The organism is Paenibacillus sp. SAF-068 (assembly GCF_051967555.1).
In the GTDB taxonomy this organism is placed as follows: Bacteria; Bacillota; Bacilli; order Paenibacillales; family Paenibacillaceae; genus Paenibacillus.
Window position 1 is genome coordinate 314574 of sequence record NZ_JBQCJX010000001.1, and the last position, 49116, is coordinate 363689.

The following is a 49116-nucleotide window of genomic DNA, read 5'->3' on the forward strand; positions in this document are numbered from 1 at the left end:
GAAGCCTACACTTGCACAGCGTCTGGATCAAGCTGTAGAAGAAGGGTGTCTCACCAAGGAACAAGCTGCAGCCACGAAGGCGGACATGGATACCAAGCTAAAAAAGGTAATCAATACCCCTCTTCGTGATTTGCGCCGTGAATTTGCCCATCATGGCAAACGTTCCATGGTAGATAAGGGCGAAATTGCCCGGTTTATTGGAATCACCCCTGCTCAACTGCACGAACAGCTTCAGGGAGGGAAATCCCTGGCTGAGATTGCTCAGGCAAAAGGCATTAGCGAGACGCAATTGGTGGACAAGCTTAAGGAACAATTAACGGGTGATCTGAAGAGGTTTGTGAATCAGAAGGGCAAGGTGCATCCAGCCCCAGGTCCCCAGGAACCTGTTCCTGGAAGATCAACTTCGAGCGAAGTAAAATAAAGAAGAGCGTCTCCGTGAGGGGACGCTCTTCTTGCTTTAAACCGGTTCACTCGTTCCCGGACTACGCGTTGCGCCGGGTGAAGGTGTTCGCTCAGGTGAATTTCTTTGGTCTACAGCAGCTGATGGGTTGGGAGTTAAACGTGGTTTGCGCATTAAGCCTACAGTAAAACGTGAGCCGGGAAGTTTGGAAAGTGCCCAGCTGATTGCGAGGGCCATACCAACCGTTACAAGGAACGATAGCAACGTCACAGGCAGATGCCATCCACTGAGTTGAAGCGGTCTGGTTACGTAAGCGATCGCATAGATCACCAGTGCATGAACCAGATATCCACCAAACGAATAGCGGCCAATCCAGGCTAACAGGCGCTGAAACCGTGTATCTTTGCCCCGCATCAGTACAAGGAAACCATACATCATAAGCATCTGAGCCATAATGATCAGGAAGGTGGTTGGTTTCAGATAGGTGGAGATATTCAGATTAACCACATCCCCAGACCCACGCAGCACATCATAACCAAGCCATACATACATCCCTGCAAACAGACAGATTGTCCATGGCAGTACCTTCGTGGTCCAACTCCTCCAGCTATCCACTGACCAGGCACATACGGCACCCAGCAGAAAGTAGAACCAGTACATCACCCATGAATAGGAGCGATATTGCAGCAATGTTGACCATGGCTCGGACATGGATTCTGTCCATCCCCCCATATTATAATACGACCATTTCATAAGGAGGGCGTAGAATGCAGCTGCAAAGAGAATTAGTGCCACACTAACTTGCATGGGCGTGAAACGAATGACGTTTTGGATACGTCTCTGAATGGCTTTTGCTCCTGTCCAAAACAGGGGGAACAGGATATAGAACTGAAACACCATAATGACAAACCAGAGATGATATCCCGTCTGTGGTATAAATAGTTCACGAACAAGACTGCGCATATCCGGTATGCCAGCAAGCCAGAATGCGGGGGTGAACACACGTACAGCAAGCCAATAGACGAGTGTCCATACGACAAACGGCATATAGATATCGCCAAATCGCTTTCGAATGAAGCGAGGATAATCCGGTTTGGCGTTACGGTGATGGTAAAACAACATGACGCCCGATAGAAATACAAACGTTGGCGTACCGAATCGGGTCAGATGATAAATCATCGTCAGCATAATGGAATCCGGTTGCTCAATATCGGCGCGATAGATATACTCAGCGATATTATGCTGCATGACGATCGCCAGAAAGGCCATGCCCCGCAGCTCGGTCCATTCCGCTATTCGCGGTTTTTTCACATGAAGTCCTCCCTTCAATAACCGGAGTTCATCATATAAGGGTACCTGTTAAACATTAAGGCTGCATTAAATGGAGAAAATAGGTACAAAAAAAGACGGCTTTGGCCGTCTTTTCTGTTGGTATAAAACTTGAATATGCGTTGTTCAATATCGCTTTATTTTCATGCCTGTTATTCTCAGTTCTGTTCGTCTGATGATGGAGACTCTGGGGACGCAGCATCTTCTTCAAACAGTTTCTGAATATAGGACTGGAGTTTGGTTACATTGACACCCAGCACCTGAGCAGAACCTACAAGTTCATTGGTAAGCAGTTTGTTCGGTGGAATCTGCTGCTGGTCTATTTCGTTCGCATGGATGTCGAAGCCCAGTGATGCGAGTTTCAACATCTGGGTTGGACTAAGATCTGTCTCAATGTATGGAGCGATCGCTTCCAGGATGTCCGGGATTTTGAAGAGCGAAGTGGTGCTCTGCATCTTCTTGGCCAGTTCGGTCATGAAGATTCGCTGCCGTTCGGTACGGGTGAAATCCGAGGTGGCATCATGCCGGAACCGAACATATTGAAGGGCAGTTTTGCCATCCATATGCTGCAATCCCTTTTTTAAATCGATATCGTACATATGTTTATCCGCTTTACTGGTGTAATACATGTCTTTCTCCACATCGATCTCAATACCGCCTACCGCATCTACGAGTGCCATGAAGCCTGTAAAGTCCGTGTAGACATAGTGCTGAATGGGAATGCCGAGCAGATCACTGACCGTTTGTTTGGTCAGCTCTGCACCTCCGTAGGAGAAGGCTGCATTAAGCCTGCTTTTGCCATGCCCGGGGATGGCGACATAGGTATCTCGAAGTACGGAGAACAGATGGGCTTTCTTACTTACCGGATCAATGGAAGCGACCATAACCGAGTCAGAACGCCCTGCATCGTCTCCTCTGGAGTCCCCGCCAAGCAGCAAGATGTTTACCCGTTCCTGGCCCTCCCATTTGGGAATCGTTGTAGTCGGAGCGTCTGAATCGCTGGTGGTGCCTGAAGAAGACGAGTTGGATGAAGTTCCGGAAGCAGTTGAGATGCTATTGGCAAAATGAACAATCGAATATCCGTAATATACAATGACACCTGTAACCGCAAGTGCCAGGGTCAGGGCTGTACCCCATAACCATTTTTTAAGCATAATCTTCACCTTTCTATGAATGAACTGATATGTAACCCAAACTAGTTTAACAAAAAGAAAGCAAAATGTCCTCTTTGATTTCGTAACTTCGGTCAATGTGAGGATTGTTTGACAAATGGTTAGTGTATATTTAGTATGTGAAAAATAATCTTGTTTTGTGTAATGGAGGTATTAAAAGCTAGTTATGAATCAATCCGTATTTCATTGGATTAATCAGTTTGCAGACCGGATTCCATTTCTGGACTGGTTTATGATTGCATCATCGGAGTATGCGGTCTGGGTTATGATTGCACTGCTCATTATTGTATGGTTTCTCGGTGATCCATCAAAACAGCGAATCGTCTTCTATGCCTGCGTGGCTTCCATTGTAGCGCTAGTTCTGGCCAAATGGGGCATATCACCAGCAGTAGGACATCCAAGACCTTTTGTGGAGGGAAACGTACATCAGCTGGTTGCTCATGTACCTGATCCATCTTTTCCAAGTAAGCATGCTTCCTTCGTATTTGCTCTAGCGGCTGCTTCATTCTTTATTGGACGTCGCTTTGGGTTATGGATGCTGTTACTTGCTGCGTTGACTGGAGTGTCTCGTATATATGTTGGTGTGCATTATCCAGGAGATATCCTGGGGGGATTCCTTCTCGGTAGTCTACTCAGCGTGGTGCTGATTACAACCCGCAATTATACCAAGTCGATTCCCGACTTCTTCATTAACATGCACCGACGTGTTTTTCGATAGCGATTGATAGCAATATGTGGGGAAGTTGCCTGGTTTCGTTCAATTCAAGAAGTCTCTTATCTCTGGTTTTTCCAAAGATGGGAGACTTTTTTGTGTTATATTCGAAGTTACATGAAATTTACAGAAATTGAATTCTAACATCTACAATTCGTGACGATAGGTGACGATATACTATAAATATGTATTATTTTGAGGAGTGGGACACATGGAAGACACGCGGGGGAATAAGTTGGGGATATTGAAGTTAACGATTCGAGGCAAGTTACTGACTGGTTTTCTCATAGTCGTGGCTCTGCTGGTTGTTGTAAGTAGCTATGCGCTGGTACAGATCCATGATATGTCCAATAAGGCGGCTGCTGTGGATAAGACCTGGATGCCGAGTGTAAGCCTACTAGGTATGATGAATGGTGATGTTTCGGATGTAGAGCGGTTGGCGTTGGCGATTATCGTTGAACAAGATGAAGAAGAAAACGTCAAGGTGAATGAAGCGTTAAAGTTGCTCCTCACGAAGATTGAAGATGAGCGTAAACAGTTGCTTACATACATTGAGAGCAATGATGAGGCCATGAAGATGTATGATGAGTTTAGCACGAGTTATGATGCTTATCTGGAGAAAATGCCCACATTTATAGAATTCGGTATTGCAAATAACTATGAAGAAGCAAGTAGACTGCACACGGAAGCCTACCCATTGTGGTATACAGCTAACGACACGATTGCCAAGCTGATCGAATCTGGGAATAAAGGATCAGACGCGGCAACGAATGAATCTGTCTTGTTGGCCGAAAATACATTTAATGTGATTTTGGCAGTGACGATTTTTGCATTCCTGATTGCCGTGTTCATTGCATTCTTTATTGCAAGCATCATCTCACGTCCAATCAAAAAAATGAATGAAGCAGCCATGGCTATCGCCAATGGGGATTTGACGGGTGAGACGATTGTACTCAAGAATAAGGACGAATTGGGAACGCTGGCGACTTCCTTCAATACCATGAGTGGTAATTTACGCTCAATGATTGAATCGGTATCCGTAACTTCTGAACAGGTAGCGGCTTCATCGGAGGAACTTCTCGCGAGTGCAGAGCAGAATACTCAAGCATCAGAACAGATTTCTGAAACGGTTGAGGAATTGGCTGTAGGGACGTCAGACCAGGTTGATATTGTGAAGCGTTCTTCACAGGCGATGAATGAGATGGCTCTCGGATCGGAACAGATTGCCGAGCTTGCTCAAAGTGTATCCGTATCTGCTGTAGATGCGGCGAATCAATCTTCTGAAGGAAACATGATCATTCAACAAGCTGTCGAACAGATGGGTTCTGTTCGCAATTCCATTGCTTCGTTGACAGAACTGGTTACAGGGCTGGGGGAACGTTCAGCAGAGATTGGCACGATTACCGAGGTGATCAACAACATTGCCCGGCAGACCAATCTGCTTGCACTGAATGCAGCCATTGAAGCCGCACGAGCAGGAGAGCATGGACGAGGTTTCGCGGTAGTTGCAGGAGAAGTGCGGAAGCTGGCTGAGGAATCATCCACATCTGCACAGCGAATTACGGATCTCGTTCAATTGATTCAGAAAGATACGGATCATGCCGTTCAGGCAGTAAAAGTGAACAGCAGTGAGACGGAAGCAGGAATCGAGATGGTTACTGCGGCAGGACAAGCGTTCGAGCAGATCTCGGATGCGGTCAATAAAGTAGCGGGTGAAATCCAGGAAGTATCCGCTGGTTCAGAGGAAATGTCGGCGAGTACAACTGAGGTTGTAGGATATGTAAGTCAAATATCCAACATTGCTGGAGAAGCAGCGGGTGGGGTTCATAATGTATCTGCCGCCACTCAGCAGCAGTTGGCTTCCATGGAAGAGATTGCATCATCCGCAGGTTCATTATCCAAAATGGCCGAAGAACTGCAAGAACAAATTAACAAGTTCAAAGTGTAATCAATGAGATGTTCTGATATCTAAGATGCAGAGGAACATACAGATGGAATGGTCAGAGATGCTATTCGATCTGTGGTGTTGATCACAGTAACATCGAAAAGCTGTTGTTCTAACGCGCATATGCGTTAGAGCAACAGCTTTTTTTGTCGCATGATGCCGGGAAGGTCACAACAATGTTATTTTAGAAGTCACCAACGCTTATATAGCAAGTTAAACAAAAGACTATAATGGTAATTAATGGTGGAAATTACACGGAGTTACACCATGGGGAGGAGCGGATTCAATTCGCAGTCTAGAGGAAGGCATACGAAACAATCATGCAGAGGAGATGAATAGTTGAACATGAAGGGGAGCTGGTGGAGACGAGTCGCCATGATCGCGTTATCGGCAGGATTACTGGCAGGGAGTTTCTCGATGAACACAGGACTTCGTAAGGCGGATGCGGCCGCCGGAGATCAGAACTATGCTGAAGCACTGCAAAAAGCCATTTACTTCTATGAAGCCCAGCGTTCGGGCCCATTGCCGGCAAATAATCGGGTCGAATGGCGAGGTAATTCAGGCATGCAGGATGGGGCTGATGTAGGCGTCGATCTCACCGGAGGGTGGTATGATGCCGGAGATCATGTGAAGTTTGGTTTTCCGATGGCTGCTTCGGCAACGATGCTTGCCTGGTCTGTCGTGGAATACGGCGACGGATATGAACAGGCCGGACAACTGGAGGAGATCAAGGATAACATTCGATGGGCAACCGACTATTTTATGAAAGCGCATACGAAACCGAATGAATTATGGGGACAAGTCGGGGCTGGAAATACCGATCATGCGTGGTGGGGACCCGCAGAGGTTATACAGATGAATCGTCCTTCGTTCAAAATCGATGCTTCCTGTCCAGGTAGTGATCTGGCCGCAGAAACGGCTGCAGCGCTTGCAGCGTCATCGATTGTATTTGCAGATGATGATCCGGCATATTCGGCCAGACTGCTCCAACATGCGAAAGAACTGTACAACTTCGCAGATACGTATCGTGGGCAATACACGGATTGCATCACTGATGCTGCAGCATTCTACAACTCGTGGACAGGATACGAAGATGAGCTGGCATGGGGCGGAGCATGGCTTTATCTAGCCACTAATGATAGCGCTTACTTGTCCAAAGCCATTGCGGCTACGGACCGGTGGTCTTCTAGCGGGGGCTCAGCAAATTGGCCATATACCTGGACACAAGGTTGGGATAGTAAACATTATGGTGCCCAGATCCTGCTTGCTCGGATCACGTCCAGTTTGAACATGCCGGAAGCGACAAGATTTATTCAGTCGACAGAACGCAATCTGGATTATTGGACAGTTGGAGTCAATGGGACACGAATCAAGTATACGCCAGGAGGTCTGGCGTGGTTGGATCAATGGGGCTCGCTCCGATATGCAGCGAATGCATCCTTTATTTCTTTTGTGTACTCCGACTGGGTCAGTGATCCTGTGAAAAAAGCAAGATATCAGGATTTCGCTGTCTCGCAGATGAATTATATTCTGGGCGATAATCCGCGCCAGAGCAGTTATGTGGTTGGATATGGGCAAAATGCACCTCAACATCCGCATCATCGAACTGCTCACGGTTCATGGCTGAATAATGAAGATATCCCGGCTAACCATCGGCACATTCTATACGGCGCCATGGTCGGTGGCCCGGATGCATCGGATGGATATACCGATGATATCGGGGATTACGTGAGTAATGAGGTTGCAACCGATTATAATGCTGGTTTTACCGGCGCGCTGGCGAAGATGAATTTGCTGTTTGGTCAGAATCATCAGCCCCTTGCGAACTTTCCTGCACCTGAGGTGAAGGGAGATGAGTTCTTTGTGGAGGCTGCCATCAAATCATCCGGTAGCAATTATACGGAAATCCGGGCACAGCTGAATAATCGTTCGGCTTGGCCTGCGAGAGTGGGAGATCAGTTGTCTTTTAGATATTTCCTGGATTTGAGTGAAGTGTATGCTGCCGGACGTACTGTATCGGATGTTCAAGTGACAACCTCCTATACGGAGGGAGCTACGGTATCCCAACCCGTTGTGGTGAGTGCAGCCCAGCATATCTATGCGATTACGGCGAACTTCAGCAATACGAAGATCTATCCAGGTGGGGAGGGGAATTATCGCAAAGAAGTCCAGTTCCGCATTACAGGCCCACAGGGCGCATGGAATGCAAGCAATGATCATTCGTTTCAGACGTTGACCACAGGTACTCCTGTGAAGAGCATATACCTTCCAGTCTATGATGCAGGGGTAAAGGTGTCCGGACTGGAGCCTGGTCTTACACCAGGTACGGTTCCGGGTGCACCTCCTGGCGTGCAGGCTGTGGCAGGAAGCAGTCAGGTTAACCTGACTTGGGCAGCTGTATCCGGAGCCGAATCGTATACGGTGAAGCGTTCCGTGGTAAGTGGAGGACCATATACAACTGTCGCGACGGGTGTTAGTGGATTGAGCTACACGAACACGGGACTGACAAACGGGACCACCTATTATTATGTAGTGACTGCTGTGAATTCGGCAGGGGAATCATCGGGTTCCATACAGGTGCCGGCTACACCGCAAGCAGCTTCCACGGTGCCGGGAGCACTGACTTTGAGTGGGATAGCTGGCAATGCACAGTCGGTCCTGACCTGGACAGCAGCCTCGGGCGCTACTAGCTATAAGGTACAGCGTTCTATGGCAGGCGGGTCATATGCGGATGTGGCAACCGGATTGTCCGTATTGACTTACACCGATACGACAGCGCTGAATGGCACCACGTACAATTACCGGATTGCAGCCGAGAATGCGAACGGACAGACGCTGTCCAATGTCCTGGCACTGACGCCTAGTGCACCTCCGGTGACGACCGGTACACTCGAGGTGCAGTACCGCAGCGGAGGGTCCGGGAATTCGAGCAATGCCGTGACCCCGCAGTTCAATGTGAAAAATACCGGAACACAGGCGATTGATCTCAGCAGTGTGAAGATCCGATATTATTTCACCAAGGATGGTACGGAGAATATGACCTTCTGGTGTGATTATGCCCAGATGGGCACGGCCCATGTTGAAGGTACATTTGTCGCAGTGGATCCGGCGAAGGGAACCGCCGATACGTATCTGGAGATCAGCTTCAAGTCCGGAGCCGGCAGTTTGGCCGCTGGAGCAGAGACCGGCGTGATTCAGACACGCTTTTCCAAAAATAACTGGAGCAATTTCAATCAAAGCAATGACTATTCCTATGATGCTACCAAAACGGCCTTTGCGGCTTGGAACAAGGTAACCGGTTATCAGGGAAACACCAAAGTATGGGGCTTGGAGCCATAGCTGACTAAGTCGAAGAGCAGCATGTGCAGACAACAGCACTTATATTCAATTCCACTATTCCAGGGAGGTATATATTCATGTTGAAATCAGCTGCGAAAAAAAGCTTAACAGCCATGCTGGCGGGAACGGTCATGTTGACCGGATACACCGGACTCTGGGCGGGGCCGCAGACGGCACATGCCGCAGATCAGGCCATCGAGATTCAGGCAGATAGCATCAGTGAAGCTCGGTTTTTGCAATTGTATGATCAGTTGAAAGATCCGGCGAACGGATATCTTTCACCAGAAGGTCTACCTTATCATTCCATTGAGACCCTGCTGAGTGAAGCCCCGGATTATGGCCATATGACGACTTCAGAGGCATACAGTTACTGGCTATGGTTGGAAACCATGTATGGTCACTATACGGGAGATTGGTCCCAACTGGAAGCGGCTTGGGACAGTATGGAAAAATTCATTATCCCGGTCAACGAAGGTGACGGCAAGGAAGAGCAGCCTACGATGAGCTCATACAACCCGAACAGCCCTGCTACGTATGCAGGGGAAAAACCTTTCCCTGATCAATATCCATCGCAACTTAACGGTCAGTATGCAGCGGGTAAAGACCCGATTGATGCTGAACTGAAGGCGACTTATGGTGACAATCAGACCTATCTCATGCACTGGCTGGTCGATGTGGATGACTGGTATGGATACGGCAACCTGTTGAATCCATCGCATACAGCTACTTATGTGAACACGTTCCAGCGCGGGGAGCAGGAGTCTGTATGGGAAGCCATTCCGCATCCATCCCAGGATGATAAATCTTTTGGTAAGGCCAACGAAGGCTTCATGAGCTTGTTCACCAAGGAAAATCAGACACCGTCAGCGCAATGGCGGTACACCAACGCAACGGATGCCGATGCACGTGCTGTACAGGTGCTGTATTGGGCGAAGGAAATGGGATACAACAATCCGGAATATCTGGATAAAGCGAAGAAGATGGGAGACTATCTCCGCTATGGCATGTATGATAAATACTTCCAGAAAATTGGAAGTGCAAAGAACGGTACGCCTACTCCGGGCACAGGCAAGGATTCCAACATGTATCTCATGGCTTGGTACACGTCTTGGGGCGGTGGCTTGGGTCAAGGTGGAGATTGGGCTTGGCGTATTGGCGCGAGCCATACCCATCAGGCTTATCAAAATCCGGTTGCAGCCTATGCCTTGTCTGACCCAGCTGGCGGCTTGATTCCGGAATCAGCAACAGCGAAGGCAGATTGGAATGCTACGCTGAAACGTCAGCTGGAATTCTACACTTGGCTACAATCCCATGAAGGAGCCATTGGCGGCGGAGCAACCAACAGTATTGGCGGTTCCTATGCGGCTTATCCGGCAGGAGTTAGTACCTTCTATGATATGGCCTATCAAGAAGCACCCGTGTATCGTGATCCGGATTCCAACACCTGGTTTGGATTCCAGGCATGGCCGCTGGAGCGTGTAGCCGAGATGTACTACATCCTTGCGGAGAGCGGTGATTTGACCTCTGAGAACTTCCAGATGGCCAAAAAAGTAATCACGAAGTGGATCGACTGGAGTAAGAATTATGTGTTTGTAGGTGAACGTCCGGTGACGGATGCGCAAGGTTATTATCTGAATGCGGCTGGACAGCGCATTTTGGGTGGAACAAATGTTCAGGTGGCGACAACGCCGGCTCCGGGAGAGTTCTGGATTCCGGGTGGTCAGGAATGGCAGGGTCAACCGGACAAATGGAACGGATTCAGTTCGTTTACGGAAAATCCGAACTTCCGTGTAACGACCAAAGATCCAGTGCAGGACACAGGAGTTCTGGGAAGTTACGTTAAGGCGTTAACCTTCTTTGCAGCGGGAACGCAGGCAGAGAACGGCACACTTAGCGTGAAAGGCCAAGAAGCCAAGGATCTGGCTGAGGCTCTGTTGGATACAGCTTGGGATTACAATGATGGCGTGGGGATTGTAACGGAAGAAGAGCGTAAAGACTATTTCCGCTTCTTTGCCAAAGAGATCTATATCCCGGCGAACTGGTCTGGAACCTTTGGTCAAGGCAACACGATTCCAGGTACAGCAGGAGTACCATCCGATCCGGCGAAAGGCGGCAATGGTGTATACATCGGATACTCCGATCTGCGTCCGGCCATCAAGCAAGATCCGGCGTGGGCTTACTTGGATAACCTGTACAAAACGTCGTATAACCCGACCACGAAGCAGTGGGAAAACGGAGCACCTACCTTTACGTATCACCGCTTCTGGTCACAGGTGGATATGGCTACAGCATATGGAGAGTATGATCGTCTCCTCGGAGATTCCGATAGTCCAGTAGTGGAAGTGCCCGGTGTTCCTGCTGGCGTAACAGCAACTGGAGGAAGCGAGCAAGTGGTATTGAATTGGAACGCAGCTGCTGGTGCAGCCTCGTATACCGTGAAGCGTGCAGAAGTGAACGGTGGTCCTTATACGCCTGTAGCGACAGGAGTCACAGGATCGGCATTCACGGATACAGGTTTGACCAACGGCACAACGTATTATTATGTCATCACTGCGGTGAATGCCGTTGGCGAGTCCGCGCCATCGACACAGGCATCTGCAACACCGTTGGCAGGTGTCGTTGTGCCAGGCGTATTCAACCTTACCGGAACAGCTGGCAATGCCCAGGCGGTACTGACATGGACAGCATCGACTGGAGCAGCAAGTTATAAGGTACAACGTTCGGTAGGCAGCGGAGTATATGCTGATCTGGCAACTGGGTTGACCGCACTGACGTATACTGACGCTACAGCGGTGAATGGTACGGCTTATAATTACAGAGTTGTAGCCGTGAATACGAGTGGTCAGACAAATTCAAATGTATTGGTGTTGACACCATTAGCCCCTCCAGTCACAACGGGAACGCTTGAAGTACAATATCGCAATGGTGGTTCAGGAACTTCAGGCAATGCGATTACTCCGCAGTTCAATGTGAAGAATACGGGCACAACTGCTGTGGACTTGAGCAAAGTGAAGATCCGGTATTATTTCACGAAGGACAGTGCTGCGGATCTGAGTTTCTGGTGTGATTATGCACAGATTGGCAGCGGTAATGTGGAAGGGCATTTTGTTTCAATAGATCCGGCCAAGGGCACGGCGGATACCTATCTGGAGATTGGATTCAAATCGGGTGCTGGCAGCTTGGCTGCGGGTGCCGAGACCGGAATTATTCAGGGACGTTTCTCGAAAAACAACTGGACGAATTTTGATCTAACGAATGATTATTCCTTTGATTCCACCCAAACAGCCTTCAGTGCCTGGACGAAAGTGACAGCCTATCAGGACGGCGCCAAGGTATGGGGAATTGAACCTTAAATGAGCTGGTAGACAGATGTAGTTCATTTAATAATCATACAGGTTGACAGGTTAAGCCGGGGAGAGGTCCCTGGCTTTTCTTTTTGTTTAAGGAAATCCCTCGAATTTGAACAATCAGAAGCAAAATGTGAACTCGGGGAACGGTATTCAGAAATTGAATCATAGTAATGTTTACCATATTTGCGATTTTAAACATTAAAACCTAGTTCTTGCGACGCATGTCCTGAATGAGAATTGACCTAACTCTTGTATCCCGGAAAAATGAAGCATATCAAATAGTTACAATTATTTAACCTTTGAAAAAGTAGGAATCAGCAGTGCTTTTTTCCAATAGAGGATAGACGAACCCTGATACTTAGTGCTCAATTGCGCCTGCATCAATACAGGACTTTTGACTGATGAACGTTATGGATAGCCCGTTTACAATGGGGCAAGCCGGGGAGAAGCAAGCCAGGTTAAAATTCTGTAACATCAGGGGGAACTCGACATCATGAATTGGAAGAAAACAATTATTACAGCAAGTGTCACAGCAACGATGCTGATGGGAAGTCTGACGACAGGAGCACTAACGGCACAGGTATCGGCAGCTGCTGTTGAGAATTCACAAGTAAAAGTAATTTGGGGCGTAAACCTACGCACAACACCTTCTTCTTCTGCGAAAGTTGTTCGCTTGGTTGCTAAAGGAGAAACGGTAACGGTGCTTCAGCAATCCGGTTCGAATTGGTATAAAGTTAAGGATTCTGCTAATCGGACAGGCTACATATCTTCTTCATCCAAATACACACAAGCGGTTAGTGGCGGCACAAGCGGATCGGGTTCGAATAGTGGTACATCAGAAACTGGCAATGCGTCTGTGGAAAAGGTCATTGCTGCCGGAATGAAATATTGGGGTACACCTTACGAGTTCGGAGCGAGTCGTAACAGCACAGCCACATTTGACTGTTCAAGCTTTGTACGTCAGGCTTTCATCGATGCACTGGGCATCAAGCTTCCAGCCGATTCTCGTAAACAGGGAGACTATGTAAAAGCTAAGGGTGCGGTTCAGACTAATTGGAAGAACCTGAAACGCGGTGACCTGATGTACTTCATGTCGTATAAAGGCAGCTCTGCATCGTCGTATTCCAGCGTTAATAAATCTAGCGCAAGAATTACTCACACAGGGATTTACCTGGGCGACGGCAAAGTATTACATACGTATTCCAACGCTGGCGGTGGTGTAACGATCAGTGATATCTCCGGCAAACATTGGGAATACCGCTTCCTGTTTGGTGGCAGTGCGCTGTAAGTCAGAACAAGAACCTTCTTAGAATTTCTATGATATTCTGCGGATGTTCATAGGTATATTAAACAAACACCTTCCATTTTGCCTTTGATGGCGAGTGGAAGGTGTTTTTGTATTTTCTATTGAACCAAGAATTCAATCCTGATAGTACAGTCGGAACAGGATGTCCTGATTGTAGTTTCCGAACCCCTCACCATACAAGGTGAGCCCGCCTACATGCCGTGCATCTTCCTCCACCGAAAGACGAAGGGTCCACTGGTTGCGTTCCACGGGGATATCCGCGAGAGTGATTTCGGATAGATGTTGTCCGTCAATAAATGTACCTTCATTCGTAATTCGCAGTACCTTGAGCATGCCATATTGATTGACACTGTCACTCCACCATTCCGGGGTGAACATGCCCCGTCCGTTGCCTGAATCTCCAGGACTCGTCCATTCCCCTAATCGAATGCCATTAAGCATGAATGTAATATCCGAGGGCCAGTTCGGATTAACTGAAGGTGCTTCCGATCCGATCTCCAGAGACAATTCAATGGCGTTGATCTGTTGTCCGGATAAGATATAGTTTGGAATCTTGTACTCCACAAAACCACGGCCAAACCACAGAATATGGGCATGCATCCGCTCGGGGTCGAGGAAATAGCGGGGGTCATCGTACTGTCCAATGACCTGCGTGGACGTAGCCAGCCCACATGTCGGATAAACGTCAAAATGAGTGTAGTGTCCCACAGGTACAGAAACTTCGTGCAGCTTGCGGGCTGTCCCGCTTTCCTGCGGCATGGAAATGCCAATCCAGTCTACAGCAAGGCTGTTCATTTTATGTGTGCCGCCGTCTTTGCGTATCATTTTGGACTGAATAATACCCACATCCTGAAGTTTGCGGACATGCATGGTCACGATGGCACTACTCAGACCCAATGAAGCAGCGAGGTCTTTCACATTCATGGGTGTCTCTGCAACAAGGCGGATAATCTGTAAACGCACTTCACTGGCAAGTGCTTCATATAGGGGGAGCCATTCGGCATCGGTATTTGCTCTGATCACAGTTGTTCCTCCATTTGTCTTTATAGAATTAAGTTAAACATAAATTCAGTAAAAAGAATAACATTTTGCAAAATTCAGGTTGAAATTAAGGCTATAATCGATTTTAATATAAATATGAACCTTGATCCATAGAATATCAATTAATTTTTATATTAATCTTAGGGAGTTGAAATTCATTATGGAAAAAGCAAAAATGACGGTAGATAAAGATTTTACTATTGGTGTAGTGGATAAGCGCTTGTACGGATCATTTATTGAGCATCTCGGACGTGCCGTATATGGCGGGATTTACGAGCCAGGGCATCCATCAGCGAACGAACAGGGGTTCCGCACGGATGTGCTGGAGATGGTCAAGGAGTTAAATGTACCGATTGTACGTTATCCTGGAGGTAATTTTGTATCCGGTTACAATTGGGAAGATTCGGTTGGACCGGTGTCTGAACGCAAACGCAGACTGGAATTGGCCTGGAGAACGATTGAGACCAATGAATTTGGCTTCAACGAATTCGTGGACTGGGCGAAACAGGCGAATTCCGAAGTCATGATGGCTGTCAATCTGGGTACACGTGGTGCCGATGCAGCACGCAATATTGTAGAGTACAGCAACCATCCAGAAGGTTCGTATTATAGTGATCTACGCATCAAGCATGGATACAAGCAGCCGCATGCGATCAAAACCTGGTGTCTGGGCAACGAGATGGATGGGCCTTGGCAGATCGGTCACAAAACGGCAGAAGAGTATGGACGTGCAGCTGTTGAAGCGGCTAAAGTCATGAAATGGACGGACCCGACCATTGAACTGGTAGCCTGCGGAAGTTCGAACCTGAATATGCCATCCTTCCCGGATTGGGAAGCAACCGTGCTGGATCATACGTATGATCATGTGGAGTATCTGTCCCTGCATCAATACTATGGTAATCAGGAGCAGGATACGCCAACGTTCCTGGCACGCTCGCTTGAAATGGATCGTTTCATCGATACCGTGAAGGCGACCTGTGATTATATCAAAGCGAAGAAGCGCAGCAAGAAGACGATGTTCCTGTCCTTTGACGAGTGGAATGTATGGTATCACTCTCATGAAAGTGACTCCAAAATGGACCCGTGGCAGATTGCTCCACCACAACTGGAGGATATCTATAACCACGAGGATGCACTGCTTGTTGGTTGTATGTTGATCAGTATGCTCAAACATGCGGATCGGGTCAAAATGGCATGTCTGGCCCAACTCGTTAACGTTATTGCGCCGATCATGACAGAGACGGGCGGTGGTTCGTGGAGACAGACGATCTTCTATCCATTCATGCATACATCCCTGTTCGGACGTGGAACAGCATTGGTGCCATTGATCCAATCTCCGAAATACGACACCAAACAAATCACAGATGTTCCTTATCTGGAGGGCATTGCAGTTCATAACGAAGAGCAGGGTGAAGTGACTGTGTTCGCAGTTAACCGTCATCTGGAAGAATCGCTTCCGCTCGAAGTGGATCTGCGCAGTTTCGGGAAGTGCAGCTTGATCGAGCATATCGTGCTGGAAAGTGATGATCTCAAAGCATCGAATACGGCCGCACAACCGAACCGCGTCGCTCCTCATAATCGCGGGGGTGCAGTTGTATCCGATACCCTGATTACGGCGAGCCTGGCAAAAGCATCATGGAACGTGATCCGTCTGAAAGTTCAGTAAGGAATTAGTAAAAAGGTATAGGGCACAGGGACTTAATGGCAGGAATGATGTCCCAGAGGGATGTCTGCGGGTTAGCGTGCTTCATGTATCAAAAAAGCTGGGTGCGAATTCATCGCATCCAGCTTTTTCGTCGTATTTTATAGGGAAAGGAAAGCATCTTGAGGTGCGTACATGCTTTTGCTTTAAAACTCAAAACTTTCGCCATCACGGGGAATGAGCACCTGACCATCCATCTGCTCGGATGCCAGATAAGTGGCAAGATCCGTGCGAGACATCATACAATGGTTAATCGCATCCATGTGCACAGCGATGACATGAGCAGATGGCGCATGGCGCTTCACGGCGACAACGTCAGGCCCGTCCATTGTAATGGGATCACCCTCCAAGAATCGTGCACCTCCGGCATTCACGACAATGACTTCCGGGGCATATTGACGAATGGCTTCAGCAGGTTCCTCACACCAGATGGTATCCCCGGCGATATAGGCGACAGGTTCTGCATCTGCTTCAAGGATGAAACCGGACACGTTGCCCATACGTTCGCCGATTTCTCCTGTACCATGATGGCCGGAAGTACGGGCCAATCGAACAGAGTGATACTCATGCTTTTCATCTACGGCGGTTACATTCGTGAATCCGGCACCCAGAAATACATGCTCATCCCCAGGCTGGCAGATCAGAGGAATGTCTTTGCCAAGTTGTTTCGCCGCTGCTTCATCCCAGTGATCCGGATGGGTGTGTGTCACAATCAACAGATCTGGATGAAGATAATCCGTTTCGGTTTCAGGCAGAGCTACTCTTGGATTACGTAACTCATTGGGGGTATTGGGGAATGCGGGCATGACTTCGGCGTCCATCAGCATCGGATCAACGAGAATGTTCAGCCCTCCATATTCCAGCCACAGTGTAGCATTGCGAATCAATTGAATTTTCATTATATTTGCACTCCTTCGAATTGTTGAATAGTATTTACCCTATATGGTATACAACCCGTTTAACGGCGTACATAACATGATGAATGGAATTAGGCCACACGAATTTCACGCTGAAAGGATTGCTGAAGCAAGATGAATGAAACGATAGATAACACGGATATACGTATTTTGCAGATCCTGATTCAGGATGCCAAACGTTCTCACAAAGAGATTGGTGAAGAGGTTCATCTCACGGGACAGGCCGTCGGTGCAAGGGTGCGTAAGCTGCAAGATCTTGGTGTAATCGAAGGGTACACGGTCAAATGGAACCCGGAACGCCTCGGCCTCAGCCTACAGGCCTTTGTCACGGTTTTCTTGAACTCCGGCGACAGACATGCTGCCTTTCGTACATTCATTGCTGATCGTAAGGACATCGTTGAGGTCCATCGCGTGAGCGGAGAAGGCTGTTATCTGATGCGGGTACAGACCGCTAACACAGAGCAGCTTGGCCAACTACTGGAAACGTTGCTGCCCTACGGGAATTACAAAGTAAGCCTGTCCATAGGTGTAGAGAAATCACAGTGATGTGTGGTGTGGGAGGCTTGTCTCATCCCTCACGATACTCAATGATCTTGCTGCTGATCATGCAAAGTCTGCTGAAGCAAAGTTACTGCATGATTCAGCTCTTTTTTTCTGAGTAGATGATCGGTCTGAATATGAAACCGGGTGCCGTCTTTCAGGAACAGAACGATCATGGGAGATGCAGACAGGAGCCACTTGCTGCGGGCAGGTGAGGCGAGTTCAACTTTGCGAATCCGGCTCCATGGAATCTTCCGTGTGCCCGTGCTCAACGCATCATCATCCCAGGATAACAACACGGCAGAAGTTCTGGTTAGTCGTGACAGGAACATGAAGAACAACGGTCCGATCAACCACATACCCAGCACGGCTGCGATGGAATAGTATATCGTCTCCAGTCTTTCGGCTTGTCCGTCCACGATGATCCATAATAAGCTCAAGCACAAGAGAAGGAACAGGAAGCATAAACTTCCTTTCCATAGAGCCATGCTGCGTCGGTAACGAATCTGCTGATGGTCACGCTTGGTTGTTTCAGGTTGTTGCATGGATGCTCCTCCTAATAAACAATGCTGATCGATATGCCAAACGTGCCGCCTGCATGAGCAGAGCGGCATGTTCAACGTTATTGGCTATAACACAGATGACAGACTCAGCTGAATTCATTAGCCCGATCTATAGTTTAACACGAACTTCATTCAGGTCCATTACCCTGATATCGCTGAATTTTTACCTGCATCACGCGCATGCGTGTACAGGTCGGCATATACGCCTTGAGCTTCAATCAACTCCTGATGCGAGCCTTCCTCCACAATCTCACCATTCTCCATCACCAGAATTCGATCTGCATGCATCACCGTGGACAGACGATGGGCAATGACAATGGTGGTGCGTCCCTGGGATACCGATTCCAGAGCCTGCTGCACGAGCTGTTCCGTGTGTGAGTCCAGATTGGCGGTTGCTTCATCCAGAATGAGCACTCGAGGCTGGAACACGACGATCCGGGCAAACGATATCAACTGCCGCTCCCCGGCGGACAGTCCGCTTCCGCGTTCGGACAGATGTGTATCATACCCTTGTGACAAACGCGAAATCATGGCATGTGCTCCGACAAAATGGCAGGCTTCAATTGCCTGTTCTCGCGTAATATCCTCACGAAACATTCTCACATTATCAATGATGGAACCTGAGAACAAGAATGGTTCCTGTTGAATGAGACCCACAATCCGATGAAGGTTGGCCTGCGGCAGATGCCTAATATCGGTGCCATCAATTTCAATACTGCCGTTGTCTACATCATAGAAGCGATTGAGCAGGGAGATCAGGGTGCTTTTGCCAGCGCCTGTTGTGCCCACAATACCCACCATTTCACCCGGATAGAGGTGCAGGTTCATCTGTTGAATCAAGGGCCGATCTGCCCGATAACCAAACGACACATCATTAAAATCAATCTGGCCCATCACGTTCCGTGGTTCCATCGCTGAAGCCTGCTTAGGGTCAGGATCGGCAACTTCAGGCCGCGTATTCAGAATGTTCCAGATGCGATCCATCGACACGGTGGTGGACTGGAATGTATTCCATTGCATCGTAATCTGGTTAATGGGCTGAAAGAACTGACGAATATAGCTGATAAACGCATACAATACCCCGACTTGCAGGGACTCACCCAGTACGGCGCGACCTCCAAGCCAGACCATCATCACCAATGCCGCATTGCCAAGGATATCAAACGTCCGGTTGAAGATGACATTGGAGCGGGCTTGAGCAATGTTGGCTTTCAGATGAAGCGCATTTTGTTCCGAGAAACGTTTCTTCTGTTCTTCTTCTTGGTGAAAAGCCTGAATCAGGAACATGCCGGACAGGTTTTCCGCCGTAAATGCGATCAAACGGGAAAGACGCGTACGGGCATTCTGATAAGCTTTTCGCAGTCGACTGCGAAATAATACCGCAACAACGGCGATGACCGGTAGCACGATCAGGGAATAACTCGCCAGCACAGGGTCAAGCTGGAACATGAAGACGATAATGAGCACCAGCATCATGCCATCCCGAATCAGACTAAGCAGGACTTGAGTGAAAAAGCTGCTGATGGTTTCCGTATCACTGGATACGTTCGTGACCAGACTACCGATATGAAAACGGTCAAAGAAAGACATGGACATCTTGGAGATATGTTTGAACAGGTCCTTTCGGATCCGGGATACAATGTTCTGTCCCACATGCTGCAACAGATTATTCTGAATGTAGGTAAAAATAAAACTGATGACAGCCAGCCCGAGAAAAATGGCTGCAAGCTGAACGAGAAAGCCTACACTGGTCTGGCCGATAGCCAGATGATCATCGATGGCGATCTTCACCAGATAGGGTTGCAGCAGATCTGCCGATATGCCAAGCAGTGAGCAGAGGAAGATTCCGGCGAAGGCCCATTTATGCGGTTTGGCGTAGGCCATCATCGCTTTGAACGAAGTTCGTTTACTCTGATCGGCCTCTGCATCTGGTCTAAGTTCATCGTTAGCGTCAGACATGATGTAATCCCTCCTCCTGCAAACGATAGGTGGCCGCATATAACCCCTTGGCAGCCATCAACTGAGCATGTGTTCCCTGTTCAGCAACTCGTCCTTCATCCAGAACGATAATATCGTCCGCATGACGGACCGCGCTGATGCGATGAGAGATGATCAAAGTGGTCTTGCCCTTGCCGATCTCACGCAAACTGCGCAGAATACCACTCTCGGTGACGGCATCAACCGCGCTCATGCTGTCATCCAGAATAAGTAACTGTGCTTGCTTGATCAGTCCTCGTGCAAGGCTGGTTCGCTGACGTTGTCCACCAGACAGGGTGAGCCCGCGCTCGCCAAGCCGTGTATCAAAGCGGTCGGGAAAACGGACAATATTGTCATAGATCATGGCCTGCCGTGCACTATGTTCCACCGTATCCAGTGATACTTCCCGGTCGCTGAATGCGATGTTATCCCGGATGGTGGTACTAAACAGGAATCCATCCTGAGGGACATAGGCGATACGCGATCTCAGGCTTTCCAGCGACAGCTGCCGAATATCGGTACCATTGATGCGAATCGTTCCTTCAGGTGGTTCATATGTACGCAACAATAACTTAACGAGGGTGCTTTTACCTGAACCGGTCTTGCCGACAATACCGACCGTTCGCCCGGCACGGATATTCAGTTGAATGTTTTTGAGAGCAGGAGACGAACTGCCAGGATAAGAGAAGGTTAGATTCTCCATGGTGATGTCTTGTAAGGTTTGGAGTGCTGTAGCTTCAGGAAGTTCTCGTACATCTGCTACTTCGCTGAGCAGGTCGTTCACACGCTCCAGTGATGCACCTGAGCGCTGAACGGTATTAATGACATTGCCGATCTGTTGAAGCGGCCCCATGATGATGCGCAGATATAAGGTTAAGGCGACAAAACTCCCGAGTGTGATGGAACTCTGCATGGTCATGATACCTCCGACAAGCAGGGAAACAACCAATGAGATGGCTCCCAGCAGCGGGAGCAAGGCTTGGAACAGGGAAGACAGACGAACGAGCCGAAGCTGTTTGCTCTTGATTGCATCCACGGTAGTTCCAAAACGTGAACGGGCACTTTCTTCGATGGCAAACGTCTTGGTTACGCGAATGCCACCCAGCTGCTCTTCGGCGGATTCCGTCATGGTTGCAAGAGCTTCCTGTACGTCGCGAGAGCGCTTGCGAATCCGCGGGCCGAAAAACACGACCAGGAATGGAATCGCCAGCAAAGGTACAACACTGATTAGAATGAGCGTTAATGGAATCCCGCTAAGCATCATCATAACAATGCAGGACAACAGCAGGAAGGTGGCGTTGGTCATGAGCGTCACGCCATTGGATATCGCTTCACGTACGGAAGTCACGTCATTCATGACATAACTGAGCAGTTTTCCGTTCCCTTGTTTGGAGAAATAATGTTCGCTAAGTTCGGAAAACTTACTGAATATGCGCTCACGCGTCATGAATTCGAAGCGTCGACCGAGCTTCATAATCATGAATTGCCCAGTACCGAACAGTACATTATACCCGATGGCAATAGCCAGAAGGGAAAGGCTGTACCGTATGACCGTCTGCATCTGAAGTGTATTCTGCATCAACTGGTCCGTGAAACTGCCGAGTATGCGTGGCAAGGAAGCCTGCCCGATATTCGAAGCAATAATCAGAAGAATCGCAAGCAGATATACAGGCCAGTTCGACACAACATAACCGCGAAGTAATCCTTTCTTGGACATAAGTTTTGTTCTCCTTTTGGTATAGATGAAGTAGCTCAGCAGGTGAAGTCAAGAAAAGGGCCGACACCTGTGATTAGCGCGTCGTGCCCTCTTACTGTATGCGATCCTGTTCGCTGTTTATCCGTCATCCGATGGATTTCTCTATTCTTATTTTTGCGCTAATCCGAATCAATGTCAACGAAGTCACTTAGCAAAAAAGCAGATGAAGTAAATTATCGGCGTTGGAGAAGAGTTGTATGCACTTTTTCCGTTCTGTATTCACCAGATATCGAAATGACTGAAACATTTTCCAAGGGTGTCCCGTCTGTAGGAATGAAGAGTTGAAAAATAGGCTTTACTAATATATGGAGGTGCCAGGAAATGAAACATAAAAAAGGATTGGCTGCAACGCTTGCACTCTGCGTTTCTTTGACAGCAGGAGGTGCATCGGTACTCGCTTTTTCAGATGTGAAGGATGAGGGTCAGAAGTCGATTGTGGATTCATTGAAATCAAAAGGTATTGTTAACGGAGTAACAGCGGATCTGTTCCGTCCGGATCTCGCATTGTCCGAGCCACAAGGTGTTCAACTGATTGTGAATGCATTTGGTCTGAAAAATGCATACGCAGCTTCTGCCGCTCAGGATAAAATTAGTCCGGACACATGGTATGCCGATGCTGTACAGGCAGCTACTCAGAATGGACTGTCTATTCCTGTAGAAGTGAATCCGCAAGGCCAGATGACACGTGAACTATTTGTTACTTTGCTTCTTGAAGGAATCAATACAACCGGCAATTATCCGGTGATCATGAAGTATAATGTTGTTAAGGACGAAAATAAAATCGGTAAGGACGCCATATCTGCAGTCCAGAACCTGCTGAACATGAACATCATTGAACTGGATAAGGACGGGAACTTCCGTCCAGATCAGTCGCTTACCCGTATGGAGGCTGCAAGCATGATCTTCAATGCACTTGAATTTGTTGATAAACACGGCAATGGTGGCTCGGCAGAGCCAGCTCCAACCACTCCGGGCGAAGGCCAACAAGCGATTGTACCTGAAGTGACAACGACCAAGGTGGATGACAAAACAAACAAAGTTAAAATTAGTGCTGAAATGCCACACCCAGGTTATGGATTGAAGATTGATGATGTAAAATTGGAGAAGGATGGACGTGCCATCGTGCTCTATTCCATTATTCAACCTGACCCGGACATGATGTACCCCATGGTCATCACAAATGTGACTGCAGAAACGGATATCCCGACAGGGTATACGGCAGAAGCTCAACCTTCTGGCAAGTAAATTCCTGTAAACCCTAAAAATCACTCTCCATTCATATGTGGAGAGTGGTTTTTTTATTTGAGTCGAACCTATAAACATGTTTTGTATTCCGTAAATTATATAACTTAAAATGTCATTAATTATTACATATAAAGATGATAAAATGGGTATTTGCTTAGCTTGTAAAGCCAATTCGTGTTAATGAATCGGCTTTTTTTAATATCCTTTTCCCACATATCTATGGATATCAGATTCCATACCTTGCGCAAAATCTACACATGTGACTTCAAAAACCCAGTTTTTATAAGTGTTTATGCACCTGAAGACAAAGATAAAAACAACATATATACGAAAGAGGCAGGAGAAATATAGAATAAAGGCAAGCAATTACAGGTTTGTAGTAGCGATATATATGTGATAGATAATATTACATAACAACGCATTGGTAAAACCTTAAGTCTTGTAAAACTTACAAATCAGTATGATGCTTGTAGACATGAAGACCGTGTCAGATAAGTATATGTGGGTTTTGACTTTAAGGTCTGTTTTCTAGGTTAAGTTCAGATACGACATCTTTCAAGTTGATGTGATAAACGCTCAATGACTACTACAGGAGGATAATGAGTCAAATTCTACATGTTTTACTTCCCCGAAATGACAATGACAAGCTGCCAACCAAAGTGTAAACCCACGTGGTAACAGGTTATTCAGTGATTTTAGATGGAAAGGTAGAAATGGCATATTTACGGATTCAAGATTGAACCATAAACTCGGTATGTAAGCGTTATCAAAAGAGGAGGGAACAACCGATGCAGCCAGATGGGAAGCACGCCTTGTCGCAAAATCTATCGGTATACACGAATCCGGGCAGTAAGAAAAATAAATTATGGAGAAGGATGATTCGCAACTGGGAGTTGTATCTGTTTATCGCACCAGCCTTTTTATACTTTCTGATCTTCCATTACGGTCCGATGTACGGCATCCAGATTGCATTCAAAAACTTTATCCCAACGCTTGGAGTCACGGGAAGCCCCTGGGTCGGATTCGATCATTTCATCCGTTTCTTCAATTCTTATTATTTCTGGGATCTGCTATGGAATACCCTGAGCATCAGCTTGTATGAGTTAGCCATAGGTTTTCCGCTGCCGATCATTCTGGCGCTAGCATTCAATGAAGTGAAGGATTCCTTCTTCAAGCGTACCGTGCAGACGGTCACGTATGCACCGCATTTTATATCGGTCGTTGTGATGTCGGGAATGATCATTACCTTTTTGTCTCCCTCGTCAGGCATGATTGTCAATTTGGTGGAAGCTCTTGGATTCCAGGCACCTCAATTCCTGACGGACCCTGCGTGGTTCAAAACAGTGTATGTACTGTCGGGAGTCTGGCAAAGTGCAGGCTGGGGCACCATCATATATCTTGCCGCCCTATCTGGCGTGGACCCGCAACTGCATGAAGCGGCTGTAGTGGATGGTGCGAGCCGCTTTAAGCGGATTCTACATATTAACATACCAGCGATCATCCCTACGATTACCATCTTGTTAATTCTGAATATGGGCAGTATTTTGGGCGTCGGATTTGAGAAAATCCTGCTGCTGCAAAATCCGCTGAATATGGGCTCGTCCGATGTCATCTCCACCTTCGTCTATCGGTCCGGTCTGGTTGATGCGCAGTATAGTTTCTCTACGGCGGTAGGATTGTTCAACTCCGTAGTTAATGCGATTCTGCTCATTACCGTGAATCAGATTGCACGTCGCACCAGTGAAAACAGCCTGTGGTAAAAGGAGGGAATACACATGTCATCCGCAGTGAAAGAAAGCAGAAGTGATAAGGTGTTCTTAGTGTGCAATTACATCTATCTAACGGTAGCACTCGTGATTGTGTTGTATCCGCTACTATACATCATCAGTGCCTCAATTAGTGATCCCAAATACGTAAGCTCAGGAGAGATGTGGTTACTTCCGAAAGGAATTACATTTGAGGGCTATGCCCGTGTGTTCGAGAATACCAACATCTGGATCGGTTATAAAAACACAATTATCTATACCGTCGTAGGTACCATCGTCAACCTGATGGTTACCCTACCAGCAGCCTATGCGCTCAGCCGCTCGGACTTTGTCGGACGCGGATTCTTCATGGCTATGTTTATGGTAACGATGTTCTTCGGCGGAGGGCTTGTCCCGAGTTACCTGCTGGTCAAGGATCTTGGTATGGTGAACAGCATGTGGGCACTTATTCTGCCTGGAGCAGCATCCATATGGAATATTATCGTATGCCGTACGTTCTTCCAATCGACCATTCCCAAGGAGCTGCAGGAAGCGGCGCATATTGATGGGTGTACCAACACCCGGTTGTTCGTCAAAATCGTGCTCCCGCTTTCCATGCCAATCATTGCAGTGATGGCACTCTTTTACGGAGTGGGACACTGGAACAGCTATTTCAGCGCCATGATTTATCTGAATGATTCATCCAAGTACCCGCTGCAGCTCTTTCTGCGCCAGATTCTCGTGCTTCAGGAAATGGCGGCTCAAGGGGGAGGCGCTATCGATACATCCTCAGCAACGGCGATGAATACGAAAGCGGAGATTGCTGCACTGGTCAAATATGCTGTCATTATTGTTGCTACCCTGCCGGTCATTGCAGTTTATCCATTCCTTCAGCGTTACTTTGTCCAGGGTGTTATGATCGGTTCCGTTAAGGGATGATCTTAATCCATATACCACATTAAACAAGGGGAGTTGTTGTCATGAAAAAGCTTCGCAAGGCTTCATCCATTACACTCTGTCTCACCTTATTCGCAACATTGCTTGCAGCCTGTGGTTCAACCAACGAAGACGGAAGCGCGACCTCGAAAGTTGAGGGAGTCAAAAAAGAAGGCTTTCCCATTGTAGACAAAACGCTAACCTTGAAGGTCATGTCCCAGGATGCGGGTGTAGCCGACTGGAGCACGATGCCTGTGCTGCAAGAAATGGAGAAACTGTCGGGCATCAAGTTGGAATACCAACTATCACCGATCGACAGCTTTGAAACGAAAAAAAATCTGGTATTTGCCAGCGGAGACTTGCCGGATATGTTCTATGCTGCGGACCTCAAGCCAGCCGAGCAGGTGACATATGGCAGTCAGGGCATCCTGATTCCGTTGGAGAAATACATTGACGAAGGTTACGCCCCGAATATCAAAAAGATTCTTGATGAGAACCCGGATGTCCGCAAATCATTTACAACACCTGATGGGCATATGTATGCACTCCCATTCATTGATAAAGCGGCTGTGTGGTATAGAGGCCCAATGTGGTACAACGGGGAATTCCTAAAGGCGCTTAATGTAGAAGAGCCCAAGACCACGGAAGAATTGTATACGTATCTCAAACGTGTAAAAGAAGAAGATCCTAACGGCAATGGCCAGCAAGATGAGATTCCGCTTACCTCTGTAAAACTGGATGATCTTCGCATGTTTTTCTTCGGCTTCTGGGGAATGTACAACGAAGGCATCTATTCCGATAAGGATGGTAAAGTTCACTACCCTTATCAAGAAGAAGGTTATAAAGGGTATCTGACATTCATGAATCGTTTGTGGAAGGAAGACTTGCTGGATCATGAGACATTCTCTCAAACAGGCGATCAGAAAAAAGCAAAAGGTGTAAGCAACAGACTTGCACTATTCAACGATTACCATCCATACTTCACACTCGGCGGTGAACCCAGCACGGATCACCCGCTGATGACTCCAGTGAAGAGCGAAGTGGCAGACTCTCCGGTATATGGCAAACACCCGGGTATGTCGGCTCGTGGTACCTTTGCGATTACGAGCAGCAACCCGTCACCTGAGGCGACGATGCGCTGGATTGATTACTTGTACAGCTATGAAGGTGCGACTCTGTTTAATCAAGGTCCGGAAGGTGTGTTATGGCAATTCAAAGACAAGGAAAATCACGTAAAAGAGTGGCTTCCCGTTCCTGGGGGTGGGGATCGTGAGGAATACCGTGGTAAGATCACGCCGAACTTTGGTATCTTGACACCGGGCATTAATGATCCGGAAGTAGCGAAGGGTCTTCGCACCGAATTTGATGAGTGGATTGACCAGCAGAATCAAGAGAAGTTGGTACCTATCGGAAAAGCACCATTTCCCAACGTTTATTTGACGAATGAAGAACAAAGCGAGGCCACCGCTCTGTTGTCTGACCTGGACACGTACGTCAAGCAGATGGAAGCAAAGTTCGTGACGGGTCAGGAACCCCTTGAGAACTGGGATAAGTACATTGCACAGATGAAGAAAATGGGCAGTGACCGTATCATCGAACTATATCAAGGGGCTTATGATCGCTGGAATTCCGGGCAATAAAAGAAGGCTGTCAACATACTTCCCAGGGAGGAAGAAAGATAACCGCTAGCTTCATTAATTTTATATTTTTCGTATATCACAATGCTCGGGGGAGGTGTGAACAGATATGCAAAAATGGTTTGAAGAAGCCAAGCTGGGGATATTCATCCACTATGGCATCTATGCGGTAGACGGGGTTGCGGAGTCTTGGTCCTTCTATAATGGCAGGATGTCCTACGATGAATATATGAAGCAACTGAATGGGTTTACGGCTTCGGAATTCAACGCGGAGAAGTGGGCGGACCTGATTGAAAAGTCTGGAGCCCGGTATGCGGTGCTGACAACGAAGCATCATGATGGCGTTGCGTTATGGGATACGCAATATAGTGACCTGAATGTCGTCAAACAGACACCGGCGAATCGGGACATCGTGAGGGAGTATGCGGAAGCGATCCGTGAGAAAGGGATTCATCTGGGGATGTATTATTCACTTATTGATTGGTCACACCCGGATTATCCTAGTGTATTTGAAGGTGGAAAAGTGCCGGAGGATCTCAGCGGTGTCAACCGATATTCAAGTCCTGTGGACGGCATTCAAGATCAGGAAAAGTGGCAGAAGTTCCTGCAATTCAATAACCATCAACTGGGGGAGATTTTAACCAATTACGGAAAGGTGGATCTACTATGGTTTGATGGAGATTGGGAACGGAGTGCTCAGCAGTGGAATTTGCCGGAGTTCAAACATTACCTGCACTCCTTCAACCCGGATATCATCATCAACTCCCGCCTTCAGGGTTATGGGGATTACCAAACGCCTGAGCAGGGCATTCCGATTACAAGACCGGAGGGACCCTGGGAATTCTGTACCACGATCAACACATCTTGGGGTTATGTGCCAACCGATCATAAATATAAATCCCTGAATCAGATCATTCGGATGTTCTGTGATTGTATATCAATGGGCGGTAATATGTTGTTGGATATCGGTCCACGTGAAGATGGCACCATCGACCAGAGGCAGGAGGACATCCTGCTTGGGCTGGGAGCATGGATTCGAACGCATGAAGAGGCCGTCTTCGGAACGGGTGAAGGCATATTGTCCCGTTATTATCTAGGGGGAAGCACTGTATCGGAGGATCGAAAAATGCTTTTCCTGTTTGTGTACGACGATCCAAAAGAGAATGTGTGCATCAAAGGTCTCTGCAATCAGATCAAGAAGATTACTGTGCTGCATTCGGGCAAAGAGCTCCATCATGAGATTCATGGAGGCGTACCTTGGTTCAATATCCCGGGGACAACATGGATCAAGATGACCCCGGAGGACGCGCATGAACAGGTGACCGTCCTTAAGCTCGAATTCGATGAGGAGCTGGAAATGTACGGCGGCGCTGGAGCGGTTGTCACCCATAACTAACCATTACAAGGAGGGCATGTGCCGATAGATACATGCCCTCCTTTATGAATTGGAGAGATCGACATGAATCGAAGTGGAGTGCCAGAACCCAGGATTGAGTATGCTCCCAAACATTATATATGCAAGCGAGCGCAGGAACCGCTGGTGTTAGACGGCCGTGTGGATAAGGCGTTTTGGGATGTGGCCGCTTGGACGGATGATTTCGTTGATATCGAAGGTGATCTTCGTCCGAAGCCCGGGAAGCAGACGCGTGTAAAAATGCTGTGGGATGACAACTATTTCTACGTTGCTGCCGAGCTGATTGAAGATCAGATATGGGCTACGTTAACTGAGCGTGATTCCGTTATTTTCTATGACAATGACTTTGAGATTTTTATCGATCCCGATGGGGATTCCCATCAATATTATGAGTTCGAAATCAATGCGCTCAATACGGTATGGGATCTGTTATTGGTGAAGCCTTATCGGGATGGTGGACCGCCAGTCAACGGTTGGGATATCAGCGGTCTCAAGACGGCCGTATATATCGATGGTGAACTGAACAATCCTGGGGCGGATAACCGGAAATGGAGCGTGGAAGTCGCCATTCCCTGGACCAGTCTGATGGAATGCGCCGCAGGAAACCGCCCGCCTGCGCCGGGTGAATTCTGGCGTATCAACTTCTCGCGTGTGGAATGGCAGACCGAGATACAGGGCGATGAGTACCGCAAGGTGCTGAACCCGGATACGGGCAACCCTTATCCGGAGGACAACTGGGTGTGGTCACCTATGGGCATTATCAATATGCATTACCCAGAGTTATGGGGGTATGTTGTATTCTCGGATGATCGAACAGATCAATCATTTGAGTTGCCGGAGGATGAACGAATCCAATGGGAGCTTCGCAGACTCTATTACCGTGAACGCAATTATTATGAAACCCATGGCGAATTTACCCAAGATATGAAGTTGCTTATGGGTGAGGAATTGTTGAGCTGTAAGCCTGTTATTGAAACGACTCGCAGCTTGTTCCAGATTACTGCGCCTTCTTCGGACGGCAAGGCCTTGATCTGTATTCGGGAAGACGGAAAGCTGTGGAAGGAGTGAGAACACGATGACCAGCGAAACCTTGGTATTTAACCTGGATGCACAGTCATTGGAGCGGATCGAGCAGAAGTTCCAGGAGAAGGAACGTTTTGCAGCGGCCCGCCAATCGGAGTTGTTTGATATTTTTCAGCAGGAGCTAACGCAAGAAGAGACATGGGCATTGAAATATGTCTATGCCTATATGCCGGTAAACGACATGGCTGATTATAACGGGGACTTGTTCTTGAGCCATGTGCGCCACGCTTTGGACACCCGCATACGTGTACCTTGGGGAGATCGCATTCCGGATCATTTGTTCCTTCATTTTGTACTGCCTTATCGCATAAATACGGAAAATATTGAAGATTTCCGAGGTTTGATCTATGACGAATTAGCCGAGCGGACAGCGAAGTTATCCATGGCAGATGCCATTCTGGAGACCAATTACTGGTGTCATGAGAAAGCGACCTATATTGGCAGTGATCTGCGTACGATATCACCGCTGACGATGATCCGAAATGCTCGTGGTCGCTGCGGCGAAGAATCCACGCTGGCGGTGGCCGCTCTTCGCAGCATCGGTATCCCTGCCCGTCAGGTCTACACACCGCGCTGGGCTCACTGTGACAGTAATCATGCCTGGGTAGAAGCCTGGGCAGATGGCCAATGGTATTACATCGGGGCATGCGAGCCTGAAGCTCGCCTGAACCAAGGGTGGTTCAGCCCGCCAGCCCGCAGGGCGATGCTGATTAATACGAGGATCTATGCCGACTATCCCGGCCCCGAGGATATTACGCTTTCCGAAAAGGGATTTACGGAGATTAATCTGCTTGAGAACTACGCACCAACGCGCAGCATCGATGTGAAGGTGAAAAATGAGCAGGGCGAGCCTGTAACTGGCGCGAGCGTACGCTTCGAGCTGTACAATACGGCTGAATTATATCCCATTGCCGAGATTAGGACAGACGCACAAGGGGAAGTGACCTTTAAGACAGGCTGTGGCGACCTGTTGATTCGTGCGGTCAGCGGCGGCAAGTCGAGTGAGATCCTATGCAAGGCTCAGGAGAACAAGATTATCGAAATGGTGTTGGATTCGTCAGAGCAACCATCAGGGAGCGTGGACTTTGATATGGTTCCTCCGCCTGAAGGGGAAGGAGAGGTCGCCGCTGCGTTACCTGAAGAGAAGATGCAGGAACACAACCGTCGTCTGGAGCAAGGAGCACAGACCCGTGGCGGGTACGAGGACACTTTCCTGCGTGAGGAGGAAGCTATCTCGCTAGCTAAAGGGGTTGGACTCCCCCCGGTGCGAGTGTGGAATGTTCTTCATAAGGCACGGGGGAACAGCCGTGAAATTGCAGCTTTCCTGGAGGAGTGCTCCAATGTATACGGTGAGTGGCCGCTTCGTCTACTGGAGTTGATGAATGAAAAAGATTTAATTGATACTTTTCGCCAGACGCTGGACGATCATCTGATTGGTGCGCTCTCGCAACAAGGATCTTGGGCGGAAGATACATTCGTGAGATACATCCTGTGTCCGCGGATCTCCTATGAGATGCTGGTCCCTTATCGAGGTGTATTCCAGAATGCCTATTCGCCAGATGAGGCGACAGCGTTCAGGAAGAATCCTTCGACACTTGCCCGAATGCTGGAACAGCAATATGAATACTATGAAGATCTTCCTAATCTAAAAGGCAAAGGGAATCCGATTGGAACGTTTAGTCTAATGAAGGGGGACTATCAGTCGCTGGATATTTTGTTTGTGGCTGTATGTCGCAGTTTGGGTATCCCGGCCCGATTACATCCGAGCGCTCAGAAACCACAGTATCTAAGCGACAGAGGATGGGAGGATGTGGTGTTTGGTCTCACCTCACCTCGAACTCAGGTAAGCACAAGCTGGGGAAAGCTCCAACTTTGTAGAGATCCAAAAGCTTCGCAGGATACACCTGCAGCATCCTATTTTGAGAACTTCTCGTTTGCCCGTCTCGAAGATGGTGTTTATAAGACGCTGATTCATCCTTATGGCAGTACGGATGTTTATAGCAAGCCATATGAGGTCGAACCAGGTGCTTATCGTTTAACGACAGGCATTCGTTTGAAAGATGGAACGGTAAACGTACGCTTCATATACTTTACCGTGAATGCCGGAGATACAACTGAGGTTGTGTTAACTTATCGCGAGATAGAGGTTGATATTCCTGTACTGGGTAAACTTGCACCAGGAAGTATACTGACCCATCTGAATGGTTCAGAGGTGGAGCTGGAGGAACTTCTGGGATCGGAGGGCGCCATCGCGGCCTGGATTGAACCGGAGCGGGAACCGACGAAACATCTGATCCGTGAACTGTGCGAGCTGGCAGAACCGCTGGATAAGCTGGGCATACCCATCGTGCTTGTGACCGGAATCATGGAATGGAACGCTTCCTTTGACCCTGTTGGTTATCCAAAGCTCCCTGTACGCACGGTTTTTGTACGAGATTCCAGTTATGCTTCCTTGTCAGGCTTCATAACGAAGTCTGCTGCTTACGAAGCGGGCTATCCACATCTGTTCGTGCTGGATACTCAGTATCAGATTCGCTATTCGGCTTCCGGGTACAAGATCGGTACAGGGAAGGAAGCCCTGCAGGTTGCTGCTGCGATAACACAATCATTGAAGGGGACGGAGTGAAGAGGGTGACGAATTTTATTGCTGCAGGTTATGCCGTGGATTCTGTTCTTCCTGACATGACACACGAGGATCTATTGAAGTTAACACATCTGAACGTAGCCTTCGGACATGTTAAGAATGATATGATCACCACCGAGCATTTAAAAAATGGCCATGTGATCCGGAACATGAAGCGGGATCATCCGAATCTTACGGTACTGTTGTCTGTAGGCGGATGGAGTGCGGGCGGTTTTTCCGAAGCCGCCTCAACCCAGTCAGGAAGGGAAAGCATGGCAGCATCGGCGGTTAGGGTGCTGGAGGAATATCCTTTTGACGGGATCGATCTGGATTGGGAGTATCCTTGTTATGGTGAAGCCGGTATTGCATCCAGCCCTGATGATAAACGAAATTTCACCTTGCTTCTCAAAACGATCCGGGAGGCACTGAATGCCAAGGGAGCAGAGGATGGCCGTCATTATCTGCTGACCATTGCGGCAGGGGCTGATCAATATTATGTAGACGGTACAGAGATGGCCGAGGTGCAGCAATATTTGGACTACATCCAGTTGATGACCTATGATATGCGCGGCGGTTTTCAGGTTCTGACCGGACATCATACGAATCTGTACACGCCAACCGGAGATTTGTTTCGAATGAGTACGGATGTTTCCGTGACCCTGTTTGTTCGCGCCGGGGTTCCGAGGGAGAAGATTGTGATCGGCTCCGCCTTCTATTCCCGAATCTGGACTGAGGTTCCTGACCGAAACCATGGGCTCCATCAAATGGCTGGCAGTACAGGCGGCTATGGTCCGTCATTTGCCGAACTGGAAGCGAAGTACATCACCAAGAATGGTTACACCCGTTATTGGGATGAAGAAGCCTGTGCACCGTTTCTGTTTAATGGGTCCAGCCTCATATCGTATGACGATGAAGAATCGATCCGATGCAAATGTGATTACGTAAAGGAGCAAGGTCTGGCCGGGATCATGTTCTGGGAGTACAGCTGTGATCCGACGGGCCGTTTGCTGGATGCAGTGCATCAAGGATTTCATCAGTTCCCGGCTGGAAAATAGGATCAATACACCGGTCGCCACGGATCGGTATACGTATACGAACTGATCCCAATACCAAACCTCCCCTAACCATGTGGTCAGGGGAGGTTTCTATTTATTCAACAAGCCTTTTATCCAATACACTCTTCCTCCTCATCATCCGGGGAATCGGCGGAACCGTTGGGACGGTGCATTTTACGGTATTGGCCTGGGGTATAACCCGTTTCTTTCTTGAATTTGCGGATGAAGTTCGGTGTGTCCAGATAACCGACGCGAGTGATGATGTCTTTTAACGGATCGGTTGTATGCAGCAGTAGTCGAATGACCTCATCCACTCGTTTCTGCCAGATATATTGGGTGAAATTCATGCCGATCTTTTCTTTGAAAGAACGACTGAAATAGGATGAAGAGATCGTAAATTTCGATGAAATCGTACCTAGACTGAGGTCATAATCCGAGAAATTGGCATCAATATAGGCGACGATTTCATCCATCAGGGAGCTTTCTTCCGTCTCACTCTTCGCCTCGACATGGGCGCAGATTTCGGCGACAAGGCCTGTTAGTTTCTTCTCCAGATCCTCCAGCGAGTCATAGGACGTGATCCTTGGAAGTTGATCAACCAGATGATGGATTCCAAGCTCCGAGGCGGTTTTGAGCATGGTATTCAGAATATCAAAGCAGATGCAACGCAGCAGCGGTACAGATGGCATTTCAGCTTTCAGATTATTCAACGCGGTCGAAACCATCTGAACCGCCACGTCATAGCTACCTTGTTTTAAGCTCTGGACCAGTTTTAATAACACATCCTTAGGGACCCAGAAGGAAGAATCCTGTACACCGGAACCGGAAAGGTCCTTAAAGTATGTACTGTTGCCCTGTCCGTGCAGCATCGATGCTTCCAGAGCAGTCGAAGCCTCGATGTAGGACTGATTCAGTTGTTTCGGATAAGTGTACCTATTACCTATCCCGATTGCAGGCGCGACCCCGGTGTGTTCCACCACCATCCATTGCAGTTGTTCAACAATAGGTTCCATGCGGGCATTGAGACTGCCTTCGTGCCCTATTTCGGCATCGAATCCTACAATAAAGGCCAATTGGTCTGCCTGTGGAAGCTCCACGCCGTAAGCATATGCAGATAACTCGGGCAGCTCCACATCATTCATCAGTTGTACGACAGTAGGTTGCTCGGGGTTATCACTGATAGGAAAAGCGTGCATTTCCCAGCCCATGGTCATGACAAAATAATGAGAACGGTTGAAGCGTATGCCAAGCTTATCTGTAAACTCAGAGGGAAAATCTCCGGTGTGACCGTATTTCAACAGCATGAGCAAAATATGATTGCGGGCATAGGGTTCCTGAAGATCCACACGCTGACTATAATCATGAAGTGTTTTCTTGATCCATTCCAGCTCGTTGGTGGTTGCGGTTGGATCAGGATCATTCTTCAACCGAATGAACTCCATTAAGTCTGAAATGGGATGGTATTGTCTTCGGGCCAACATGATGGCAAGGATGGTACCCATCGTCACCACAAAGGAAAATACAAGGATAATAAAGGTTCGGATATGGACAATTCGGCTGAAAAACTGGTTGCTTGGCATAGCGGTTACATAAGTCCAACCCGTATCCGATTTAACGGATACAACCGAATGCGGTTCTTGATTCAAGGAGATGCTGTGCGTTCCAGGTTCAAGGGTAAACAGCGAGTTGACTTCCTGTTCGGATGTGACTTCTCCCTTGTAATTGGCTGCCAGTACTTGCCCGTAATTATCGAAAATATAAGTCATCCCGTGATAGTCACTGAGGATCGAATCGATCAGACCGGTCAGATTAGACTCGTGGATCAGGTACATCACGGTTCCGTGGGCGGGCGTATTATTAGGTGCAATTGGTACAAGGTAGGCCAGCATGGAATTGGGGATTCGGGTTCCTTGGACGACCTGCTCGGCTGGTCGTATCGTGGGAAACGGGACGTTATTCAAATCCCGGACCATGTCCGTTTGGTTCCAGGTATTAAATTTGTAGCGGGCCGAGAATACATCCAGATTCTCAGAGCCTTGAGAAGAGTAGATGTTATCGTCTCCGCGGAAAAACAGGAATAACTCATCGATAATGGAACTGGTGGCTTTGTATTTGACTAATGCGTTAATGGATTCCCGGCTATAGTAGGGATGGTGGGTCCAATATCTCGTTAACTGCTCATCGTAGGCGATGCGAAACGCGATGTCCTGCAATTCCTTCATGCGATCATCGATGACCGTTTTGGCTTGAGTGAGCTGATTAACATTGGTCTGTTCAATCTCTGAACGGAGCGTGTCCACAGCATTGTGATAAATAATGATGGTTAATATAACAAGAGGGATAAGGAAGATGGAGATATAGGATAGTGTGTACTTAAGCAGAAGCTTGGACTTGAAGTGATTCCATTTCATATCTGCAACCTCCCGTTTTTCTTTCGTGCTGCAGCGATAGCGCTCTCATATGGGCAGTAAGTGTATTGCCAAGATGGGAGCTGCTGGGGTGTTCCTTCTGAAAATACTAGGAGAACTTCTCTAATAAAGCAATGGTTCTTTTATAAATTCCAGTGCAATCCGTAAGAAAGATATAGCTATAGCAAAATCCCCTCAAAGTTTACTCATTTCCTTATGCTACCACACAAGGCTTTTCAAAGAGTATCAACTTTAAGGGGATAATTATCGTCGAGCAAATATTTAAATTTAGGAGTTAAAATGATTATTCATCCAGCGGTTCATAGTCGAACCAGTCGAAACTTGCAGGAGTACATTCTCCCGATGGATCGTGAGCATACATGGCTACAATGACACCGGTGAAGCCGCTTGCTACTTCCGTAGATAACAGATGAGTTTCACCTGAACCCACTTCAATGGCGTCGGATGAACCTTGCTGATAGAGGAATGTAAAGTGATTCCGGTCAGTCTTGATCTGTAACACAACAGGTCCGTTGTCACAGTCAAAGACCTGTTCGGTTCTTAAAGAGCCGACGGTTCGCCGCAATACGATTTTCTTCTGCTCGTCGATCTGTGTGACAGCCAAATCGTAATGATATTTATGATTCATAAATAAGGTTAACCCGGCTTCCTCACCGTTCACACGCGGTTCATAATTTAGCTCGGTCCCCAACTTGCATGAGAAATGTCTTAATCGACGCCCAACAAAGGCTGGATTTCTGCCATCATCGAGTGAAACCGAATGACCGCGGAGGATCAGATGTCCGGGAATTTCTGTGAGCGTCCAACTATCTGGAGCCGGGTTGCGCAAGAAGATCCAATTCAGGTCCAATAATGCGTCATTAAAATCATCCCGAATAACCTGAGGCGACCAAGGGTGCTCAGGCAACACAGGCCCAGTCATCTCCTGCTCGATATGTCCGTCCATACCAATCACGGGCCAACCGTTATCCGACCAAGTGACAGGTGCAAGGAATGTTTCGCGTCCCAGGTGGTGCCGCATGGGGTAACCTGCTGGACGAATTCCAAGGAATACAGCCCACCAGCTTCCATCCTGGATCTGGACAAGATCTGCATGACCGGTTGCGTGGATGCTGGATTTCATGCTTCGGTTGGACAGAATCGGATTATGTGGACACGGCTCAAATGGTCCGTATGGCTCTGTGCTTCGAGCAATGGTTTCCATATGACCATACTCGGTTCCACCTTCGGCGATCATCAGATAGTAGAGGCCATTTATTTTATACATGTGGGGAGCTTCCGGGGCTGCTCCTCCGGTTCCGGCCCAGATTAATCGGCTATCTGTCAGTCTCGTTCCGGTCCCAAGGTCTATCTCGCACTGATAGATGCCCTCGCCTTCATCGCCGTTACAGGCAGTTTGGAAATACACACGTCCATCTTCATCGAAGAGAAAAGAGGGATCAATGCCGCCCTGATCAACAAAAATTGGAGCAGACCATGGTCCCTCGGGCTTAGCACTACGTACATAAAAATTCCCGCCGCCGCTGACATTGGTTGTAGTCATATAGAAAGAGCCATCATGGTACCGGAGAGTGGGGGCATAAATGCCGCCAGAGCTGCCTGCATTCGCTAGAGGGAGTTGCTCCGTTGTTGTGAGGACATGGCCGATTTGTCGCCAGTTCACAAGGTCTTTACTGTGGAAGATAGGCACACCAGGGAAATATTCAAAAGTACTGGTTACCAGATAATAGTCTTCATCTACACGGCAGATACTTGGATCTGGATAAAACCCCGGAATCACCGGATTGGTATATTTCATCATGTGATGCTCCTATTCATTGTGAGAGTTTAATAAGGTCCTGAAAATGAGTGGTATCCTTGCTACAAGAGGAATTATATCGTCTTCAAGCATCTCCAACCTTGATTTTTCGGTCCTCGAATAGCATGATATAGACATTCAACCCAACATGGTTTGCGGAGGGGATGCTTTTGAGTAATGCATATTTGAGATGGTTTACTTCAGATCATCAACAATTTCCGTTTTTTATCCAGTACGGTGGACATGCCGAGGACATGGAGCTTCATAATCATGTGGACTTTACGGAACTTGTCATTGTTCTGAGTGGTCATGCAACACATGTGGTGAACACCGAGGAATTTTTTATCAAAAAGGGAAACACGTTTGTGATTAATGGCGACACCCATCACGCCTATAAAGACCCTCATGATTTCAGGATCTGTAACATTATGTTCAGTCCTGAGATGCTTGCTTCGGCTGGGCCCGATCTTAGAAAATCGAACGGCTTTCAGGCCCTGTTTGTTTTGGAACCGTTTTATCGCAATATTCACTCTTTTCCAAGTAAACTCTCGTTATCCATTTCCAGTCTGGAGTATGTAGAATCGCTAATATCGTTCATGATTGAGGAGTATCAGAGTAAACAGCAAGGGTATCAGACCATGTTGATCTCACGCCTGATGGAGATGGTTGTTTATTTGTCGAGACAATATGATACACAGGAGAAAGGGATCGAGGGTAATAATCTGATGCATCTGGCCAATGCCATTTCATTTATTGAAGATCATTATCTTGAGCCACTGTCGTTGGAGGATATTGCGGGGAAGTCGAACATCTCCATAAGGCATCTGAATCGGATTTTTCGTTCCTATTATCAGATGACCCCAATGTCTTATCTGCAGAAGTTGCGTCTAGAGAAGGCATGTCATTTGTTGAAAAACGGGAATCTGTCCATCACGGAAATATCGTATGAATGTGGATTTAACGACAGTAATTATTTCACCCGCCAGTTCAAGAAAGCTTTTGGTAAGTCCCCCAAAACATACAGGCAGAATCATTAATATTGGAAATGCCAAAACAGGACCTCCTTATAGGGAGGTCTGTTTTGGTGTCTTCAGGGAAACATTTAATAGTCCAGTAGCCGTCCGTTGTCATGCCACTGACCGTACATTTTATTTTTCTTGGTGTTGGTTATGAATTTATCCAATCTGCTCTGGAATAATACCGGCTGATGTTTGACACTTTGGATCGTATCGATTCGAACGTTTTGATATAGGGCAGGGAAGGCCTCGAAGTTTGTATACACCTGCGGGTCCTCTTTCAGCCTTTGTTCGATCTCACCTTCAATACTGAAAGCATTCGGGTCCATTACAGGTAGTACCTGTCTACCCTCGTCATGCATGAGGCCCAACTTTTCAAGACGACGGACACGTTCCTTGTTCAGTTCAGTCCATGAGCTGCGTTTGCTTCGAGGAGACAATCTCTGGGCCAATTGAGTCTCGGATATTTTCTTTTTGACCCCATCGATCCAGCCGAAACATAACGATTCCTCAACCACGTCCAAATACAGCAGGGCATCCGAAGTTGGTTTCATGCTTACAATGACCCAGCAAGATTTCTGGACTTTTCCGTGATCCTGCAACCAATTTCTCAATTCTTCCCTCGATGTCACGGGGATACAATGTACATTTTCCATCGAATCATTGTCTATACTTGAGCCGGTTCTTGATACCAGAAGAGAGAATAATCGTTCATGATGGAGGCATGCCCCAATTGACGCAGCATGGTAGATACATTGCCCCGGTGGTAGGTCCCGTGATTGACCAGATGAAATACCATTTCGGATAAGCTGGTTTCGCGGACGCCGGCAAATGGATTATCGAGCAGCACGGTTTGTTCCAGATCAGCTTGGCCCCGTAACCACTCACTGTATTGTGCCGACAGGTCGGTAAAACATTGAATGTACTCATCCACAGAACCGCGAATCTCACCATTGAGAGGCATGCATGCTTGGAGTGCCTCGGGCATACTGGTGCCCGTTAATACCAGATACCACATCTTATCCACTGCATAGATATGGCTGAGGGCATGGGCGATGGTTGGAAATGAACTGTTCACTTCCTGACTTAGCACAGAAGAGGGGAGTTCTTTGATTCTGTTCAGGATGGTTTGATTAGCCCATGCGTTGTAGTTATACATTTGTTCCGGATGATTCATGAATGATCGTCTCCTTTAATTTGGCGAGGGATGTGGTTACTTACTAAAATGATTATAAAAAAAGAAGTATGACAACAGCGTGTCATACTTCTTCATAGAGCTTGAGTGCGTTTCGAAGTTGTTCTTTCAGGATGCCACGTAATTCAATCGGTTCAAGCACCTCAGCGCCACTTCCCAAACTAAGCAGAAAAGACCAAAGCCATCTGGCCTGTAACGGTTGATGAACCGGGATGCGCATTGTCATGCTTCCATCCTCGTGAAATTGCTTATCTGCCTGTTGAAAATGATCCATGGCTTCCGCGAGCGCTTCCGGGTTCACCCGAAATACCACATCACTGACCTGATCTTGCCATGATGGATCGGACACAATCGTCGCCTGAGGAAGTTCAAGATGTTGTTGAAAGTGTTCCGAGGTCAGGTGCACGTTCATCATCCGGGACAGGCGGAACTCGCGATAATCCTGCCGTGTCTGGCAAAATCCATAAACGTACCAATTACGATATTTAAAATGAAGTCTTACCGGTTCCAGATGGCGGGGTGTATGTTCATTCTTTGTATTGATGTAGTCAAAACGGACAACCTGATGATCCGTAATACCTTTACGCAGATGAGGAAGGGCGTCAGGTTCTGTTCGGCAAGTCTCCAGATCCACCGATAGACTTGAGGTTTGATGCTCCGGTCCAATCGTTTGCAGACGTTCAATCGTGCCTTGTGCACGTGCATCTTCGAAGACCGTGGAGAGACTGCTCAGCACCGTGATCAGGGAATCCACATCATAAGAACCGAGCAAGCTTTTATCCATCTTGTATCCGTCCATCATGCCGTAACCGCCTTTGAGCCCCTGATGGGAGACGACCGGGAAGCCTGCGGCACAGATCACATCAATGTCCCGATAGATCGTTCTTGGGGACACCTGAAACTCTTCCGCCAAGGTGGAAGCAGACAATACTTCATGGTTCAGCAGTTTGTATATGATAGAGATTAAGCGTTCCAATTTCAAAAGATATCCCCGCCCGTTATTCCATTTTGTCATTCCAGGCCATTAGTATAGCACGACATAGCGAACAAGAAATGGGAACGGGATGAAACAACAAAAAAGAGTGCCGGATCGCACTCTTTAGAAGACACCATATTGTTGTGCAGAGGAACAGGCATCTTAGGTATTCTGGCAGTTCTATTGAGCTCTTTTATCTCGGGCGTTTAGCCAGAGCAGGTGCTACTCTTCTTGCACGTTATAGAGAACCCGAGCGAGCAGATTTTGTCCATAGTTTCCAAAGTTTTTGCCAAAGATCGTTAAACCTCGTTTGTTCAAAGGTCCGTCCGTAACCGCAATGCGGAAGTGGATATCGCTTTTGTAATCCAGCCCAATCTGGTCCAGTGTTACATCCGAGATACGGCATCCGTCAATATAGCTGCCTTCCTGCGTAATTCGAATCAGCTTCAGCATGCCGTACTGATTGAGATGGGGAGGCCACCATTCCGGGTTAAAGGTACCGCGTGTATTACCGAAATCCCCTGGACTCGTCCAGCAACCAATCTCAATACCGTTGACATAGAAGTAAATGTCGGAAGGGTAATTGTCGCAAAAGCCGGGTGCCTCTGACCCCAGTTCCATCGACAACTGAATTTCACTAAACGACTGATTAGGCTTGAGATAGTTGGGAATTCGATACTCCAGATAACCCTCAGCCAGCCAGATCATCTCCGCATCAATTCGCAGTGGATCAGCAAAGTAACGCGGATCGTCGAACTCTCCAACGATGCTGTCCCGGGTAGCGAGACCACATGTAGGTACAGCCTGATAATCGCTGTAATGCCCTACCTGAATCTCTACCTCATACCGATTGTTAATCTCCTGTGACCGCAGATCAACCATCAATTTTTCCTCATTGAGATAACATATCTTCTGAATTCCATGTTTGCCAACGGCGGTATTGATCTCGATCAGTCCGCTCTCTTCGAGCTTCTTGATATGCATCGTGATGGCACCATTGCTGAGTCCAAGTTTGGTTGCAAGATCATTGAGATTAAGACTTTGGTTCTTGGCGAGCAGCTCAATGATCTGAATCCGAATCTCCGAACTGAGCGCTTTGAAGATATTCACACCCGACATCAGATCTTTAATATAAATCATAGGTGGATTTCCTTTCCCCGTTCTGAACAAAGTCTCTTCGAATCAGACATTTGCACATTTATATGTTTTATTTCAGATAATTATAAATCATTCCTTCATGGAAGGGAAGGGTAGAGAATTAGATGCCAAAACCGCTGTAAATAGCGCAAATACGAAAATATAATCTATATTTTGTTCACTATTCCGGTTAATATAAGTGTTAATCAGTTCACATATATTTGAAATATACCATTGAAATGTAATGTAACCGCTTTTATAATCCTATTATACCTAAATTGATTCATTACTTCATGAACCTAATTAACCATTTGATCAGGAAAGGTGGAGTTTGGTTTGGAAAAGTTAAGCAATGTGAAGAGGTTTAAGTGGAAACGGTTGGCGTTACCGGCATTACTTGTGATGGTATTACTGCTGGCAGGTCAGTTCAAAGCTTTGGCGGCGTTCTGGAATCTGACCGGAGATACCGCTGTTCATGATCCGTCGATTATTAAAGAGGGCAGTTCCTGGTACACTTTCTCAACCGGTCCGGGCATTCAAGTATTGAAATCCGATAATGGATCGTCCTGGTATCGTGTTCCGCAAATCTTCTTAAGTAAGCCGTCCTGGTGGGCTTCTGCCGTTCCGGGACAAAGCGGATTGGATGTATGGGCACCGGACGTAGAGCAGTATAACGGAAAAGTATGGCTCTATTATTCAATCTCCACCTTTGGCTCCAATCGGTCTGCGATTGGTCTTGCGTCTGCGAACAGCATTGGAGCAGGGCAATGGAAGGACGAAGGATTGGTGCTTCAAACCACGACCGCCAATAATTATAATGCCATTGATCCGAATCTGGTCATTGATGCTTCAGGTAATCCATGGCTGGCCTTCGGTTCTTTCTGGAGCGGTCTGAAGATTGTCAAGCTGGACAAAAATACGATGAAACCGACGGGAAGCATAACTTCCATTGCTGCACGCCCGAATAACGGAGGTGCTATTGAAGGACCAAGTATTGTATATCGGGGCGGCTACTATTACCTGTTTGCTTCCATCGATTCTTGCTGTCAAGGGGTGAACAGTACCTACAAAATGGTCTATGGACGCTCGACCAGTATAACAGGCCCTTATGTGGACAAAAACGGAGTTAATATGCTGAATGGTGGCGGAACGATATTGGATACAGGCAATGTGAAATGGAAAGGTCCAGGTGGTCAGGACGTGTACAACGGCAATGTCATCGCAAGACATGCCTATGATGCAGAGGATAATGGCAATCCAAAATTGCTGATTAATGACTTGTTGTGGGACGCTAATGGATGGCCGAAATATTGATTTATTTTAGATAAATATAAAATGTTTTATAAAAGTGTTGACTAAAGTGATCTGGATTTGATAAATTAACAACAGAAATCCTATTTCATCCAATTGAATACGGTTACAAGTCCAGATCAGGAGGGGTTCAGATGGTAAAGAAAAAGAATTGGGTCACATTTATGCTTCTTATGCTGGTAAGTGCACTGGTACTTGCGGGCTGCGGAGGAGGAAGCGGCGGTGCAAGTGGGGACAAGGAGTTAACGTTTATGTTCCGCGGGGGCACAGATGAGCAGAAAGCATACCAGGCAGTGGTCAAGAAATTCGAAGAAGATCATCCGGGTGTGAAAGTCAAAATTATTGTAACGGCTGCGGATCAATATGCAACCAAGCTGAGAGCGGCAATTACAGGCAACAGCTTGCCTGACGTATTTTATTTTAACCCAGGCGATATTAAGGCCTATGTGAACAGCAATGTTCTCATGAATCTTACACCATACATTGAAAATAATGCGGATGTTGATTTGAATAACATCTGGAAATATGGAGTGGATCTATACCGTTATGACGGCAAGATGGCAGGACAGGGTGATCTTTACGGCATGCCGAAGGACCTCGGGCCATTTGCACTAGGCTACAACAAGACTTTGTTTGAAAAAGAGGGCATTCCATTCCCTGACAAGGATAAACCCTATACATGGGAAGAGTTCATTAAGGTGAATCAGCAAGCGACCAAGGATACCAACGGGGACGGTAAACCGGATGTATTCGGTACAGGTTTTAACGTACAGTGGGCACTGCAATCCTTTGTATGGAGCAATGGCGGGGACTGGCTGGATGAGAGCAAAACGAAGGTGACCATTGATGATCCGAAATTCGCAGAAGCTCTGCAATTCTTCGCGGATATGCAGAACGTATACAACATTACACCTTCCATTGAGGAAGCGCAAACATTGGATACCTATCAACGCTGGATGAAAGGGGAAATGGCCTTCTTCCCTGTAGGTCCTTGGGATATGAGTACATTCGAGACTTTGCCTTTCGAGTATGATTTGTTACCTTTCCCTGCGGGATCGACTGGCAAGTCGGCTACGTGGATTGGTTCCCTGGGGATTGGGGTATCTGCGAAATCGAAACATCCGGAAGAAGCGGCAGCATTGGTGAACTACCTAACCGCTTCGAAAGAAAGTATGCAGCAACTGGTAGATGCCAAGGTACAGATTCCCAATCTGCTTGATATGGCAGACGAGTGGGCCAAAGATACATCCACGAAACCATCCAACAAGCAGGAATTCATTGATATCGTAGAGGATTACGGACGTTCTTTGCCAGGTAACTACACGTACAATGCGGAGTGGTATGACCTCTTCTTCACAGACATCCAGCCGGTATTAGATGGCAAGATTACAGCCGCTGATTATGTGAAGCAACAACAGCCCAAAATGCAGAAGCTGCTCGACAAAGCGGTTGAACAGGAACAGAAATCTCAGAAATAGTAGATAGGAAAGGGTGATGCCGGCAGCCTGCAATCATGCTGCTGGCATCATTCGTATTGGGACTTATTGGATTCCATACGGGCATGTGGCATTCGTTGATCGGCAAGGTTCAATCGAAGAATGCCACATGCTGATACTAGAAACAGGGGTGAACACCGTGATTACGAAATCGAGTTTGTATCGCAAAGAGATGCTGTACGGATATCTGTTTATTTTACCTCCGATTCTTGGGTTGCTGATCTTTGTCATGTTCCCATTCCTCTACTCCCTCTATGGTTCCTTTACCGACTGGGATGGATTGGGTCAGATGAACTTTATCGGATTGGCCAACTTCAAGGACTTGCTAACGGATGACTTATTTTACAAAGCGATGTTTAATACATTCTTCCTGATGCTCGGGATCCCGATTGGCCTATTGCTGGCGTTGTTGCTGGCTATGGGTTTGAATCGTAAAATTCCCGGGACTACGACCTTCCGTGTAATTTATTATATTCCGGTCATCTCCTCCCTGGCTGCGGTTTCCATCATGTGGAACTGGGCGTATAACGGGGATTACGGTCTGGTGAACCAGTTCCTCGGCCTGTTTGGCATTGAGGGTCCCAACTGGCTCGCGAACAAAGACACAGTCAAACCAGCACTGATTATTATGACGGTATGGAAAGGTTTGGGATACACCATGTTATTGTACTTGGCAGCGCTGCAAAGTGTATCACGTACATATTATGAGGCGGCTGAACTGGATGGAGCCAATGGGTTCCAGATTTTCCGCAATATCACCTGGCCAATGGTGAAGCCTGTTACCTTTTTCCTCGTCGTTACAAATATCATTGGCGGCTCCCAGATCTTTACCGAGATGAACATTATGACGCCTACAGGTGGTCCTGAATATTCATCGGCTTCGATTGTCTTCTATATTTGGCAGAAAGCCTTCAGTAACCTTCAAATGGGTTATGCCTCAGCCATGGCTATGATTCTTGGTATTTTCATTTTTGTCATTACCTTGGTGCAATTCAAAATGAACGAAAAATCAGCCTATGATGGGGATTAATTGTCAAGGGAAGGAGTGAATCGGAGATGTCTTACAGTCAAAAAAGGAATTTAACGAACACGATCATTTTTATCGTACTCGCGATCGGTGCGATTGCGATGGTTGCACCACTGATCTGGATGCTATCCACCTCATTGAAGGAGAAGCAGGATGTATTCGCGCTTCCACCAGTGTGGATACCTGAAGTGTTTCAATTTGGAAAGTATAAGGAAATCTGGGAAGCAGGCCCTCTGCTAAGCGGGATCAAAAACAGCCTCATTGTTGCGGTGAGTGTAACGATCGTCGGTACGTTTACATCCAGTATCGCTGCGTTTGCTTTTGCCAAATTGAGGTTTCCACATAAAAACAAACTGTTTCTTGCTTTGCTTGCTTCCATGATGATTCCATATCCAACAGTCATGATTCCACAATTCATGATGTTCTCAAAGCTTGGCTGGACAGATACATTATTGCCGCTTATTGTACCGGGGTTGTTCGGTAATGTGATTATGATCTTCTTCCTCCGGCAATATCTGCTTAGTGTGCCAGATGCCATTATTGAAGCAGCCAAAATTGATGGAAGTTCCTATTTCCGGCTCTATTCCAGTATTACATTCCCGTTAATTAAACCTGCCGTTGCTGCACAGTTAATTCTGTGGTTCATGGGGATCTGGAACGATTATCTTGCACCGATTATCTATCTGAATTCACCGGAGAAGCAGACGCTGCAGCTGGTCATTGCCAACTTCAATGCCACGTATGCAATCCAGACGGATTATCCACTTATTATGGCAGCGTCGATTGTGGCTCTGTTACCGGTATTAATCATCTTCCTGATCTTCCAGAAACAGATTATTGAATCGGTTGCCATTTCGGGAGTGAAGGGATGAATCAGCGGAAGAGATTCCGGGGTTGGACATTTTATAAGAAAGGGGTGGTTGCTTCCATGTTGCTGTTGTTAATTACCGGTGCTACAGGTTGTGCTGGAGAAGGGGCTGGAGAAACGATGTCCCGTCCCGTCTTTCCTGAAGCTCCTCAAGATACCCAACTGTATGACACCTCCATACTGGATGATGAATCTCGTTGGACGGTGAACAATGCGCATGATCCGGCCATTATCAAAACAGACCAGGGATACTACGTCTATTCCACAGACGTGCGTGTAGCAGGAGAAGCGAAACCAGGCGTCATGGTACGCAAATCGGATGATCTGATTCACTGGACATGGGTAGGTCAGGCTCTGCCGGGCATTCCGCAAGAAGCGCTGGACTGGACAGGTGCAGTCAATCTGTGGGCACCGGATGTGATTCAGGCTGGTGATACCTATCGGATGTATTATTCGGCATCCAGTTTCGGTAGTACCCAGTCAGCCATTGGTTTGCAGACCGCTACCTCCCCCGAAGGTCCTTGGACAGATGAAGGACTGGTTGTGAAAACTTCTGCGAATGAACAAGACAAATTGAATGCCATTGATGCCAATCCCATTGTGGATGCCGAGGGGAATTCGTGGATGGTATACGGTTCATTTTTTGACGGCATCTATATTGCGCCACTCGACCCCGACACGGGGAAATTCAAGGACGAGGGATATGGTACCCGCATTGCCGCACGAGATCGTGCAACCGAAGAAGGTGCAGTCGAAGGTCCATACATTGTGTATAACCCGGAGTTCAAAAAGTATTATCTGTTCGTCTCCTATGACTCCTTATTTGAGGACTATAACGTGCGGGTTGCGCGTGCCGATTCAATCACAGGACCGTATACGGACATAAACGGCAATAACATGCTGGATACGGAGTATCTGCCGCAATATGAGATCGGCACCAAAATTCTCGGCGGTTATCGCTTCACAGAAGGTGAGGGCTGGGTTGCGCCTGGACATAACTCCGTTCTGAAGGACGGAGACGATTATTACATCGTGCATCATGCACGGGGCGAGACGGATAAAAACTGGCCATATCTGCATGTACGCAAAATGGTATGGACGAAGGACGGCTGGCCTGTGGTTTCACCTGAACGGTACGCAGGTGAGACGGCACAGGATATTCCGAAGTCCATGATTGCCGGGGAGTGGGAAGGCATGGCACTTGATCCGTCCGTGGACGGGCAGATCCAAGCCGTGCCTTATACCCTAACGGACAAAGGAAAAATTCAAAGCGAAAACGGTTCAGGAACCTGGACGTTTGATGGCAAACAAACACTGACACTGAAGTGGAAAGAAAGCCCATGGGGCGGAGCCTCCACGGAAGAGCTGAACCTGCTCCCGTCCTGGGACTGGGAGCGAAGCCAGCCTGCGCTGGTGGTAACAGGACTTAATGACCGCGGTGTAGCGGTCTGGGGCAAGCAAATTAGCGCAGCGGAGGAGTAAGGGGGCGAGCAGCGAGCTCGAAAAGAGCGAGCTGCTCCGATGGTGCACAAGCAGTGAGGGGGAGGAAGGAGCCGCAGGGGTGAGTTTGGCATCCGATTTCAACCGCCAAAAGCGGGTGGAAAAAGAAATCGGAGGACAAGAGAGCACCAAGGTCCTACCGCCCCCGAACGTCCGCTGTGCATGCAGGCTGTTCTGTTAAGGTGCGCTAGCGCACAAGACTTTCCCTGCCATTAAACAGTCAAGTTGCATTTATTCTGGCCATGGCTGAGGCCGATCAAGCATTAAATACGTGGAGAGTTGACCCTGCGAAGCGGTCAACCCCATTAGACCGAGCCACTATAAGGCTCGAAGTGAGGTTATAACCCAGCAAGCGCGAAAAGAGCGAGCTGCGGGGCTGAGGGTGCACAAGCAGTGAGGGGGAGGAAGGAGCCGCAGGGGTGAGTTTGGCATCCGATTTCAACCGCCAGGAGCGGTGGGAAAAGAAATCGGAGGACAAGAGAGCACCAAGGCACTGCCACCCCCGAACGTCCGCTGTGCATGCAGGCTGTTCTGTTAAGGTGCGCTAGCGCACAAGACTTTCCCTGCCATTAAACA

35 protein-coding genes (1 of these 35 cut by a window edge) are annotated in these 49116 nt (G+C 47.7%); 22 read left to right on the forward strand and 13 right to left on the reverse strand.

The annotated features are described in order from the left end of the window. Positions 1-421 carry the 3' portion of a hypothetical protein gene (locus ACTHPG_RS01315; protein ID WP_440387282.1) on the forward strand. It extends 317 nt beyond the left edge of the window, so the window shows 421 of its 738 coding nt (coding positions 318-738); the start codon falls outside the window, past its left edge; the stop codon is at positions 419-421. 36 nt (positions 422-457) lie between these two features. On the opposite strand, the gene ACTHPG_RS01320 is transcribed toward ACTHPG_RS01315, so the two are convergent. Further along, a complete protein-coding gene (locus ACTHPG_RS01320) occupies positions 458-1711 on the reverse strand; it encodes an acyltransferase (protein WP_440387283.1) in 1254 nt (417 codons plus the stop codon). A gap of 176 nt (positions 1712-1887) precedes the next feature. After that, the gene (locus tag ACTHPG_RS01325) at positions 1888-2883 is read right to left on the reverse strand and encodes an LCP family protein (protein ID WP_440387284.1); all 996 of its coding nucleotides are present in this window, start codon (positions 2881-2883) and stop codon (positions 1888-1890) included. Positions 2884-3067: 184 nt separating this feature from the next. On the opposite strand from ACTHPG_RS01325, the gene ACTHPG_RS01330 reads away from it, so the two are divergent. The 5 genes from ACTHPG_RS01330 (at position 3068) to ACTHPG_RS01350 (ending at position 13535) form a co-directional block, all read left to right on the forward strand. Continuing rightward, positions 3068-3619, forward strand: coding sequence for an undecaprenyl-diphosphatase (locus ACTHPG_RS01330; RefSeq protein WP_440387285.1), 552 nt, complete (start codon positions 3068-3070; stop codon positions 3617-3619). 205 nt (positions 3620-3824) lie between these two features. After that, complete coding sequence (locus ACTHPG_RS01335; RefSeq protein ID WP_440387286.1) at positions 3825-5561, forward strand: methyl-accepting chemotaxis protein; 1737 nt, start codon at positions 3825-3827, stop codon at positions 5559-5561. Positions 5562-5975: 414 nt separating this feature from the next. Then, a complete protein-coding gene (locus ACTHPG_RS01340) occupies positions 5976-8897 on the forward strand; it encodes a glycoside hydrolase family 9 protein (protein WP_440390068.1) in 2922 nt (973 codons plus the stop codon). 77 nt (positions 8898-8974) lie between these two features. Continuing rightward, positions 8975-12250 carry a glycoside hydrolase family 48 protein gene (locus ACTHPG_RS01345; RefSeq protein ID WP_440387287.1) on the forward strand — a complete coding sequence of 1092 codons (3276 nt, stop codon included), beginning with the start codon at positions 8975-8977 and terminating at the stop codon, positions 12248-12250. A gap of 490 nt (positions 12251-12740) precedes the next feature. Further along, a complete protein-coding gene (locus ACTHPG_RS01350) occupies positions 12741-13535 on the forward strand; it encodes a C40 family peptidase (protein ID WP_440387288.1) in 795 nt (264 codons plus the stop codon). 132 nt (positions 13536-13667) lie between these two features. On the opposite strand, the gene ACTHPG_RS01355 is transcribed toward ACTHPG_RS01350, so the two are convergent. Then, on the reverse strand, positions 13668-14576 hold the full coding sequence (locus ACTHPG_RS01355) for an ArsR/SmtB family transcription factor (RefSeq protein WP_440387289.1): 909 nt from the start codon (positions 14574-14576) through the stop codon (positions 13668-13670). Positions 14577-14754: 178 nt separating this feature from the next. Here ACTHPG_RS01355 and arfA point away from each other — a divergent pair, with 178 nt between their 5' ends. After that, the gene (gene arfA / locus ACTHPG_RS01360; RefSeq protein ID WP_253431266.1) at positions 14755-16260 is read left to right on the forward strand and encodes an arabinosylfuranosidase ArfA; all 1506 of its coding nucleotides are present in this window, start codon (positions 14755-14757) and stop codon (positions 16258-16260) included. Positions 16261-16442: 182 nt separating this feature from the next. On the opposite strand, the gene ACTHPG_RS01365 is transcribed toward arfA, so the two are convergent. Continuing rightward, positions 16443-17195 (reverse strand): MBL fold metallo-hydrolase, encoded by a 753-nt coding sequence (locus tag ACTHPG_RS01365; protein WP_440387290.1) that lies wholly within the window; start codon positions 17193-17195, stop codon positions 16443-16445. A gap of 132 nt (positions 17196-17327) precedes the next feature. Here ACTHPG_RS01365 and ACTHPG_RS01370 point away from each other — a divergent pair, with 132 nt between their 5' ends. Further along, positions 17328-17759, forward strand: a complete 432-nt coding sequence (locus ACTHPG_RS01370; protein ID WP_440387291.1) for an Lrp/AsnC family transcriptional regulator — start codon at positions 17328-17330, stop codon at positions 17757-17759. A 38-nt stretch (positions 17760-17797) separates the two neighbouring features. On the opposite strand, the gene ACTHPG_RS01375 is transcribed toward ACTHPG_RS01370, so the two are convergent. The 3 genes from ACTHPG_RS01375 to ACTHPG_RS01385 form a co-directional block, all read right to left on the reverse strand. Further along, positions 17798-18298 (reverse strand): hypothetical protein, encoded by a 501-nt coding sequence (locus ACTHPG_RS01375; protein WP_440387292.1) that lies wholly within the window; start codon positions 18296-18298, stop codon positions 17798-17800. A 159-nt stretch (positions 18299-18457) separates the two neighbouring features. Next, positions 18458-20275 (reverse strand): ABC transporter ATP-binding protein, encoded by a 1818-nt coding sequence (locus ACTHPG_RS01380; RefSeq protein WP_440387293.1) that lies wholly within the window; start codon positions 20273-20275, stop codon positions 18458-18460. Continuing rightward, a complete protein-coding gene (locus tag ACTHPG_RS01385) occupies positions 20268-22010 on the reverse strand; it encodes an ABC transporter ATP-binding protein (protein WP_440387294.1) in 1743 nt (580 codons plus the stop codon). Before ACTHPG_RS01385 ends, ACTHPG_RS01380 begins: the two co-directional genes overlap by 8 nt. A gap of 360 nt (positions 22011-22370) precedes the next feature. Here ACTHPG_RS01385 and ACTHPG_RS01390 point away from each other — a divergent pair, with 360 nt between their 5' ends. The 8 genes from ACTHPG_RS01390 to ACTHPG_RS01425 all read left to right on the forward strand — a co-directional run bounded on the left by ACTHPG_RS01390 (position 22371) and on the right by ACTHPG_RS01425 (position 33787). Next, the gene (locus ACTHPG_RS01390; RefSeq protein ID WP_440387296.1) at positions 22371-23294 is read left to right on the forward strand and encodes an S-layer homology domain-containing protein; all 924 of its coding nucleotides are present in this window, start codon (positions 22371-22373) and stop codon (positions 23292-23294) included. A 788-nt stretch (positions 23295-24082) separates the two neighbouring features. Continuing rightward, the gene (locus ACTHPG_RS01395; RefSeq protein ID WP_440387297.1) at positions 24083-25054 is read left to right on the forward strand and encodes an ABC transporter permease; all 972 of its coding nucleotides are present in this window, start codon (positions 24083-24085) and stop codon (positions 25052-25054) included. 15 nt (positions 25055-25069) lie between these two features. Next, on the forward strand, positions 25070-25978 hold the full coding sequence (locus tag ACTHPG_RS01400; protein WP_440387298.1) for a carbohydrate ABC transporter permease: 909 nt from the start codon (positions 25070-25072) through the stop codon (positions 25976-25978). Between the two features lie 41 nt (positions 25979-26019). Further along, the gene (locus ACTHPG_RS01405; protein WP_440387299.1) at positions 26020-27615 is read left to right on the forward strand and encodes an extracellular solute-binding protein; all 1596 of its coding nucleotides are present in this window, start codon (positions 26020-26022) and stop codon (positions 27613-27615) included. Positions 27616-27721: 106 nt separating this feature from the next. After that, on the forward strand, positions 27722-29008 hold the full coding sequence (locus ACTHPG_RS01410) for an alpha-L-fucosidase (protein ID WP_440387300.1): 1287 nt from the start codon (positions 27722-27724) through the stop codon (positions 29006-29008). Positions 29009-29071: 63 nt separating this feature from the next. Next, positions 29072-30094 carry a carbohydrate-binding family 9-like protein gene (locus tag ACTHPG_RS01415; protein WP_440387301.1) on the forward strand — a complete coding sequence of 341 codons (1023 nt, stop codon included), beginning with the start codon at positions 29072-29074 and terminating at the stop codon, positions 30092-30094. Positions 30095-30101: 7 nt separating this feature from the next. Continuing rightward, positions 30102-32735, forward strand: coding sequence for a transglutaminase domain-containing protein (locus ACTHPG_RS01420; RefSeq protein ID WP_440387302.1), 2634 nt, complete (start codon positions 30102-30104; stop codon positions 32733-32735). A gap of 5 nt (positions 32736-32740) precedes the next feature. After that, the gene (locus ACTHPG_RS01425; RefSeq protein ID WP_440387303.1) at positions 32741-33787 is read left to right on the forward strand and encodes a glycoside hydrolase family 18 protein; all 1047 of its coding nucleotides are present in this window, start codon (positions 32741-32743) and stop codon (positions 33785-33787) included. 110 nt (positions 33788-33897) lie between these two features. Here the strand turns inward: ACTHPG_RS01425 and ACTHPG_RS01430 are convergent, their stop codons facing one another. Together ACTHPG_RS01430 and ACTHPG_RS01435 are read right to left on the reverse strand one after the other, a co-directional pair. Further along, on the reverse strand, positions 33898-36198 hold the full coding sequence (locus tag ACTHPG_RS01430; protein WP_440387304.1) for a helix-turn-helix domain-containing protein: 2301 nt from the start codon (positions 36196-36198) through the stop codon (positions 33898-33900). Between the two features lie 301 nt (positions 36199-36499). After that, positions 36500-38014 carry a glycoside hydrolase family 43 protein gene (locus ACTHPG_RS01435; protein ID WP_440390070.1) on the reverse strand — a complete coding sequence of 505 codons (1515 nt, stop codon included), beginning with the start codon at positions 38012-38014 and terminating at the stop codon, positions 36500-36502. Positions 38015-38178: 164 nt separating this feature from the next. On the opposite strand from ACTHPG_RS01435, the gene ACTHPG_RS01440 reads away from it, so the two are divergent. After that, complete coding sequence (locus tag ACTHPG_RS01440) at positions 38179-39051, forward strand: helix-turn-helix domain-containing protein (RefSeq protein WP_440387305.1); 873 nt, start codon at positions 38179-38181, stop codon at positions 39049-39051. Between the two features lie 65 nt (positions 39052-39116). Here the strand turns inward: ACTHPG_RS01440 and ACTHPG_RS01445 are convergent, their stop codons facing one another. From ACTHPG_RS01445 to ACTHPG_RS01460, 4 genes are all read right to left on the reverse strand, one after another. Then, on the reverse strand, positions 39117-39686 hold the full coding sequence (locus ACTHPG_RS01445; RefSeq protein ID WP_440387306.1) for a YdeI/OmpD-associated family protein: 570 nt from the start codon (positions 39684-39686) through the stop codon (positions 39117-39119). Between the two features lie 11 nt (positions 39687-39697). Continuing rightward, positions 39698-40207: a DinB family protein gene (locus tag ACTHPG_RS01450; RefSeq protein WP_440387307.1), complete on the reverse strand. Its 510-nt coding sequence runs from the start codon at positions 40205-40207 to the stop codon at positions 39698-39700. An 82-nt stretch (positions 40208-40289) separates the two neighbouring features. Beyond that, on the reverse strand, positions 40290-41207 hold the full coding sequence (locus ACTHPG_RS01455) for a helix-turn-helix transcriptional regulator (RefSeq protein ID WP_440387308.1): 918 nt from the start codon (positions 41205-41207) through the stop codon (positions 40290-40292). Positions 41208-41423: 216 nt separating this feature from the next. Beyond that, a complete protein-coding gene (locus ACTHPG_RS01460) occupies positions 41424-42341 on the reverse strand; it encodes an ArsR/SmtB family transcription factor (protein ID WP_440387309.1) in 918 nt (305 codons plus the stop codon). Positions 42342-42740: 399 nt separating this feature from the next. On the opposite strand from ACTHPG_RS01460, the gene ACTHPG_RS01465 reads away from it, so the two are divergent. The 5 genes from ACTHPG_RS01465 to ACTHPG_RS01485 all read left to right on the forward strand — a co-directional run bounded on the left by ACTHPG_RS01465 (position 42741) and on the right by ACTHPG_RS01485 (position 48522). Continuing rightward, positions 42741-43652: a glycoside hydrolase family 43 protein gene (locus ACTHPG_RS01465; RefSeq protein WP_440390072.1), complete on the forward strand. Its 912-nt coding sequence runs from the start codon at positions 42741-42743 to the stop codon at positions 43650-43652. A 131-nt stretch (positions 43653-43783) separates the two neighbouring features. After that, positions 43784-45127 carry an ABC transporter substrate-binding protein gene (locus ACTHPG_RS01470; protein WP_124117108.1) on the forward strand — a complete coding sequence of 448 codons (1344 nt, stop codon included), beginning with the start codon at positions 43784-43786 and terminating at the stop codon, positions 45125-45127. Between the two features lie 157 nt (positions 45128-45284). Beyond that, positions 45285-46175 carry a carbohydrate ABC transporter permease gene (locus ACTHPG_RS01475; RefSeq protein WP_124117107.1) on the forward strand — a complete coding sequence of 297 codons (891 nt, stop codon included), beginning with the start codon at positions 45285-45287 and terminating at the stop codon, positions 46173-46175. Between the two features lie 26 nt (positions 46176-46201). Next, complete coding sequence (locus ACTHPG_RS01480; protein ID WP_124117106.1) at positions 46202-47044, forward strand: carbohydrate ABC transporter permease; 843 nt, start codon at positions 46202-46204, stop codon at positions 47042-47044. Between the two features lie 56 nt (positions 47045-47100). Further along, entirely contained in the window at positions 47101-48522 is a 1422-nt protein-coding gene (locus ACTHPG_RS01485) for an arabinan endo-1,5-alpha-L-arabinosidase (RefSeq protein ID WP_440390074.1), read from the forward strand. Positions 48523-49116 lie beyond the last annotated feature (594 nt).

What these genes read in the sequence shown, in the direction of transcription:
- ACTHPG_RS01325 (WP_440387284.1), bottom strand. Translation starts at nt 2,883, where the DNA reads ATGCTTAAAAAATGGTTATGGGGTACAGCCCTGACCCTGGCACTTGCG.
- ACTHPG_RS01330 (WP_440387285.1), top strand. Translation starts at nt 3,068, where the DNA reads ATGAATCAATCCGTATTTCATTGGATTAATCAGTTTGCAGACCGGATT.
- ACTHPG_RS01335 (WP_440387286.1), top strand. Translation starts at nt 3,825, where the DNA reads ATGGAAGACACGCGGGGGAATAAGTTGGGGATATTGAAGTTAACGATT.
- ACTHPG_RS01340 (WP_440390068.1), top strand. Translation starts at nt 5,976, where the DNA reads ATGAACACAGGACTTCGTAAGGCGGATGCGGCCGCCGGAGATCAGAAC.
- ACTHPG_RS01345 (WP_440387287.1), top strand. Translation starts at nt 8,975, where the DNA reads ATGTTGAAATCAGCTGCGAAAAAAAGCTTAACAGCCATGCTGGCGGGA.
- ACTHPG_RS01350 (WP_440387288.1), top strand. Translation starts at nt 12,741, where the DNA reads ATGAATTGGAAGAAAACAATTATTACAGCAAGTGTCACAGCAACGATG.
- arfA (WP_253431266.1), top strand. Translation starts at nt 14,755, where the DNA reads ATGGAAAAAGCAAAAATGACGGTAGATAAAGATTTTACTATTGGTGTA.
- ACTHPG_RS01365 (WP_440387290.1), bottom strand. Translation starts at nt 17,195, where the DNA reads ATGAAAATTCAATTGATTCGCAATGCTACACTGTGGCTGGAATATGGA.
- ACTHPG_RS01370 (WP_440387291.1), top strand. Translation starts at nt 17,328, where the DNA reads ATGAATGAAACGATAGATAACACGGATATACGTATTTTGCAGATCCTG.
- ACTHPG_RS01375 (WP_440387292.1), bottom strand. Translation starts at nt 18,298, where the DNA reads ATGCAACAACCTGAAACAACCAAGCGTGACCATCAGCAGATTCGTTAC.
- ACTHPG_RS01380 (WP_440387293.1), bottom strand. Translation starts at nt 20,275, where the DNA reads ATGTCTGACGCTAACGATGAACTTAGACCAGATGCAGAGGCCGATCAG.
- ACTHPG_RS01385 (WP_440387294.1), bottom strand. Translation starts at nt 22,010, where the DNA reads ATGTCCAAGAAAGGATTACTTCGCGGTTATGTTGTGTCGAACTGGCCT.
- ACTHPG_RS01390 (WP_440387296.1), top strand. Translation starts at nt 22,371, where the DNA reads ATGAAACATAAAAAAGGATTGGCTGCAACGCTTGCACTCTGCGTTTCT.
- ACTHPG_RS01395 (WP_440387297.1), top strand. Translation starts at nt 24,083, where the DNA reads ATGCAGCCAGATGGGAAGCACGCCTTGTCGCAAAATCTATCGGTATAC.
- ACTHPG_RS01400 (WP_440387298.1), top strand. Translation starts at nt 25,070, where the DNA reads ATGTCATCCGCAGTGAAAGAAAGCAGAAGTGATAAGGTGTTCTTAGTG.
- ACTHPG_RS01405 (WP_440387299.1), top strand. Translation starts at nt 26,020, where the DNA reads ATGAAAAAGCTTCGCAAGGCTTCATCCATTACACTCTGTCTCACCTTA.
- ACTHPG_RS01410 (WP_440387300.1), top strand. Translation starts at nt 27,722, where the DNA reads ATGCAAAAATGGTTTGAAGAAGCCAAGCTGGGGATATTCATCCACTAT.
- ACTHPG_RS01415 (WP_440387301.1), top strand. Translation starts at nt 29,072, where the DNA reads ATGAATCGAAGTGGAGTGCCAGAACCCAGGATTGAGTATGCTCCCAAA.
- ACTHPG_RS01420 (WP_440387302.1), top strand. Translation starts at nt 30,102, where the DNA reads ATGACCAGCGAAACCTTGGTATTTAACCTGGATGCACAGTCATTGGAG.
- ACTHPG_RS01430 (WP_440387304.1), bottom strand. Translation starts at nt 36,198, where the DNA reads ATGAAATGGAATCACTTCAAGTCCAAGCTTCTGCTTAAGTACACACTA.
- ACTHPG_RS01435 (WP_440390070.1), bottom strand. Translation starts at nt 38,014, where the DNA reads ATGAAATATACCAATCCGGTGATTCCGGGGTTTTATCCAGATCCAAGT.
- ACTHPG_RS01440 (WP_440387305.1), top strand. Translation starts at nt 38,179, where the DNA reads ATGCTTTTGAGTAATGCATATTTGAGATGGTTTACTTCAGATCATCAA.
- ACTHPG_RS01445 (WP_440387306.1), bottom strand. Translation starts at nt 39,686, where the DNA reads ATGGAAAATGTACATTGTATCCCCGTGACATCGAGGGAAGAATTGAGA.
- ACTHPG_RS01450 (WP_440387307.1), bottom strand. Translation starts at nt 40,207, where the DNA reads ATGAATCATCCGGAACAAATGTATAACTACAACGCATGGGCTAATCAA.
- ACTHPG_RS01460 (WP_440387309.1), bottom strand. Translation starts at nt 42,341, where the DNA reads ATGATTTATATTAAAGATCTGATGTCGGGTGTGAATATCTTCAAAGCG.
- ACTHPG_RS01465 (WP_440390072.1), top strand. Translation starts at nt 42,741, where the DNA reads ATGGTATTACTGCTGGCAGGTCAGTTCAAAGCTTTGGCGGCGTTCTGG.
- ACTHPG_RS01470 (WP_124117108.1), top strand. Translation starts at nt 43,784, where the DNA reads ATGGTAAAGAAAAAGAATTGGGTCACATTTATGCTTCTTATGCTGGTA.
- ACTHPG_RS01480 (WP_124117106.1), top strand. Translation starts at nt 46,202, where the DNA reads ATGTCTTACAGTCAAAAAAGGAATTTAACGAACACGATCATTTTTATC.
- ACTHPG_RS01485 (WP_440390074.1), top strand. Translation starts at nt 47,101, where the DNA reads ATGTTGCTGTTGTTAATTACCGGTGCTACAGGTTGTGCTGGAGAAGGG.